Source organism: Undibacterium sp. TJN19 (genome assembly GCF_049339485.1).
Classification (GTDB): Bacteria; Pseudomonadota; Gammaproteobacteria; order Burkholderiales; family Burkholderiaceae_D; genus Undibacterium.
Map to the genome: position 1 here is coordinate 57,672 of NZ_JBMPPL010000010.1, position 57,671 is coordinate 115,342.

The 57,671-nt window shown below is 48.8% G+C and carries 51 protein-coding genes (2 of these 51 cut by a window edge); 30 read left to right on the forward strand and 21 right to left on the reverse strand.

The genetic code is table 11. The annotated features are described in order from the left end of the window. Nucleotides 1–377, forward strand: the 3' portion of a protein-coding gene (locus tag ACO0LH_RS22320) for an NRDE family protein (RefSeq protein WP_422943342.1). 370 nt of this gene lie to the left of the window's left edge; the window shows 377 of its 747 coding nt (coding positions 371–747); its start codon lies off the left edge, out of view; it ends in the stop codon at nt 375–377. 13 nt (nt 378–390) lie between these two features. Here the strand turns inward: ACO0LH_RS22320 and ACO0LH_RS22325 are convergent, their stop codons facing one another. The 3 genes from ACO0LH_RS22325 to ACO0LH_RS22335 all read right to left on the reverse strand — a co-directional run bounded on the left by ACO0LH_RS22325 (nt 391) and on the right by ACO0LH_RS22335 (nt 4,290). Further along, nucleotides 391–1,632, reverse strand: coding sequence for an MFS transporter (locus ACO0LH_RS22325; protein ID WP_422943343.1), 1,242 nt, complete (start codon nt 1,630–1,632; stop codon nt 391–393). Nucleotides 1,633–1,724: 92 nt separating this feature from the next. Further along, on the reverse strand, nt 1,725–3,035 hold the full coding sequence (locus ACO0LH_RS22330; RefSeq protein ID WP_422943344.1) for a homoserine dehydrogenase: 1,311 nt from the start codon (nt 3,033–3,035) through the stop codon (nt 1,725–1,727). 25 nt (nt 3,036–3,060) lie between these two features. Beyond that, on the reverse strand, nt 3,061–4,290 hold the full coding sequence (locus ACO0LH_RS22335; protein WP_422943345.1) for a pyridoxal phosphate-dependent aminotransferase: 1,230 nt from the start codon (nt 4,288–4,290) through the stop codon (nt 3,061–3,063). Nucleotides 4,291–4,710: 420 nt separating this feature from the next. On the opposite strand from ACO0LH_RS22335, the gene bla reads away from it, so the two are divergent. The 11 genes from bla (at nt 4,711) to ACO0LH_RS22390 (ending at nt 15,704) form a co-directional block, all read left to right on the forward strand. Then, on the forward strand, nt 4,711–5,595 hold the full coding sequence (bla, locus tag ACO0LH_RS22340; RefSeq protein WP_422943346.1) for a class A beta-lactamase: 885 nt from the start codon (nt 4,711–4,713) through the stop codon (nt 5,593–5,595). 115 nt (nt 5,596–5,710) lie between these two features. Beyond that, nucleotides 5,711–6,088: an Mth938-like domain-containing protein gene (locus tag ACO0LH_RS22345; RefSeq protein WP_422943347.1), complete on the forward strand. Its 378-nt coding sequence runs from the start codon at nt 5,711–5,713 to the stop codon at nt 6,086–6,088. Then, the gene (locus tag ACO0LH_RS22350; RefSeq protein ID WP_422943348.1) at nt 6,085–7,782 is read left to right on the forward strand and encodes a glycosyltransferase family 39 protein; all 1,698 of its coding nucleotides are present in this window, start codon (nt 6,085–6,087) and stop codon (nt 7,780–7,782) included. The genes ACO0LH_RS22345 and ACO0LH_RS22350 overlap by 4 nt, the downstream gene beginning before the upstream one ends. A 6-nt stretch (nt 7,783–7,788) precedes the next feature. Then, the gene (locus ACO0LH_RS22355; protein WP_422943475.1) at nt 7,789–8,160 is read left to right on the forward strand and encodes a DMT family transporter; all 372 of its coding nucleotides are present in this window, start codon (nt 7,789–7,791) and stop codon (nt 8,158–8,160) included. Between the two features lie 84 nt (nt 8,161–8,244). Beyond that, nucleotides 8,245–9,372, forward strand: coding sequence for a DegT/DnrJ/EryC1/StrS family aminotransferase (locus ACO0LH_RS22360; protein ID WP_422943349.1), 1,128 nt, complete (start codon nt 8,245–8,247; stop codon nt 9,370–9,372). A 19-nt stretch (nt 9,373–9,391) separates the two neighbouring features. Beyond that, entirely contained in the window at nt 9,392–10,357 is a 966-nt protein-coding gene (locus tag ACO0LH_RS22365; RefSeq protein ID WP_422943350.1) for a glycosyltransferase, read from the forward strand. Between the two features lies 1 nt (nt 10,358). Further along, nucleotides 10,359–11,291 carry a formyltransferase gene (locus ACO0LH_RS22370; protein ID WP_422943351.1) on the forward strand — a complete coding sequence of 311 codons (933 nt, stop codon included), beginning with the start codon at nt 10,359–10,361 and terminating at the stop codon, nt 11,289–11,291. Nucleotides 11,292–11,361: 70 nt separating this feature from the next. Beyond that, entirely contained in the window at nt 11,362–12,402 is a 1,041-nt protein-coding gene (locus ACO0LH_RS22375) for a bifunctional UDP-4-keto-pentose/UDP-xylose synthase (protein ID WP_422943352.1), read from the forward strand. 11 nt (nt 12,403–12,413) lie between these two features. Beyond that, nucleotides 12,414–13,349, forward strand: coding sequence for a polysaccharide deacetylase family protein (locus tag ACO0LH_RS22380; RefSeq protein ID WP_422943353.1), 936 nt, complete (start codon nt 12,414–12,416; stop codon nt 13,347–13,349). Nucleotides 13,350–13,392: 43 nt separating this feature from the next. Continuing rightward, nucleotides 13,393–13,869: a peroxiredoxin gene (locus ACO0LH_RS22385; RefSeq protein ID WP_422943354.1), complete on the forward strand. Its 477-nt coding sequence runs from the start codon at nt 13,393–13,395 to the stop codon at nt 13,867–13,869. Between the two features lie 116 nt (nt 13,870–13,985). Then, nucleotides 13,986–15,704 carry a PhoH family protein gene (locus ACO0LH_RS22390; protein WP_422943355.1) on the forward strand — a complete coding sequence of 573 codons (1,719 nt, stop codon included), beginning with the start codon at nt 13,986–13,988 and terminating at the stop codon, nt 15,702–15,704. A 94-nt stretch (nt 15,705–15,798) separates the two neighbouring features. Here the strand turns inward: ACO0LH_RS22390 and ACO0LH_RS22395 are convergent, their stop codons facing one another. From ACO0LH_RS22395 to ACO0LH_RS22420, 6 genes are all read right to left on the reverse strand, one after another. Next, nucleotides 15,799–16,590, reverse strand: a complete 792-nt coding sequence (locus ACO0LH_RS22395) for an alpha/beta hydrolase (RefSeq protein WP_422943356.1) — start codon at nt 16,588–16,590, stop codon at nt 15,799–15,801. Between the two features lie 48 nt (nt 16,591–16,638). Further along, on the reverse strand, nt 16,639–18,525 hold the full coding sequence (locus ACO0LH_RS22400; RefSeq protein ID WP_422943357.1) for an MFS transporter: 1,887 nt from the start codon (nt 18,523–18,525) through the stop codon (nt 16,639–16,641). 100 nt (nt 18,526–18,625) lie between these two features. Continuing rightward, nucleotides 18,626–19,357, reverse strand: coding sequence for a polysaccharide deacetylase family protein (locus ACO0LH_RS22405; RefSeq protein ID WP_422943358.1), 732 nt, complete (start codon nt 19,355–19,357; stop codon nt 18,626–18,628). Between the two features lie 2 nt (nt 19,358–19,359). Next, nucleotides 19,360–20,715, reverse strand: a complete 1,356-nt coding sequence (locus ACO0LH_RS22410; protein WP_422943359.1) for a hypothetical protein — start codon at nt 20,713–20,715, stop codon at nt 19,360–19,362. A gap of 17 nt (nt 20,716–20,732) precedes the next feature. Beyond that, the gene (gene lolD / locus ACO0LH_RS22415) at nt 20,733–21,443 is read right to left on the reverse strand and encodes a lipoprotein-releasing ABC transporter ATP-binding protein LolD (protein ID WP_422943360.1); all 711 of its coding nucleotides are present in this window, start codon (nt 21,441–21,443) and stop codon (nt 20,733–20,735) included. Continuing rightward, nucleotides 21,436–22,692 carry a lipoprotein-releasing ABC transporter permease subunit gene (locus ACO0LH_RS22420; protein ID WP_422943361.1) on the reverse strand — a complete coding sequence of 419 codons (1,257 nt, stop codon included), beginning with the start codon at nt 22,690–22,692 and terminating at the stop codon, nt 21,436–21,438. Before ACO0LH_RS22420 ends, lolD begins: the two co-directional genes overlap by 8 nt. Nucleotides 22,693–22,749: 57 nt before the next feature. On the opposite strand from ACO0LH_RS22420, the gene ACO0LH_RS22425 reads away from it, so the two are divergent. Next, nucleotides 22,750–23,745, forward strand: coding sequence for a hypothetical protein (locus tag ACO0LH_RS22425; RefSeq protein ID WP_422943362.1), 996 nt, complete (start codon nt 22,750–22,752; stop codon nt 23,743–23,745). Next, the gene (gene recJ, locus ACO0LH_RS22430) at nt 23,742–25,430 is read left to right on the forward strand and encodes a single-stranded-DNA-specific exonuclease RecJ (protein ID WP_422943363.1); all 1,689 of its coding nucleotides are present in this window, start codon (nt 23,742–23,744) and stop codon (nt 25,428–25,430) included. Before ACO0LH_RS22425 ends, recJ begins: the two co-directional genes overlap by 4 nt. Before the next feature lie 13 nt (nt 25,431–25,443). Here the strand turns inward: recJ and ACO0LH_RS22435 are convergent, their stop codons facing one another. Beyond that, nucleotides 25,444–25,881 carry a hypothetical protein gene (locus ACO0LH_RS22435; protein ID WP_422943364.1) on the reverse strand — a complete coding sequence of 146 codons (438 nt, stop codon included), beginning with the start codon at nt 25,879–25,881 and terminating at the stop codon, nt 25,444–25,446. Between the two features lie 56 nt (nt 25,882–25,937). Further along, entirely contained in the window at nt 25,938–26,246 is a 309-nt protein-coding gene (locus tag ACO0LH_RS22440) for a hypothetical protein (protein WP_422943365.1), read from the reverse strand. 162 nt (nt 26,247–26,408) lie between these two features. Here ACO0LH_RS22440 and ACO0LH_RS22445 point away from each other — a divergent pair, with 162 nt between their 5' ends. The 6 genes from ACO0LH_RS22445 (at nt 26,409) to ACO0LH_RS22470 (ending at nt 34,385) form a co-directional block, all read left to right on the forward strand. Beyond that, the gene (locus ACO0LH_RS22445) at nt 26,409–28,028 is read left to right on the forward strand and encodes an ABC transporter substrate-binding protein (RefSeq protein ID WP_422943366.1); all 1,620 of its coding nucleotides are present in this window, start codon (nt 26,409–26,411) and stop codon (nt 28,026–28,028) included. A 139-nt stretch (nt 28,029–28,167) separates the two neighbouring features. After that, on the forward strand, nt 28,168–29,172 hold the full coding sequence (locus ACO0LH_RS22450) for an ABC transporter permease subunit (protein ID WP_422943367.1): 1,005 nt from the start codon (nt 28,168–28,170) through the stop codon (nt 29,170–29,172). A 70-nt stretch (nt 29,173–29,242) separates the two neighbouring features. Further along, a complete protein-coding gene (locus ACO0LH_RS22455; RefSeq protein WP_422943368.1) occupies nt 29,243–30,175 on the forward strand; it encodes an ABC transporter permease subunit in 933 nt (310 codons plus the stop codon). A 12-nt stretch (nt 30,176–30,187) separates the two neighbouring features. After that, the gene (locus tag ACO0LH_RS22460) at nt 30,188–31,204 is read left to right on the forward strand and encodes an oligopeptide/dipeptide ABC transporter ATP-binding protein (RefSeq protein ID WP_422943369.1); all 1,017 of its coding nucleotides are present in this window, start codon (nt 30,188–30,190) and stop codon (nt 31,202–31,204) included. Beyond that, complete coding sequence (locus ACO0LH_RS22465; RefSeq protein WP_422943370.1) at nt 31,204–32,193, forward strand: peptide ABC transporter ATP-binding protein; 990 nt, start codon at nt 31,204–31,206, stop codon at nt 32,191–32,193. The genes ACO0LH_RS22460 and ACO0LH_RS22465 overlap by 1 nt, the downstream gene beginning before the upstream one ends. A gap of 128 nt (nt 32,194–32,321) precedes the next feature. Then, complete coding sequence (locus tag ACO0LH_RS22470) at nt 32,322–34,385, forward strand: M13 family metallopeptidase (protein ID WP_422943371.1); 2,064 nt, start codon at nt 32,322–32,324, stop codon at nt 34,383–34,385. Nucleotides 34,386–34,485: 100 nt separating this feature from the next. Here the strand turns inward: ACO0LH_RS22470 and ACO0LH_RS22475 are convergent, their stop codons facing one another. Together ACO0LH_RS22475 and ACO0LH_RS22480 are read right to left on the reverse strand one after the other, a co-directional pair. Beyond that, nucleotides 34,486–36,489 (reverse strand): ATP-dependent DNA helicase, encoded by a 2,004-nt coding sequence (locus tag ACO0LH_RS22475; RefSeq protein ID WP_422943476.1) that lies wholly within the window; start codon nt 36,487–36,489, stop codon nt 34,486–34,488. A gap of 44 nt (nt 36,490–36,533) precedes the next feature. Continuing rightward, complete coding sequence (locus ACO0LH_RS22480; RefSeq protein WP_422943372.1) at nt 36,534–36,734, reverse strand: YdcH family protein; 201 nt, start codon at nt 36,732–36,734, stop codon at nt 36,534–36,536. An 85-nt stretch (nt 36,735–36,819) separates the two neighbouring features. Between ACO0LH_RS22480 and ACO0LH_RS22485 the strand changes: the two genes are divergently transcribed. Further along, nucleotides 36,820–37,620, forward strand: a complete 801-nt coding sequence (locus tag ACO0LH_RS22485; protein WP_422943373.1) for a PP2C family protein-serine/threonine phosphatase — start codon at nt 36,820–36,822, stop codon at nt 37,618–37,620. 92 nt (nt 37,621–37,712) lie between these two features. Here ACO0LH_RS22485 and ACO0LH_RS22490 read toward each other — a convergent pair whose 3' ends face one another. From ACO0LH_RS22490 to ACO0LH_RS22500, 3 genes are all read right to left on the reverse strand, one after another. Then, nucleotides 37,713–38,360, reverse strand: coding sequence for a glutathione S-transferase (locus tag ACO0LH_RS22490; protein ID WP_422943477.1), 648 nt, complete (start codon nt 38,358–38,360; stop codon nt 37,713–37,715). A gap of 81 nt (nt 38,361–38,441) precedes the next feature. Continuing rightward, on the reverse strand, nt 38,442–40,241 hold the full coding sequence (locus ACO0LH_RS22495; RefSeq protein ID WP_422943374.1) for a type IV pilus assembly protein FimV: 1,800 nt from the start codon (nt 40,239–40,241) through the stop codon (nt 38,442–38,444). A 489-nt stretch (nt 40,242–40,730) separates the two neighbouring features. Beyond that, nucleotides 40,731–41,489: an RNA methyltransferase gene (locus tag ACO0LH_RS22500; protein WP_422943375.1), complete on the reverse strand. Its 759-nt coding sequence runs from the start codon at nt 41,487–41,489 to the stop codon at nt 40,731–40,733. A 169-nt stretch (nt 41,490–41,658) separates the two neighbouring features. Here ACO0LH_RS22500 and ACO0LH_RS22505 point away from each other — a divergent pair, with 169 nt between their 5' ends. The 3 genes from ACO0LH_RS22505 to mutS all read left to right on the forward strand — a co-directional run bounded on the left by ACO0LH_RS22505 (nt 41,659) and on the right by mutS (nt 46,952). Continuing rightward, nucleotides 41,659–42,450 (forward strand): inositol monophosphatase family protein, encoded by a 792-nt coding sequence (locus tag ACO0LH_RS22505; protein ID WP_422943478.1) that lies wholly within the window; start codon nt 41,659–41,661, stop codon nt 42,448–42,450. A 92-nt stretch (nt 42,451–42,542) separates the two neighbouring features. Then, nucleotides 42,543–43,943, forward strand: coding sequence for a DEAD/DEAH box helicase (locus ACO0LH_RS22510; protein ID WP_422943376.1), 1,401 nt, complete (start codon nt 42,543–42,545; stop codon nt 43,941–43,943). A 378-nt stretch (nt 43,944–44,321) separates the two neighbouring features. Next, on the forward strand, nt 44,322–46,952 hold the full coding sequence (mutS, locus tag ACO0LH_RS22515; RefSeq protein WP_422943378.1) for a DNA mismatch repair protein MutS: 2,631 nt from the start codon (nt 44,322–44,324) through the stop codon (nt 46,950–46,952). Between the two features lie 98 nt (nt 46,953–47,050). Here mutS and ACO0LH_RS22520 read toward each other — a convergent pair whose 3' ends face one another. Further along, entirely contained in the window at nt 47,051–47,596 is a 546-nt protein-coding gene (locus ACO0LH_RS22520) for an FKBP-type peptidyl-prolyl cis-trans isomerase (protein ID WP_422943379.1), read from the reverse strand. A gap of 78 nt (nt 47,597–47,674) precedes the next feature. On the opposite strand from ACO0LH_RS22520, the gene ACO0LH_RS22525 reads away from it, so the two are divergent. Beyond that, nucleotides 47,675–48,808, forward strand: coding sequence for a JmjC domain-containing protein (locus ACO0LH_RS22525; RefSeq protein ID WP_422943380.1), 1,134 nt, complete (start codon nt 47,675–47,677; stop codon nt 48,806–48,808). A 306-nt stretch (nt 48,809–49,114) separates the two neighbouring features. Here ACO0LH_RS22525 and ACO0LH_RS22530 read toward each other — a convergent pair whose 3' ends face one another. The 3 genes from ACO0LH_RS22530 to ACO0LH_RS22540 all read right to left on the reverse strand — a co-directional run bounded on the left by ACO0LH_RS22530 (nt 49,115) and on the right by ACO0LH_RS22540 (nt 50,228). Beyond that, nucleotides 49,115–49,372, reverse strand: a complete 258-nt coding sequence (locus tag ACO0LH_RS22530) for a hypothetical protein (RefSeq protein WP_422943381.1) — start codon at nt 49,370–49,372, stop codon at nt 49,115–49,117. Between the two features lie 169 nt (nt 49,373–49,541). Continuing rightward, complete coding sequence (locus tag ACO0LH_RS22535) at nt 49,542–49,889, reverse strand: c-type cytochrome (protein WP_422943382.1); 348 nt, start codon at nt 49,887–49,889, stop codon at nt 49,542–49,544. Nucleotides 49,890–49,904: 15 nt separating this feature from the next. After that, a complete protein-coding gene (locus ACO0LH_RS22540) occupies nt 49,905–50,228 on the reverse strand; it encodes a c-type cytochrome (protein ID WP_422943383.1) in 324 nt (107 codons plus the stop codon). Nucleotides 50,229–50,508: 280 nt separating this feature from the next. On the opposite strand from ACO0LH_RS22540, the gene ACO0LH_RS22545 reads away from it, so the two are divergent. Next, on the forward strand, nt 50,509–51,372 hold the full coding sequence (locus ACO0LH_RS22545) for an AAA family ATPase (RefSeq protein WP_422943384.1): 864 nt from the start codon (nt 50,509–50,511) through the stop codon (nt 51,370–51,372). Between the two features lie 128 nt (nt 51,373–51,500). Here ACO0LH_RS22545 and acs read toward each other — a convergent pair whose 3' ends face one another. Then, nucleotides 51,501–53,495: an acetate--CoA ligase gene (acs, locus tag ACO0LH_RS22550; RefSeq protein ID WP_422943385.1), complete on the reverse strand. Its 1,995-nt coding sequence runs from the start codon at nt 53,493–53,495 to the stop codon at nt 51,501–51,503. A 305-nt stretch (nt 53,496–53,800) separates the two neighbouring features. Here acs and ACO0LH_RS22555 point away from each other — a divergent pair, with 305 nt between their 5' ends. The 4 genes from ACO0LH_RS22555 to ACO0LH_RS22570 form a co-directional block, all read left to right on the forward strand. After that, a complete protein-coding gene (locus tag ACO0LH_RS22555) occupies nt 53,801–54,400 on the forward strand; it encodes a TIGR00645 family protein (protein ID WP_422943386.1) in 600 nt (199 codons plus the stop codon). Nucleotides 54,401–54,529: 129 nt separating this feature from the next. Further along, on the forward strand, nt 54,530–56,053 hold the full coding sequence (locus ACO0LH_RS22560; RefSeq protein ID WP_422943387.1) for a fumarate hydratase: 1,524 nt from the start codon (nt 54,530–54,532) through the stop codon (nt 56,051–56,053). A 58-nt stretch (nt 56,054–56,111) separates the two neighbouring features. Then, entirely contained in the window at nt 56,112–56,948 is an 837-nt protein-coding gene (gene murI / locus ACO0LH_RS22565; protein WP_422943388.1) for a glutamate racemase, read from the forward strand. 137 nt (nt 56,949–57,085) lie between these two features. Further along, on the forward strand, nt 57,086–57,671 hold the 5' portion of the coding sequence (locus ACO0LH_RS22570) for a MarR family winged helix-turn-helix transcriptional regulator (RefSeq protein WP_422943389.1). Its footprint extends 74 nt past the window's final position; only the first 586 of its 660 coding nucleotides appear in the window; the start codon lies at nt 57,086–57,088; its stop codon lies beyond the right edge, outside the window.

A 57,671-nucleotide genomic window follows, 5' to 3' on the forward strand; every position in this document is an offset into this window, starting at 1 on the left:
TCGGCGATGAAAATGACTTGATCTGGTTTTCAAATCGCCAGCAAGATGATGCGCGCAACGGGCAACCGCTGCCCCCAGGTATCTATGGTATTTCGAATGCATCGCTGGATACACCGTGGCCAAAGGTTGTCAGAACCAAGGCAGAATTCGCCAGCATGATTTGTCAGCGTGCACCGGTAGACGCCTATTTTGAAGTGCTTGCCAACACCACCCCTGCACCAGATTGCCGCTTGCCAGATACCGGAGTTCCCTTTGAACTGGAGCGTTTGCTATCGGCCCCATGCATTGTTTCTCCCGACTATGGCACAAGAGTATCCACCGTGGTTAAAGTGCATAAAGACTACCCGGCGGAATTTCATGAAAAATTGCTGCGTTAGATTCAGCTTTTCGCTATATCGTTTTTAGCGGCGCGCGCCACAACAAATAGGCAGCAATCAGCTTTAGCAGGCAGGGCAAGGCTGCGTATGCCAGGCTTAACGCCAGCAGGCCAGATGAAGAAGTGACACCAGGTGCATAGCCCAGATATTCCAGCAACGGCAAGGATAATCCTGCTGCCAGTGCCAGGTTCATTTTACTGGCCCAGTTCCAGACACCAAAATAACTGGCTTCATTTTTTCCACTGTGGCCTGCAGCGTGAATCACGCCGGCAAGTATCGCCGGCGGTAACGCCAGATCCGCCCCGAGGCTGACGCCTGACAGTATGCAGATTGCCGAAAATGCGATGGCATCCCCCGGCCCCAGGGCTACCACACCAACAAAACTCAGCACTGAAAGCAATATACCAAAGAGCCAGGCCCGCACTTCACCCAGGCTTTGAGAAAGCCGGTTCCAGAATGGCATGGAGATGGCCGCTGCCAGAAAATAAAGCAACAACAAAACACCAGACAGGTGTGCCAGTTGCAAGCGGTCTTTGGTAAAAAACAGGAATAAAGTTGCCGGTATTGCTGCAGCGATGCCGTTGACGACAAATACAATAAACAAGGCACGAAAGCACGAATTGCCAAATAATTCACGCAAGGCCAGGGAGGCATGCATTACATCTGCGGCACGGGCAATCACCTGCGTGTTGCGTATTAATAGCCAAGTGGTGGCAAGCAAAAATAGTGTCAGTACCGCTGAGAGCGTCGTTACGCTGGCAAATTGCGTGATCATGGCAGCGGACATCACACCGAACAAGCCAAAAGCTTCACGAAATGCGGTAAGCCGCACTCTTTGCCCTGGCTCTTGCGTCAACGCTGCGCCCCAGCTTTGATAGGCAATGCTGGCCAGGCTGAACCCGGAATACACAATCAGCAAACTGAAGAAGAACCAGGCAAATGCGAGCTTGCTGAGCATTTTTGGTGGGTGAAACAAACCAAAGAAACCAAGAATCAACAAAGGTAAAGCCAGTAAGATATACAGCGCATAGCTGCGCCCTGCCGGTCGCCGGTCGATCAAGCCACCGACATAGGGGTCGATAAAAGCATCGAATACCCGGGTCAACAACAGGACAGTCCCTATCATGCTCAGCGACATGCCAAAACGGTCAGCATAAAATTGCGGCACGTAAACGTAAATAGGTAAGGCCACCATGGTCAATGGAAACGCGAACCAGGCATAAGACATTAACTGGAATAATGAAAAACTGCGCATGCAAGCTTATTTGAATAACGATAAAAAAACGGCGCGCCCATTATTTCACAGACGCGCCGTTTTGGCAGATTACCTGGATCTGATCAATTCGATCAGCTCAATTCTTCGAGACGTAACTTGGTGACAGCACCAAAGACGCTATCAAGCTCTTCTATTTTTTCAATGGCTGCAACAATATTTTTCTCTTTGGTTTGATGCGTCAAAATAATGATGTCCGTTTGTGTTTCGCCTTCCGCCGGTTCTTTTTGCAGCATCGCATCAATGGAAATCGATGAATCAGCCAGAATGCGGGTGACGTCTGCCAATACGCCAGGTTTATCGGCGACATGCATGCGCAGATAGTAACTGGTGACAATCTCAGACATGGGCAGAACTGGCAAATCGCTCATCGCATCTGGCTGAAAAGCGAGGTAAGGCACGCGATGTTCAGGATCAGCCGTTGCCAGGCGCGTGATATCAACCAAGTCAGCAATAACGGCAGAGGCTGTCGGTTCAGAACCGGCACCTTTGCCATAATACAGGGTGGCACCGACTGCATCGCCATGTACCAGCACGGCATTCATTGCACCCTCTACATTGGCGATCAGACGTTTTTCCGGGATCAGGGTAGGATGAACGCGCAGTTCTATACCTGCCTCTGTACGTTTGCTGATGCCCAGCAATTTGATGCGATAACCCAACTCTTCAGCATAACGGATATCACTGGCCTGTAATTTGGTGATGCCCTCTACGTGAGCCTTATCGAACTGCATGGGAATACCATAGGCAATCGAGGCCATGATGGTGGCCTTGTGCGCAGCATCAACACCTTCAATATCAAAGGTAGGGTCTGCTTCAGCATAACCCAGTTCTTGCGCCTGCTTGAGCACCGTGGCAAAGTCCAGACCCTTGTCACGCATTTCCGACAAAATGAAATTGGTGGTGCCATTAATGATACCGGCTATCCACTGTATGCGATTGGCCGTCAGGCCTTCGCGCAATGCCTTGATGATGGGGATACCACCAGCCACCGCTGCCTCAAATGCCACCATCACACCTTTGTCTTGTGCCGCCTTGAAGATTTCATTGCCGTGCGTTGCCAGCAGTGCCTTGTTGGCAGTCACCACATGCTTGCCATTGGCGATGGCCTTTAAGACGAGATCTTTGGCGATGCCATAACCGCCTATCAGTTCAATAACGATATCGATATCAGGATTGGTGACGACCAGATTGCCATCACTGACGACTTCGCACTCGCCATTGGTCAGTTCACGCGCCCGCTCAACGTTCAGGTCTGCCACCATGGCAATCTCAATCGAGCGGCCTGCGCGACGCGTAATCTCTAACTGATTGCGCTTCAAAACGTTGAAAGTGCCGGAGCCGACGGTGCCTATGCCTAACAGGCCTACTTTGATGGGTTTCATATGATATTTGAACAGTAAATTTAAATTAGTTGGTGCCGTGACGCTTTCGATATCCTTCGAGGAAATTCGCAATACGTCCGAATGCTTCAGTCAGATCATCCGTGTTGGGCAAGAACACCACACGGAAATGGTCGGGATTGATCCAGTTAAATCCCGTTCCCTGTACCAATAACACGCGTTGCTCGGTCAGCAATTCGTGAATAAATTCCTGGTCATCCTTGATCGGGTACATCAGGGGATCCAGTTTAGGAAACATATACAGTGCAGCTTTTGGCTTGACGCAGCTTACGCCAGGTATCTCGGTCAGCAGTTTATGCGCCAGATCACGTTGCTTGAGCAAGCGGCCGCCTGGCCCGACCAGATCATTGATACTCTGGTAGCCGCCCAACGCCGTCTGAATGGCAAATTGCCCTGGCGCATTCGCGCACAGACGCATGGAGGCCAGCATGTTCAGGCCTTCGATATAATCTTTTGCGTGACGCTTTTCGCCGGACACGACCATCCAGCCAGCGCGATAGCCGCAAGAGCGATAGTTTTTTGACAAACCATTCAAAGTCAAAAACAAGACATCATCTGCCAGCGAGGCAATCGATGTATGCACTTCGCCGTCATACAGGGTTTTGTCATAGATTTCATCTGCAAAGACGATCAACTGATGCTGACGAGCAACATCAACGATCTGCTGCAAGATTTCAACCGGATACAGCGCACCAGTCGGGTTGTTTGGATTAATGACGACAATGGCTTTGGTGTTTGGCGTGATCTTGCTCTTGATATCATCGATATCCGGCATCCAGTCTGCGCTTTCGTCACAGACATAATGAATGGGTTTGCCGCCAGACAAGCTGACCGCGGCAGTCCACAAGGGATAATCCGGCGCTGGCACCAGCACCTCATCGCCACTGTTAAGCAAGGCATTCATGCCCATGACGATCAACTCGGATGCGCCATTGCCGATATAAATATCTTCTATAGTGACACCGTGGATACGCTTTTCCTGGGTGTAATGCATGATGGCCTTACGCGGCGCAAACATGCCTTTGGAGTCGGTATAACCGGCTGCATTTTGCATATTGCGTATCATATCCTGCACGATTTCATCAGGCGGGTCGAAGTTGAATACCGCCAGATTACCAATATTAAGCTTGATAATCTTGTGACCTTCGTCTTCCATCTGCTTGGCTTTTTCCATGACCGGGCCACGGATGTCATAGCAGACGTCAGCTAATTTTAATGATTTTTGTATAGGGCGCACTACTGCAATCCTTGATAATATTCATAAAACTTTGGCAAAGTTGCCCTGGCCTGGCAAAACGGTGCCAAGTCTGCGTGCAAGCAAAGACTTATTTAATTGCCATACATAAAATGCTGCACTGCCGAACGTTCCATTCTGCACAAAGAGAGCATTTTTATCAATGAGAACTTCTAAAAAGCCCTATTTAGGCCCTCGATACGCCCTATAGTGGGGCACTGACACATCATTCAGGAATGAAAAACCATCATGGTCCTGACAGTATTTTTACCAAGCATTAACTTATCACTCGCCTATTATTGTCTAAACTGATGTAATCGACAGCCGGGTTTCAGGCCGCATCTTCTGCAAATAACGATTCGGAAGTTGCAGGTGCGCGATTAACATTCGATAACAGGACTAACGATTTATACATAAAAATACATGAAAAAACTTTATCCCTTCTTTATTACCTTGATGCTGTACCTGCTTGGTCCTGGCAGTTCAAACGCGCAAACAGTACTCGATGCCATCGCACAAGATAGTGGCGGCAAACTGGGCGCAAGCCTGCTGGTCATTGAAACAGGGCAAAGCCTGTGGGTGAATCCGGATGCGGCGTTTCCCATGCAGAGCGTCTATAAACTGCCTATCGTCATGGCAGCACTGGCTGCGGTGGATCACAATAAATTCAAGCTCGAACAAAAGATATTGGTAAAACATGAGGAGTTATTAACGGGCGAACAGCATAGTCCTCTCCGTGATGCGCATCCTGAAGGCAATTTTAAAATCACGGTAGAAGACCTGATGCGTTACGCAATAACTGAAAGTGACAGCAGCGCCAGCGATGTATTGCTGCGCCTGCTTGGCGGCCCTGCCAGTGTCATGCATTATCTTGATCAGTTGGGTATACATGGCATGCAAGTGCTTGATACTGAAAAAGAAATCGATAAATCCTGGAATGTGCAATATCGCAATACAAGCACGCCCAAGGCGATGATCAACCTGCTGCAGGCGCTACATCAGGGAAAAGCACTCAAACCTGCCAGCCAGGCCTTATTGATTAAATGGATGTCTGAAACAAAAACTGGCCAGTCACGTATCAAGGGCATGCTCCCTGCGGGGACGCCAGTCGCACACAAAACCGGCACATCGAGCAGTTTGAACGGCTTGACGGCCGCCCACAATGATGTAGGTATTGTCACTTTACCCAATGGCCACCATATGGCCGTGGCAATTTTTTTGTATGAAAGCACAGCGCCAGAGGTATCCAGGGATTTAAGCATTGCCAAAATCACGCGCGTGGGATGGGATGCCTGGTCGGGCAAATAGAGTCTGAGAAATAAAATCTTGACTGCATCGGTTTAAAAACCGGACTGTATATGAAGTCGAATAAAAAACGTTACAATGCGCCACTCATCCAAGTCCCAACCAAACGAGCCCATAGATGAAGTTGCACTCTACCGCTACCCAGCAATATCAGACCATCACTGCTTATGAGAAAGACAGTGTAGAAATTAATGCCATCATGTACAGGCATAGCCTGATCGTACTTCCAGAAAGCAAGCCGGTTACCTGGACAGCCACCAGCTTTGACATGCTTGGCAGTGCTGACTTTGAACAAATCGAAGCAACTGTGCCAGACGTGGTGATACTCGGTACCGGCAACAAGCAGCGCTTCGTCCATCCCAGGCTGACAGCCAGCCTGGCAGCCAAAAGGATAGGCGTTGAATGCATGGACAACAAGGCTGCCTGCCGCACCTACAATATCCTGATGGCCGAAGGCCGCAAAGTCGCCCTCGCCTTGATTATGGAATCTGAATGAAAAGTAATTCCCCCTACGATTCGCCACGTACCTTGTGGATAATCGCGCTTGCCTTCCTCGCTGTCTGGTTTTATATGCTGGGTGCACGCACTCTGGTGCCGACCGACGAAGGCCGCTATGCCGAAATGGCGCGCGAAATGCTCGCCACAGGTGACTGGATTACCTTGCGCCTGAATGGCATCAAGTATTTTGAAAAGCCGCCCCTGCAAAACTGGATGAATGCATTGACCTTTGCCGTGTTTGGTCTGGGTGACTGGCAAGCACGTTTATGGACAGGCCTGAACGGCTTGCTGGGTGTTGCTGCTGTCGCCTACACCGGCAGCAAAGTATTCAGCGGCCGTGTTGGCATTACAGCAGCGCTGGTGCTGGGCTCAAGTTTTTACTGGGCAGGCATGGGGCATGTCAATTCGCTGGATATGGGTCTGTCAGGCATGATGACCTTGAGCCTGTGCGGCCTGCTGGTTGCGCAAAGCGCTGACAAAGACAGCAAGACCGAACGCAATGCCATGCTGGTTTGCTGGCTGGGCATGGCGCTGGCAACCATGTCCAAGGGCTTGATCGGCTTCGTGCTGCCTGGTGCCGTACTGGTGATTTATACTGTGGTCACCCGTGACCTGCGCTTATGGACGCGCCTGCACATGGGCAAAGGTCTGGTGCTGTTTTTTGCAGTGACTGCACCATGGTTCATATTGATCGCGCTGAAAAACCCTGAACATCCAAAATTCTTTTTCATCCACGAACATTTTGATCGTTTTACCAGTAATGTACATAAACGTGGTGGTGCGTGGTATTACTTTTTCCCCATACTAATCCTGGGTGCAATTCCATGGATTGGTATCCTATTGCAAGGTTTAGTCGCTGGCTTGCGTGATAACGGTCCCGGTTTCCAGCCGCGTAAGGTACTGTTCATTTGGGTCGTTTTCCTGTTTTTCTTTTTCAGTGTTTCCGGCTCCAAATTACCTGGATACATTTTGCCGATATTTCCGGCGCTGGCCCTGTTAATTGCATGGCGTGTTGAGCAGGCCGGCAACCAGCCACTGAAATCTGCGGGAATATTGCTGTCACTAGCAGGTATTACAGGCCTGCTCATACTGACAATTTACTTAAAAAAAATGGATGACAACACGGATCCAATTGATATCGCTCTGGCCTTGAACTATGCACCATGGCTGGTAGGTACATGCACGATATCCATCGTGGGTGGCCTATTCGCATGGTTTTTATCACATAAAGAGAAGGCTGGCAAAGACTGGGCTGTAATCACCCTCGCAGTTGCTGGTTTTCTCGCGGGCCAAATTGCCTTCCTTGGGCATGACCCATGGGGTAAATATATTGCAGGCAGCAATTACATTCCAGCCATTGAGGCTGAACTGACGCAGCCCAATACCCCCATCTATGCTGTCGGGCGCTATGAGCAGGCATTGCCATTTTATCTGCAAAGAACCACGATACTGGTCGAGTTTCCTGATGAAATGCAGTTCGGTCTTGAGCACGAACCACAACTATGGATACCAAAAAGAGAAGATTTCATCGTAAAGTGGCAGGCACACCAAGACAAAGGAGAGCCAGCAATCGCCATCTTACGTAATGATATCTATGAAATTCTGAAGAAGAGCAATTTCCCCATGCGGATAATCGCCAAGGACCCGCGACGTGTCATCGTTGCCAACTTGGTCAAGAAAGAAAGCAAGTAAATAATGATGAATATCAATGCATTTGGCTATCTGATTACCGGCATACTGCTCAACGCTACCGCCCAGTTTTTGCTTAAAAAGGGAACGATGGCGATTGGTGAAATCCACCTGAATGCAGACAACTGGTTTTCGACAGGCATGCAGTTGGCACTGCAATGGCCTATCATCGCCGGCATAGCCTGCTACGGCATTTCGCTCATCGTCTGGATTATCGGTCTGTCACGCGTTGATGTGACAATTGCCTACCCCATGCTGTCACTGGGTTATGTCGTGACGGCGATTGCGGCCTGGTATTTTCTTGGCGAAGTGATGTCCATGCAAAGGATATTGGCAATTGGCGTGATCATTGGCGGCGTGGCCCTGCTGGTGAAAAGCTGATCGGTTTGAAAAGTCAGTTGAGCATTTAATTTATGTAAATTCATATTCCAAAAGAATAGTTTTCGCTTTATAGAAAGGTTCACCATGAGTGACGCATCCCATTTTTTGCCTTTTACCAAGCCTACTGTCGATGAAGAAACCATTGTTTCTGTCGTTGAAGTATTGCGTTCGGGCTGGCTGGCAAGTGGCCCCAAAGTGCAGGCACTGGAAGCGCAATTATCAGAATATTTTGGTGGCCGCCCGGTACGTACTTTCAATTCCGGCACCTGCACCATGGAAATTGCCTTGCGCGTTGCCGGCATAGGTGCAGGTGATGAAGTGATTACCACACCTAATTCCTGGGTAGCGACCGCCAATGTGATTATCGAGACAGGGGCAACACCAGTCTTTGTCGATATTGATGCAAAAACTCATAACATCGACCTCGATAAAGTGGAAGCTGCGATTACACCTCGCACCAAAGCCATCATCCCTGTGCATATGTGTGGCCTGCCCTGCGATATGGATAAACTGTATGCGATTGCAGACAAGCATAACTTGCGCGTCGTTGAAGATGCTGCCCAGGCGATAGGTTCAACCTGGAAAGGCAAACGCATTGGTGCCTTTGGTGATTTCGTCTCTTTCAGCTTTCAGGTCAATAAAAACATCATGACGGGTGAAGGCGGTTGCCTGGTCCTGAATAATCCAGAAGAAGCCAGACTGGCAGAAAAATACCGTCTGCAAGGCGTCACACGCAGCGGTCTTGATGGTATCGATGTTGATGTATTGGGTGGCAAATACAATATGACCGATATCGCTGCAGCAATCGGCCTGGGTCAAATGAAACATCTGGCAGAATTCAATACCAAACGCGCTGAACTGGCTCGGCATTACTTCAGCAGTTTTGGCACTGACTTTGAACAAAAAACTGGTGCTGAATTACCAGTCGCAGATTTTGAAAACAGCAACTGGCATATGTTCCACCTGGTGTTACCAGAAAGCGTCAACCGCGCCACCTTCATGCAACAAATGCTGGATCAACAAATTGGGTTGGGCTATCACTACCGCGCCATTCATTTGTTCAGCATGTACCGCGCACGCGGCTTTACTGATGGCATGTTCCCGATTGCAGAACGGGTGGGCAAACAGATTGTTACTTTGCCATTATTCCCCGCAATGAGTATAGAAGATGTCGAAAGAGTCGTGTCTGCGGTAAAATCCTGCCTTCTCTGAAATCGGCAGAACAATACCAATGAAACCCGAACTTTCTGTTGTCATCCCTGTTTATAACGAAGAAGCTGGTCTTGCCAAGCTTTTTGATCGTCTTTACCCGGCACTCGATGCACTGGCTGTGCGTGGTGTCAGCTATGAAGTCGTTTTTATCAACGATGGCAGCCGCGACAACACCCCTGCCCTGCTGGCAGATCAATATCGTCTGCGTCCCGATGTAACACGGGTCGTGCTTTTCAACGGCAACTACGGCCAGCACATGGCCATATTGGCGGGCTTTGAAGCGACACGTGGCGACATCGTGGTTACTCTGGATGCTGATTTGCAGAACCCGCCAGAAGAAATTGGGGCCCTCGTCGATAAAATGCGCGAGGGCTATGACTATGTCGGTTCTATCCGCCGTAAACGTCAGGACTCTGCATGGCGCACTTATGCGTCCAAAGCGATGAACCGATTCCGCGAGAAGATCACACGCATCAAGATCACTGACCAGGGCAATATGCTGCGCGCCTATGGCCGTAATGTCATCGACCTGATTAACCAGTGTAGCGAAGTGAATACTTTTGTACCTGCACTGGCTTATACCTTCGCCCGCAAACCGACTGAGATTACGGTTGAGCATGAGGAGCGCTCGGCTGGTGAATCGAAATACTCAATTTATAGCCTGATACGTCTGAACTTTGATTTGATGACGGGTTTTTCCATCATGCCTTTGCAATGGTTTTCCATGCTCGGCATGGTGCTGTCAGTCTTGTCAGGTGGCCTGGTCTTGCTGTTGTTGATACGCCGTTTTGTGCTTGGCGCAGAAGCCGAAGGGCTGTTCACGCTGTTTGCTATCGCCTTCTTCATGATGGGCGTCATCCTGTTTGGCATAGGCTTGCTGGGTGAGTATGTAGGCCGTATTTATCAGCAGGTACGTGGTCGGCCACGTTATGTGGTCCAGACCATACTAGAGCAATCGGCCGCTGATTTGCCGGAAGTTAGCTGATATGACAGCGACGACTTTAAAGCCTCATCCAGTCACCGCCGTTGTATTCGCCTATCACAATGTCGGCGTGCGTTGCATCAAGACCTTGCTGGCGCGTGGTGTGCAAATTGCACTGGTAGTTAGCCATGAAGACAATCCGGCGGAGACCATCTGGTTTGAGTCTGTTACCGCCTTGTGCCATGAGCAGAATATTCCCTGCATCACACCAGATGACCCCAAGCTACCTGATCTGAAAGAGAAACTGACTGCGATTGCGCCAGATTTCATATTCAGTTTTTATTATCGTCACATGCTGCCGCTGGACCTACTGGCGCAGGCAAAACGTGGTGCCTATAATCTGCATGGCTCTCTGCTGCCAAAGTATCGCGGCCGCGTGCCGGTCAATTGGGCTGTATTAAACGGGGAGACTGAAACCGGTGCCACGCTCCATGAAATGGCCTTGAAGCCTGATGCTGGTGCCATTATTGCCCAGACTGCCGTACCAATTTTGCCGGACGATACTGCCTATGAAGTATTTGGTAAATTGACGGTCGCTGCGGAGCAATGCCTTTGGAATGCCCTGCCTGGTCTGATCAGCAATGATTTCCAGACCTTGCCAAACGATTTATCCGTAGGCAGCTATTTTGGTGGACGCAAGCCAGAAGATGGTCGTATAGACTGGCAACAAACCGCCCAGCAGGTATATAACCTATACAGAGCTGTCGCACCGCCCTACCCTGGTGCTTTTACAGACCAATTCGGGCAACGCTTTATTATCGGAAAAGCACGACTAAACACAAAGGAAAGCACAAATTTGCCGCCAGGCTTGCATGTGGTGGATAATGTTGTCCTTGGCGTGTGCGGCGATGGCCGCGCATTGCATATTACTGAATTGTTGATGAATGGCAAAATTGTGACTGTAGCAGAATTGACTGCTTTGGCAACTACTGCTTAAAACGGCACCAAAGACGTCGCAATCACCCATTCTGAACTGACAAGCAACATTTACTTAAGAAGAACTCACTATGAAAAAAGTCCTCATCCTCGGCGTGAACGGTTTTATCGGTCACCACTTGTCCAAACGCATTCTGGAAACCACAGACTGGGAAGTGTATGGCATGGACATGCAAACCGAGCGTCTGGGCGACATGATCAATCACCCTCGCATGCATTTTTTTGAAGGTGACATCACCATCAATAAAGAATGGGTTGAATACCATGTCAAGAAATGTGACGTCATCCTGCCTCTGGTGGCGATCGCTACACCTTCCACATACGTAAAACAGCCTCTGCGCGTGTTTGAGCTGGACTTTGAAGCCAACCTGCCTATCGTGCGCTCTGCCGCCAAATACGGCAAGCACCTGGTATTTCCTTCAACGTCCGAAGTCTATGGCATGTGCCATGATGAAGAGTTTGACCCTGAAGAGTCTGAACTGATTTGCGGCCCCATCAATAAGCCACGCTGGATTTATTCTTGCGCCAAACAGTTGATGGATCGCGTCATCTGGGGTTATGGCATGGAAGGCCTGAACTTCACTCTGTTCCGTCCATTCAACTGGATTGGCGCTGGCCTGGACAATATCCACACACCTAAAGAAGGCAGTTCACGCGTCGTGACGCAATTCTTTGGTCATATCGTTCGCGGGGAAAATATTTCCCTCGTGGACGGTGGTGCGCAAAAACGTGCCTTCACTTACATTGACGACGGCATTGATGCCCTGATGCGCATTATCGATAACAAAAACGGTATTGCAAGTGGCAAAATTTACAACATCGGTAATCCGACCAATAATTTCTCTATCCGTGAGCTGGCACATATGATGCTGGATCTGGCTGCTGAATATCCTGAATATGCTGAAACAGCGAAAAAAGTTGCACTGACAGAAACCACGTCGGCTGCCTACTATGGCAAGGGTTATCAGGACGTGCAAAACCGCGTTCCAAAAATCACCAACACTTGTGAAGAGCTTGGCTGGAAACCAGTAACGACCATGCCAGACACCATGCGCAATATTTTCGATGCTTACCGCAGCCAGGTAGCCGAAGCACGCGCCCTGATGGACTGATACGGGACTACATGCCTACCATCGTTCTCAAGATCGACGTCGATACCTATCGCGGCACCAAAGAAGGCGTACCTAATCTGGTGCGCATTCTTAAAAAACACAATGCAGGCGCCACCTTCCTGTTTTCGTTGGGCAAAGACCATACGGGCTGGGCGCTGAGGCGGGCATTTCGTCCCGGCTTTTTCCAAAAAGTGTCACGCACTTCGGTGCTTGAACATTATGGTGTCAAGACTCTCATGTACGGCGTATTTTTGCCCGCCCCTGACATAGGTAGTTGCACAACCGAGATGCAGTCCGCACGTGACGCAGGTTTTGAGTGTGGCATCCATACCTGGGACCATGTAGTCTGGCAAGATAATGTGCGGCAACGTGGCGCGGAATGGACCCAAAAACAGATGCAGCAGGCACATCAGCGTTTTCAGCAAATATTTGGTGAAACGCCGAAAACCCACGGTGCAGCCGGCTGGCAGATGAATGCACATGCCTTTGCCCAGCTTGATCAGTTTGGCATGCAGTACGCGTCCGATGGTCGAGCCATGCTCAAAGACGATGGCAGTCTGGCCAACCCTGATTTTGGCCCATATCGTTTGCAAGTGAATGGCAACGTACAGTCATGCATACAAATGCCCACTACCTTGCCCACGCTGGATGAATTATTGGGACGCGAAATCAATGGGCTTGTCATTTCCGGGTCAAATATCGCTGCTAACATATTAAAATTGACTGCAATTCCAAAAGATCATGTATTTACCTTACATGCAGAACTTGAAGGACAAAAACTCGCCCCCATATTTGAGGAATTGCTGACAGGCTGGCACAAGCAAGGTTATCGTTGTATTTCGATGGCGGATTATTATGCGTCCATCAAAGACAGTGAATTACCAACTCGCCCATTGTCGTGGGCAAGCTTGCCAGGACGTTCCGGAGAACTGGTCGCCCTGATCTAGTCCGTTAGTAACTCTTTCTCCACCTCTAACCAAGGAGATGACAGTGGCTGACACCCCTTCTGCACTAAATTGCCAGGTACCACAATTTTCTGCCGCCATGACAGGCGACAAAGCGTTTCAATTAAGCGACTACTCAGGTAAAAATATCATCATTTATTTTTACCCTAAAGACAACACTCCTGGCTGCACCACAGAAAGTATTGCTTTCCGTGAATCGCATCCGCAATTCCAGCAAGCCAATGCCGTGGTGTTTGGTGTTAGCCGCGACAGCTTGCGCTCTCATGAAGGTTTCAAGAGCAAACTCGGTTTGCCTTTCCAGCTGATTTCCGACCCGGACGAGAGCTTATGTGCCTTGTTTAATGTCATGAAGATGAAGAATATGTATGGCAAACAGGTACGCGGCATAGAACGCAGTACATTTGTGATTGACGGCAATGGCAAATTAGTGAAAGAATGGCGTGGAGTCAAAGTAGCAGGACACGTTGATGAAGTACTCGAATTTGTGAGCGCCAAAACATAATTGAACTCGACAGAATTACTCTTGATAAAAGCCGCGCGTGGCAGAACCAACAGCGATGTTGGTATCTCCATAGCGGCTTTTAACTTTTCAGCTCTCACTTTTTGATTGAGGTTTTCATGCCATTGCCAAAAATGCCGACCAAGCCAGCAGCATTGCTGTCACCAAAAGACTATCCAAAAGCGGAAAAAGGCAAACCAGCCAAAACAATAAAATCAGCAGTACCAGAAAAAATCAAAACAGTAGAAGCATTCCAGGCACCACAGAAAAAGAAAGTGCCAACGGTTAACGCGGTAGCACTTGCCAAGCCTGTCGTCGAGAAACTGGCGCCTGCCGTCACTGCAAAAGCCGCGCCGGTACTGGCTGCGGCCAAGCAAAAATCGCAGGATAGCCGCGTCAAATCCGGCACCAGTCGTGCTGCGGACAAATCCGGCGTCACCAAGTTGTTTGTGCTCGACACGAATGTATTGATGCACGATCCGTCATCGCTGTTCCGCTTTGAAGAACATGATGTGTATCTGCCCATGATCACGCTGGAAGAGCTCGATGATCATAAAAAGGGCATGTCTGAAGTTGCGCGCAATGCGCGCCAGGTATCGCGTTCACTGGATGCACTGGTGGGCGATATCGACCATCACGATATAGAAAAAGGTATTTTGCTGTCCAAACTGGGCAACAAGGACGCCAAGGGGCATTTGTACTTCCAGACCAAGTTGCAAGATGGTGAACTGCCGGTAGGCCTGCCGAAAGGCAAGGCCGACAATCAGATCCTCGGTGTTGTCAGGGCACTGGAACAGGAATTGCCAGGACGGCCTGTCGTTCTGGTGTCAAAAGACATCAATATGCGCATCAAGGCGCGTGCGATGGGCTTGCCTGCGGAAGATTACTTCAATGATCATGTACTGGAAGATTCTGATCTTCTGTATTCTGGCATTGTGCAATTACCGGATGATTTCTGGAACAAACATGGCAAGGGCATAGAAACCTGGCAGGAAAACCGAAATGGCCTGAGCACAACCTTCTATCGCATTACCGGGCCGGTCATCCCTTCCCTGCTGGTGAATCAGTTTGTGTATCTTGAACCCAAGAATGGTGAAGCATCTTTCTATGGCCAGGTAAGGCAGATCAATGGCAAGACAGCCGTCTTGCAAACCTTGCGTGATTACGGTCATATCAAGCACAGTGTCTGGGGTATCACTTCACGTAACCGTGAACAAAATTTCGCCCTGAACCTGCTGATGGATCCAGAATGCGATTTCGTTACACTGTTGGGTCAGGCCGGTACCGGCAAGACCTTGCTGGCGCTGGCGGCTGGTCTCGCACAGGTTCTGGAAACCAAAACCTATAACGAGATTATCGTCACCCGTGTCACCGTACCGGTTGGCGAAGACATAGGCTTCTTGCCTGGTACAGAAGAAGAGAAAATGTCACCATGGATGGGCGCATTTGACGACAATCTCGAGGTGCTGAACAAATCAGACAATGATGCTGGTGACTGGGGTCGTGCAGCGACGCAGGATTTGATACGTTCGAAAATCAAGATTAAATCTTTGAATTTCATGCGTGGCCGTACTTTCGTCAATAAATTCCTAATCATTGATGAAGCCCAAAATCTGACACCAAAACAGGTCAAAACTTTGGTAACTCGAGCTGGCCCGGGTACCAAGATTATCTGCCTGGGCAATATCGCCCAGATTGATACACCTTACCTGACCGAAGGCTCCAGTGGCTTGACGTATGTCGTGGACAGATTCAAGGGTTGGGCACATAGCGGCCATGTCACACTGGCACGCGGAGAGCGTTCACGTCTGGCAGATCACGCCAGCGAAATCTTGTAAAACATTTCGCCCATGAAAATGGCACCCGATTTGGGTGCCATTTTTTTATCTTGCAATATTCACTTCATTCAAAATAAAGACCGAAAAATCTGATTTATTTTTTATATAAAAGATGCAGCGCATCGGTTATCGCGGGAATGAACACGCCGCCATGGTCGGTTTTATAGGCAGGCAGGCGAATCAAATTCAAGCCTTGATAATTACGTGCCAAAAGGTTTTGGTAAGCAGCTTCCACATCAGTATTGAAACCTGCGCCACCCGCACTGGCAAAGATAAAAGTGGTGTCAGGCATTTTGCCACCAGATGCCTGATACATGGCATTTTCCAATACGGCTGCCTGATCGGGAAATCTCAGTGGACCATCCACGGCGACAAAGTTGGCAAAATAACGTCGATCAGGCCTGTCCAGTGTCAACGCTGTCTGCACAAAATCGGCACCAAATGAATGCCCCACTAAAGTACGCTGTTTGGAATCTATGCGATATTGCTTTTCCAGGCCAGGGATAAGTTCAGTTCCAAGAAATTTATAAAAATCCAGAGAACCGGGTAGCAAATAGTCAAAATCCCGGTGTCCGGCAGTAGCCACGCCTACCAAAATAACGCGCGTACCTTCATCCATCAAAATCCTGCGCATGCCATCAAAATTATCCCCGGTCAGTTCGCCGTCAAGAGTAAATATGACAGGAAGCATGTCTGTTGTCGCCGTATAGTTACTGGGAACATAGATGTTGACAGGATAATTGACGCCTGTCGACTTTGACAAAAAAGTTGTCGAAGTCGTGTTGGTGACAATAACAGGCGCACCAGCGGTAGCTCCTCCACCAGCCCCGCCGCCACAAGCGGAAGCCATGAATGCAAGTATGAAAATAAATGAATTGAGGCGCATTTTTTTCCTTGTGTAATTACGACCCAATACTGCTTGTTTAAAAACCGATTATTTCCATTCGCCACGCAAAGCTTTTACTCTTTCCTGCAATATCTGTGGCGTAACGTCTTTGGCTTCCATGACGTCGCCAACGACTAATTCCAATTTGGAAAACGGGCCACGGCTAAATGCGCGTTCAAACGAATTGCTTTTATCACGCGAAAAGAAACTGCCCCACAAACCACGTAAGGCCATGGGGTAAACAGGCACTGGTGAACGTTCAAGTATCTTCATCACGCCGCCTTTGAATTCATTCAATTCGCCGGTAGCGGTTAATTTACCCTCCGGGAAAATACAAACCAGATCGCCCTCATGCAAAGCCTGGGCAATATCCACATAAGCTTTTTCCATCAGCCACTGGTCTTCTTTGGCTGGCGCAATAGGAATTGCCTTCGCTGTTCTGAAAACCCAGGACAAGACCGGGATTTTAAAAATCCGGTGATCCATCACAAAACGGATAGGTCGTGGACTCGATGCCATGATGACGATGGCATCCATATAACTGACATGGTTACACACCAGTACACCAGATCCTTCTTCTGGAATCCGCGCAGTATTGACCGTCTTGACTTTATAGATGGTATGTATCAGCAGCCATGCAATAAAACGCATCAGGAATTCTGGTACCAGGCTGAAGATATACGCTGCAACGATGGCATTCAAAATAGCTGTTGCCATGAAAATCTGCGGAATCGTGAAGCCGTTTTTCAACATGAGCATTGCAGCTAATGAAGCAACGACCATGAACAAGGCATTCAAAATATTCATGCCGGCAATGGTTCGGGACAAATGCTTGGGGTCACAACGGGTTTGTATCAAGGCAAACAGCGGCACGATATACAAGCCACCAAAAATACCTATCATCACAATATCAAACAGGATACGCAAGCTGCCAGCCTGATGCAAAAAGGACTGCATATCTACCGCCACCGTATTGGTGTAGGCAACACTGGACAAGAACAAGTCAAAACCAAAGATCGACAGACCGATAGAGCCAAACGGCACCAGACCTATTTCTACTTTATGGCCAGACAGTTTTTCACATAACAGAGACCCGGCACCAATACCAAAGGAAAAAATCGTCAGCAGCAACACAAAAACACTATGGTCGCCATGCAGGTAATCTTTCGCATACAAGGGGAACTGTGCCAGTACGATCGCACCGTAAAACCAGAACCAGGAATTCCCCAGCAAAGATAAAAATACCGGGCGGTTCTGCTTGCTGAAACTGATGTTTCTGACGGTTTCAGTGGCGGGGTTCCAGTTGATGGCCAACTCAGGCTCTGGTGCGGGTGACAAAGGAATTCTCAAACTGGTCAGGTAGCCAATGATGGCAATCACTATGGCGCCGCCGGCAACCAGTTCTATACCCCAAGGTTTATGGACGACCAGCATGGCCCCCAGAATCTCACCCAGGAGAATGCCGACAAAGGTACCCATTTCTATCAGGCCGTTACCACCAACGAGTTCGTCGGTTTTCAAATGCTGGGGCAGATAGGCGTATTTGACCGGACCAAACAGGGTTGAATGTATGCCCATGCCCGCCACTGCTGCGATCAATAACCATAGTTGATGCGTCATCCAGCCCGCTGCAGCAATCAGCATGATGACGATTTCCAGCAACTTGACATTGCGTGCCATTTTGCCTTTTTCAAACTTGTCTGCCAATTGCCCTGAAGTGGCAGAAAACAATACAAAGGGCAGAATAAAAAGACCAGGTATCAGGTTATTGAGCAAACCTATATCCATCTTGGTCCAGGTCAGCGCGTCATAAGTGAGGATCGTCAGCAAGGCTGTCTTGAACACATTATCATTAAATGCACCCAAAAACTGGGTCCAGAAAAATGGTGCGAACCGGCGTTGTTTTAGCAGGGCAAACTGGCTTTGTTGGCTCATGGAATAGGTCTGGTACCGAAAAGGTTAAGATTAAACTGGCAAGAATTGTAACTGATCCAAGTTCGCATTCGTAAAACAGGTGTTAAAACAATCAATCTTCCTAAGAAAGAAAAAAATCTATCGCCTTACGCACAGGCAGGATATGGCAACTCTCTTGTGTGGCAATACGCAATGCCGTTTCCAGCAATTCAGGTGTAGTGCCCCAAGGCCCGGGGTTTTCACTGACTTCATGTGAATACAAGATTAGCCAGCCACCTTCACTGGCAGTGTGTTTGATCAAAGCATCCAGAGCATCCACATTCGTATTTGCTGAATAGAGTGATTGCGCTCGCAATGCGGATAAATCTGCCCTGCCGGTTTGCGTCCCACCACCAGTGATGCGGCTGTAAGCAAAGCGTTTTTGTGCAGCCAGCTTGCTGCCCAGATCATATGCACCGAATGGAAAAGCGAAACCATGATTGGAAATACCATGCTGACTAAAAAAGGTCTGGTTTTTCTCCCAGTCCCGCACAAGGGCATCTGAAGAGACATTCGCACAATTCATATGTGAATATGTATGGCAGCCAACCTCATGTTCATTTTCTATGAGGCGCTTAAGGTCTTCAACACTATGGCAGACCTGATTTTGCTCCATGCCGTCAGTCAGGCTGCCGCAAATATAAAAACTGCCGCGTGCCTGGTAAAGTTCCAGTAAAACAGCGCCCTGATGACATGCACTGGCCGGCACGTCGTCAAAACTAAAGCTGACGACGCCGCGCCCTTTGTTCAAAGCCAGCCAGCGGCAAGCTGTATGACGGGCAGCGAAACGGCTTAATCTAGGTATAAGGTTCATGATCAGCGCAAACTGTCTGAAGCACTGAGTGAATGCTGGTAACGTTTTAAACCCATGCGCGACGTGCTCCCCGGCAAATTTTCAAAAGTATATTCCAGGCCTATCTTGACGACGGCCTGCCTCAGATTCACACCATCTGATTCGCGCTGGACTTTTTCATAAAAACTATCCAAAAGAACACGGAATCCGCGTTCGAATTCGTAATTAGCACCTACACCAACCCTCAGCAATTTCTCTTTGCGCGACGTACCTTCATTCAGACTGGCAAGACGGGGGACCAGTACATTATCGCTATTTTGCAAAAGTGTGGAAAAATTCATCTGTGTTTTATCTGAGTATTTCCATTGCGTGTCGAACCGTATGGCCTTGCTCAACACATAGATCACGGAGCGATCCACAATCGTAAAGGGCCGATCCCAGAGCTGCAAATCGAGGCGTAATTTTGGTGAATAATGATAGGTGCCGCGCCACAACACATTGAAGAGATTGGTATCGCGTTCAGTCAGGTTTTCGTAGCGTCTGCGTATTATCCCCAGGTGCGTACTGGTCACTGACTTGCTGCTATAACGCCATTCAGCATCCAGAAAGACTTCGTTTTCTTTGTAGGACTTATCAAGATCAGCAATATCCTGCGCATTGCGGTCCGGAAAAACAGTGTCCGAAAGCCGCGTACCAACTTCCACACTGGAACCCGTTGGCGAATAATAACGGCCACTGAATTGTTTGCCACGCTCATCAAAATTGTACAGCTGGTTCAAGGGCAAATCATAATTCAACCCTGCTCTATCGAGTTTCGCATTGATGGACCACTCATCGGTCAACTTGAAATTGATGTCAGCGTCAGCTCGCTTCTGATGTGAGATATCTTTATCCGTCAGGCTGCCATTGATATACTGGAAAAGCCTGTCTTCCTTGCCTGCGCTCACATGGCCATTAAAAGCATTTCCGGCAGCCCATTCCAGCGTCGCATCAGCAGCACCGGTATGGTTATCAAGCTCACGGTAATTTTTATAATGATGGTTTCCCAAAGAGCCTGTCAGTATCAATCGCGTACGTTCTGACAAAAGCGGGATGATGGCACCGGCACGCATCTCGGCCCCAGTCACCGTGTCACGCTCACGCATCACGTTATTGGCAAGAGGGTCTACGGGAGCATTAGGGTCAGGCGTCGACTGGTCATAGAAACGGAAAGGATTGGTATCGCTGGTCAGCGATGTTTCCAACTGCAAAACCAGTTCTACGGTGCCTGCGGCAAATACAGAGGTACTTGAGCAGGAAAGCAGGCCAAGCAAGCCCATCATGCCCAAACGGGCACGTTTTTTGTGAAAATGAAATGTGCCAAAGGCAATGCCATTCATTTTACGTGCCTTCCCCCTTATTGTAATTGCAGACCGCGATCAGACAAACGGAAAACCCTGTCACAACGTCCGGCAAGTTCGGCATCGTGCGTCACAATGACAAAGGCAGTACCCAGATCCCGTGACAACTCCATCATGAGGGCAAACACTTGCTGCGCTGTGCTGCCGTCCAGATTGCCAGTTGGCTCATCGGCCAGGACACAGGCTGGCTGCGTTACCAACGCCCGGGCTAGAGCCACCCTTTGCCGTTCACCACCGGATAATTCACCCGGCACATGCTTAAGCCGGTGTCCCAGCCCTACCTTTTCAAGGATGGTCTTCGCCATCTTTTGCGCATCACTACGCGCCATGCGGCGTATCATCAAAGGCATGGCTACATTATCAAGCGCCGAGAATTCTGGCAACAGGTGATGGAATTGATACACAAAACCCAGTGCCTGATTACGCAAGTTACCACGCGCTGTCTCGTTTAAACTGGCAAAATCCTTGCCCTGAAGAGTGACACTGCCGGTGCTTGGCGTATCCAGACCACCCAGCAAGTGCAGCAAGGTAGATTTGCCACAACCAGAAGCACCTATGATAGCGATACGCTCTCCACGATAAACACTCAAATCCACCTGGCTCAATACCTTGACTGAATCCACACCTTCTGAAAATGTTTTGCCGAGATTGCGGCAAGCCAAAACTGCTTCGCCAGCGGGTGTTGCCTGCATATTTTGATTATTCATAACGCAATGCCTCCGCAGGTTTTACGCGTGAAGCACGCCAACTTGGATAAATGGTCGCCAGCAAAGCCAGACCAACGGCTACCAGGCCAATGGTGGTGACATCACTTAATTGCAGATCAGAAGGAAGTGTACTGATGACGTAGACATCTTTGGCCAGAAATTGCACTCCTAAAACACGTTCAATAAACGGGACGATGACATCAATATTCAAAGACACCAGCACACCCAGGCCTATGCCTACGGCAGTTCCTGACAAACCAACTGTCGCCCCCTGAATCACAAAAATCTTCATGATGGACATGGGTGAGGCGCCCAGTGTGCGCAAAATGGCAATATCAGCCTGTTTATCAGTCACTGTCATGACCAGAGTGGAAACCAGATTAAACGCTGCAACGGCGATGATCAGGGTAAGAATGATGAACATCATGGTTTTTTCTGTTTTCACTGCCGCAAAATAGTTTTTATTTTGCTGCGACCAGTCGCGTATCAATAAATCCCCAGTCAAAGTTTGCGACAACTCTTGCGCCACCTGTGGCGCTTTCAGCATATCCTGTATGCGCAAACGCAAACCAGAAGGCGCACTCAAGCGGAAGAATTTTTGCGCATCTTCAATATGCATGAAGGCCATACCAGAATCATATTCATAGTGCCCGGCTTCAAAAATACCCACTACGTTGAAGGCTTTCAAGCGTGGCACCATGCCAGCAGGCGTCATTTGCCCTTCTGCCGCCGCCAGGGTGATTTTTTCGCCTATGCGCACATGCAGGCTGTTGGCCAGTGCTGCACCAAGTACAATATTGAATTCTCCTGGCCGCAGGTCTGACCATTTGCCGTATTTGATCTTGGTCGCTACTTCGGAAACTTTTGGCTCCTCATCTGGCAAGACTCCACGCAAAATGACGCCGCGCATAACTTCATCGCGGATAATCATGGCCTGACCATCGACATACGGTGCCGTTCCTTTCACGGCCGGATTTTTTTGCGCCTGCAAAGCGGTGGATTTCCAGTCCGGCAACGAACCACTGGCATCAAATACCTCAATATGCGCCAACACTGACAACATGCGGTCCCTGACCTCTTTCTGGAAACCATTCATGACCGAAATCACGATAATCAGCGCCGCAACACCCAAGGTGATGCCCGCCATGGAAATCAGCGAGATAAAAGAAATAAAACTATTTCGGCCACTTCGTCGTCCTGCACGTGTATAGCGCAGGCCAACCAGCCATTCAAAAGAGAGATTTTTCACTACATTTACACTTCATTGAAATAAGGCAGCCAGCAGTTTGCCATACAATAGCAAAATATGAACCATTTAGAACTAATTCTTCCCTTCAGTATTCCGCCAGCCGGCTTGGCCAAAGACTTGTCAAGGGAAATCCGCACGCCAGCCCTGGCTCGACTGATCGCTTGCGCAAGCAGGGCAAAGCTGCAAGCGACTGATGAATTTTCTCATGCGCTGGCGCATGAATACTGGCTTGCTGGTGATTTTCCGCCCTCTGACACCACTAACAGCCCAGCAAATGCTGGCGAGGTCATGCAACAAGCGGGTCTGACGGTTGGCAGTGGCTATTGGTTCACCATCAAACCCGTGCATATCCATATTGCGCGCGATCATCTGGTTTTGACTGATCAAAGACGCCTGAGCATAACGGATACAGAGAGCCGCGTTCTGTTTGACATCGCACAAACCTGCTGTCAGGAAGTGGGGTTGACCCTGTTGTATGGCGATGCGAAGACCTGGTTTTTACGTGCCGACGACTGGATGGACTTGCATACAGCAACAGCAGATGCTGCCTGCGGCCACAATATTGATATCTGGATGCCTGCAGGCAAGCACGAACGAGACTGGCGCAAACTGCAAAATGAGATACAGATGATATGGTTCACCCACAACTTCAACGCAGAGCGTGAAATGCGTGGTGAAAAAGTCATTAATTCTATCTGGATTTCAAATGGCGGCTCCTTTACAGGTAATAACAGCAAGGCTTTGCACAAGGCTGCCGGAGTTACGCAATATCTGGACGCGATCCCCGCAGGCAAACATACTGTCCTCGCAGATCAATTATGTGAAGCGGCCATCAATAATGATTGGGGACAATGGCTGGATGAAATGCAAAGGCTGGAAGAAAACTGGTTTGCGCCGCTTCTTCACGCCGTACAAGCAAAAAAAATCAGTCATCTACAATTCATTTGCAGTGATGCCCGTACTATTGCCCAATTTGATCTGACACCCTGGTCGTTACGCAAATTCTGGATCAAAAACTCGCTTAATAATTTATTTTCCATTGCCAAACCATGACGCGCATTACCATACGCCCCTGCCCTTTTCGCGAATCTGAGATGTTGCGCCAGTCTGGCCTGCACCCAGTGCTGGCCAGACTGTATGCATCACGCGGGGCCAGCGACGAAAGAGAATTGAGCACTGAGTTAAATGCCATGCTGCCACCAGCAGGTTTATTGCACATCGATCAGGCTGCCAAATTTCTTGCCGATGCGATAGCGCAAAAGAAAAAACTCGTCATCGTCGCTGATTATGATTGCGATGGAGCCACTGCCTGCGCCGTCGGCTTGCGCGGCTTACGTATGCTGGGCGCAAATGTTGACTATATCGTGCCGAATCGATTCGAATATGGCTATGGATTAACGCCCGAAATCGTCACGCTAACGCAAAAGGAAAAATCACCAGACGTGATCGTCACGGTCGATAATGGCATCGCCAGCGTCGAGGGCGTTGCCGCAGCAAATGCACAAGGCATCGCCGTCGTCGTGACAGACCATCATTTGCCTGGCGACTATCTGCCCGATGCAGCCGTCATTGTGAACCCCAATCAACCGGAATGCGGCTTTCCCAGCAAGAATCTGGCAGGCGTAGGTGTGATGTTTTACGTGTTATTGGCCTTGCGTGCAGAAATGCGCAAACGTGAAATCTTTGATCTGCAAAATCAACCCAAACTGGATACCCTTCTGGATCTGGTTGCCTTAGGTACGGTGGCAGATGTGGTGAAACTCGACGCGAATAACCGTATTTTGGTAGCACAAGGCTTGAAACGCATGCGTGCAGGACGGATGTGCGCAGGCATTGCCGCGCTGTTTCGTGTCGCCGGGCGTGAAGCGCGCAATGCCAGCCCGTTTGATCTTGGCTTTGCGCTGGGGCCGCGCTTAAACGCGGCCGGGCGTCTGGCTGACATGGCGCTAGGCATAGAATGCCTGACCACTGATGACGAAGGCCGCGCCTGGCACATTGCGCAAGAACTCAATGGCATCAATGCCGACCGCAAAGACATAGAGCGTGAAATGCAGGATGTAGCGCTGTTGCATCTGGATGATTTCCAGCCGCAAGCCAGCAACACCATCACGGTTTTTGATGAAAGCTGGCATCAGGGTGTGATAGGCATCGTTGCGTCCCGTCTGAAAGATAAATTTTATCGCCCTACCATTACCTTCGCTCTTGGTGGCGAAGGCTTGATCAAGGGCTCTGGCAGATCGATACCCGGCTTTCATTTGCGTGATGCGCTTGATCTGGTGTCCAAACATGCGCCAAACCTGATTCAGAAATTTGGCGGGCATGCAATGGCAGCAGGATTAACGCTGCGCTTTGAAGATTTCCCCGCTTTTCAGCAGGCTTTTGAGGCCGTAGGGAAAAGCTGGCTGCAAGCCCATCAGTTAGAGCGTGTGGTAGAAACCGATGGGGCCTTGGAAGATGCCTATTTCACGACCGATTTTATCCGCCTGCTGGATACGCAAGTGTGGGGGCAAGGTTTTCCACCACCGATTTTTTGCGATAATTTCAAGCTGATTTCTCAACGGGTTTTAAAAGACCGTCATTTGAAGCTCGTGCTTGAAAAAAACAAACTCCGGTATGACGCCATCTGGTTTGGTCATACTGATACATTGCCAGAAAATATCAATGTCGCTTTTCGCCTGGATGCCAATGAATACAATGGTGTGACGAAGGTGCAACTGTTGGTCGAGCATATAGAATAAATTTTATTTGCACTCAATCAAGCAGGAAATTTTCTATATGCCGTGCCAGCAAATTCAGGTTGCGGTCAAGTCTCATTTGCGAATTTTCTGCATTTAAAGTGACCGTTTCAAAGCTATGATCAACAGTCAATACTGTGACTTGCGCCGAAGCCAATATGGCAAAACGATATAGCAAAGGCAGATTGCAATGCGGATCACTGCTAGCAGCCGCCATGAGAACTGGTCGGGAATTTGCCGCTGCATCAGGATAGTTGTCATTCACTTGGTGTAACGCATCATGTTCAGGCTCGCTGGCAGCACACAAGGGTGTGATCAAGACACAACGCTGCAAGAATGTGTCTGTCAAAAATACACGCCAGGCAATCATCGAGCCGAATGATTTTCCTGCCACGGCCAATCGTTGCTGATCCACCCGCTTGTCCCCTCTCGCCAAGCTCAGGACAGCATGCATGGTCGCTATTTCCACATCTAAATCGTCGGATGGTAGTCCTTGTTGAGGATCACTTTCTAAAACTTCCAGTTAAAACGAAACACAGCGAAGCCCTGTGCAAGAAGGCCGCCAGCAATCCGCACGATGGCCGGACTTTGCATGTCATAGCGTAAGCCCGGAGCCATAATCAATGTCGGGAAAGGCCCGGTCCCGGCAGGAAAATCGGTGATTACTTTCAATGACATCTCTTTCATATGAGAATTTCGTATTAAGGGAAGGTTTTTAAAATTTCTGCTATACGAGAATAAGTTATCGCTTTGAATTGCCTGCATCATATTTGCAACAGATGCAAAACTTCTTGTTTGCCAAATCGCTTCATTGCCCACAACGTCGGTTTGATGGAATTATTTTCAAAATTTTCTTCAGCAATGTAACAAAATAATACAAAACCTGTCGAATTACTGCACAATACAAAAGTCTGGATGAGCTGACGACATCAATCTCGGCTCGTCGTTTTTACTGGTACTTGTTCACTGTGGAGAGTCTGGATGAAAAATGGTAAATGGCTTTTGAAAACTGGTGCTTTGGCAATATTTGGTGCCTGTCTGGGCGCATATGCTGGTACAGCAATGGCAGCAAAGACTTTGGTATTTTGCTCTGAAGGTAGCCCTGAAGGTTTTAACCCGCAATTTTTCACTACCGGCACTACAGCAGATGCAGGGTCAGTGCCCATGTATAACCGCCTGGTTGAAATGGAGACTGGCACGACCAATATCACGCCAGCACTGGCTGAATCATGGGATATTTCTGCCGATGGTCTGACTTATACCTTTAAATTACGCAAAGGCGTGAAGTTCCACAGCAATGCCAAATTCAAACCCAGCCGTGATCTGAATGCGGACGACATCCTGTTCAGCTATTACCGTATGGCTGATGAAAACCATCCTTTCCATAAAAATACACCTGGACAGACTTACGCTTACTTTCAGGATCTCGGTATTACCAAAATCGTTGACAAGCTCGAAAAAGTCGATGACCTGACTGTGCGTTTCAAGTTAAAGCGTCAGGAAGCCCCTTTCCTGGCGACGCTGACCATGGATTTCATGTCTGTTCACTCAGCTGAATATGCCGAAAAAATGAAAGCCGCTGGCACGCCAGAACTGATAGACAAGGAAATTATTGGCACTGGGGCCTTTCAGTTCGTGTCTTACCAAAAAGATGCCATCATCCGCTATAAGGCACATGATGGATACTGGGATGGCCGCCCAAAAATTGATAATCTGGTCTATGCGATTACACCAGACGCTTCTGTACGCTACGCCAAGTTAAAAGCCGGTGAATGTCACGTCATGGCATTACCCAAACCTGCCGACGTTGAACTGATGAAGAGCGATCCTAATATCAAGCTGTTGACACAACAAGGCTTGAATATAGGTTACATCGGCTTTAACGTAGAGAAAAAACCTTTCGATAACAAACTGGTGCGCCAGGCCCTCAATATGGCGGTGGATAAAAATTCCATCTTGAAATCCGTGTATGCAGGCACTGGTCAGGTCGCCAAAAACGTGATCCCGCCGACGATGTGGTCATATAACGACAAAGTGAAAGACTACCCTTACGATGTCGCAAAAGCCAAAGAATTGTTGACCAAGGCTGGGTATCCAAATGGTGTGGAAGTGGAACTCTGGTATTTGCCGGTATCGCGTCCTTACAATCCAGACGGCAAGCGCATGGCAGAATTAATACAGGCAGATTGGGCAAAAATTGGTGTCAAGACGAAATTGACTACCTATGAATGGACAGAATATAAGAAGCGCAGCAAAACAGGCGAACAACATTCGATGATGTTCGGCTGGTCTGGCGACAATGGTGACCCTGATAATTTCTTTGAACCAATTTTGGGATGCGAAGCGGTAAAAGGTGGCGGCAATATCCCACGCTGGTGCAATAAGGAATATGAAGAACTGATACAAAAAGCCAAATTAACGCCAAAACAAAGCGAACGCAGCAAGTTCTATGAAAAAGCACAGGAAATCGTGCATGAAGAAGCACCATTGCTTTTACTGGCACATTCTTTGCGTTACACACCAGTTCGTAAAGATGTGATTGGCTTCAAAATGGATTCCACTGCCCATCATTACTTCAAAAAAGTGGATTTAGCCAAATAAGAAATAGACCGGCGTGGCGTCAGTTTGTAATGTTTTCGCAAATTGACACCACGATTTTTCATCTTGATTTCGATTGATATGGGCTCAGTCCATATCGAGACAGTTTTTGCCTGCTGCTTTGTCTTGAAAAGGTTTTTCAATGCTGGGTTTCATCTTGCGACGCGTGGGTGTAGTCATACCCACATTCATAGGTATTACGCTGCTGGTCTTTTCCCTGATCCACCTCATACCTGGTAACGTCGTGGAAGCCATGACAGGCGAACGCGGCATGGATGCAGAACGGTATGCAAAGCTGATGCACCTGTACGGGCTTGATCAGCCTTTATATCAACAATATTTTTCTTACCTGGGCAAAGTCATACAAGGAGATCTGGGACGTTCCATCATCACCCAGGAACTGGTCAGCAAAGAATTTTTCACCTTGTTCCCTGCCACACTGGAACTGTCCCTGTGCGCTATCCTGTTCGCAGTCGTGCTTGGCCTGCCTGCAGGCATACTGGCCGCACTCAAGCGCAATACATTTCTTGATTATTCTGTCATGGGTGCATCACTGACAGGTTATTCCATGCCGATTTTCTGGTGGGCATTGTTATTGATATTGTTATTTTCCGTGACGCTAGGCTGGACGCCGGTATCTGGCCGCATCGATATATTATTCGACCTGCCGCCGGTTACAGGGCTGATGCTGGTCGATAGCCTGCTGTCCGGGGAAGTAGGTGCCTTTAAGTCTGCCGTCATGCATCTGATCTTGCCAGCCATTGCGCTTGGTACTATCCCCCTCGCAGTGATTGCGCGCATGACGCGTTCTGCCATGCTGGAAGTATTAAGGGAAGATTATGTGCGCACCGCACGCGCCAAAGGCATGTCGTGGTTACGCGTGGTATGGGTACATGCGTTGCGCAATGCACTGATACCCGTTGTTACCGTCATCGGTATGCAGGTAGGCACATTACTGGCCGGGGCAATACTGACGGAAACGATTTTTTCCTGGCCAGGCATAGGCAAATGGCTGATCGAAGCGATACAAAGGCGCGATTACCCGACTGTGCAAGGGGGTATTTTGATGGTGGCGACAATCGTCATCGCGGTGAATCTGATTGTCGATGTGCTGTATGGCGTGATTAATCCGCGTATACGCCATTGATATGTGGTTTGATACCCAAAATGCATAAGCTGATTTTCAATTGCTGGTTTAACGATTTGATCGCTGATTTATGAGCAACACACCTATAGCTACCAATACCGGCAGCACTCCCAATATGACGCCGCCACACCCGTTGGTCGAGTTCTGGTATTACTTCAGGCAAAACCGCGGTGCAGTGATCGGTATCGTACTCGTTGGCATATTGTGCCTGTGCGCGTTGTTTGCTGAATGGATAGCGCCACACTCACCGATCGAGCAATATCGTGAGGCAACCCTGTTGCCACCTTTCTGGTCAGCCAATGGCAATGCCAAATTCTTGCTGGGCACCGACCCGGTAGGGCGCGACATACTATCTCGCCTCATACACGGCTCTCGCCTGTCACTAATCATTGGTCTGGTGTCAGTGACACTGTCGATGGGCGTTGGTGTTACCCTGGGTCTGATCGCCGGATTCTCGCGTAGCTGGACTGGCCGGATTGCCCGCATGCTGGAAACCATCATTGTGCGCTTCATGGATATCTTGCAGGCCTTGCCCAGTTTATTGTTAGCGATCGCAGTCGTGGCGATTCTGGGACCTGGTCTGATGAACGCGATGTATGCGATTGCCATCGTACTGATGCCCTCTTACGCCAGACTCACACGTGCCGCTGTCAGTGGCGAACTGAACAAAGACTATGTCAATGCGTCGCGCATTGCTGGCGCAGGCAATTTGCGCCTGATGTTTAATTGTGTGCTGCCAAATTGTGCAGCCCCCATCATTGTCCAGGCGACACTCGGGTTTTCAACCGCGATCCTCGACGCAGCGGCGCTGGGCTTTCTGGGCTTGGGCGCACAGCCGCCAACACCTGAATGGGGCTCGATGCTGGCAAGCGCCATGGAATTTATCCAGAGTGCCTGGTGGGTTGTTACCTTTCCCGGCCTGGCGATACTGATATCGGTATTGGCCTTTAACCTGATGGGTGATGGCTTACGCGATGCCCTTGATCCCAAGCTAAAACGCTAAGTGAATTTGAGCATGAAACCATTATTGGATATCAAAAACCTGCGTGTGCAATTTGGCTCGGAAGCACAGCCATTCAAGGCTGTCGATGGTCTGGACCTGCACGTAGAGCAAGGCGAGGTTGTGGGCATTGTCGGTGAATCAGGTTCAGGCAAAAGTGTCACCTCCCTGGCCTTGATGGGTTTGATCGATTTCCCGGGACGCGTGCAGGCTGATTGCATGGATTTCGATGGTCGCAACCTGTTGAAAATGAAAGACAGGGAAAGACGGCAATTGCTGGGCAAAGACATTGCCATGATCTTCCAGGACCCGATGACCAGCCTGAATCCCTGCTATACAGTGGCGTTTCAGCTAATGGAAACATTGCGCCTGCATCAGGGCGGCAAGGAAAAAGAATTACGGGCAAAGGCTCTTGCCCTGCTTAAGCAAGTCGATATCCCTGATCCTGAACGCCGCATGAACGCTTACCCGCATCAGCTTTCGGGCGGCATGAGTCAACGCGTCATGGTTGCCATTGCCATTGCCTGCAATCCAAGGCTGCTGATTGCTGATGAACCCACTACTGCACTGGATGTGACAGTACAGGCACAAATGCTGGATTTGTTATTGCAATTACAGCGCGAACGCGGCATGGCACTGATGTTGATTACTCACGATCTGGCCGTCGTGGCACAAACCGCTAAACGGGTTGTCGTCATGTATGCGGGGCAAGTGCTGGAATCCGGCACGGTGCCAGAGATTTTTAACAGCCCCAGGCACCCCTACACCCAGGCCTTGCTGGCAGCCTTGCCTGAACATAATCTTGGCAAGGCACGCCTGCAAACCATCCCCGGCGTCGTACCGGGTTTATATGACAGACCCAACGGTTGCCTGTTGGCACCGCGTTGTCGCTATGTTGCGGCAAAATGTCAGGCAGAAAGGCCACAGTTGCAGGGAGAAGATGATGCGCAGGTACGCTGTCACTTCCCTCTGGATGCGCAAGGCAATCCCGGCAACGGCTGGCAAGCCATTCAAATTCATCAGGCTGCATGATGCAAAATACGTCGAATCAGCTTCCGGTACTACTGGAAGCAAAAAATTTAGCAAAACATTATCCAGTGTCTCAAGGTTTTCTGAAGCCAAAGGCGCTGGCAAAGGCACTTGATGGCGTGTCATTCCAGCTTACGCCGGGGAAGACCCTGGCTGTCGTCGGTGAATCAGGTTGTGGCAAATCCACCCTCGCCCGCCAGATCACGATGATAGAAGCACCATCTGCAGGTGAGTTATGGATGGATGGCAAAAACATCGCGCATGCTGATAACGCCATGCTCAAGCAAGTGCGACCGCTGGTTCAAATGGTGTTTCAAAACCCTTATGCCAGTCTGAACCCGCGCAAAAAAGTCAGTGCCATGCTGGAAGAACCTCTGATTATCAACACCAGATTATCGGCAAGTGAACGCGAAGAAAAAGCCCGCGCCATGATGACACAGGTCGGTTTGCGTCCTGAGCACTATAGCCGCTACCCCCATATGTTCTCGGGCGGCCAAAGACAGCGCATCGCCATTGCCCGTGCATTGATGCTTGACCCCAGAGTCATTGTTGCCGATGAACCTGTTTCTGCCCTGGATGTCTCCTTTCAGGCCCAGGTTTTGAATTTATTAATGGATTTGCAACAACAAAGTGGCGTTGCCTATCTGTTTATCTCGCATAACCTGTCTGTGGTTGAACACATCGCCAATGATGTACTGGTCATGTATTTGGGTAAAACCGTTGAACACGGCGATAAGCAAAGCATTTTCAGCCGCCCCTTACACCCTTATACCAAAGCCCTTTTGGCATCGACGCCGCGCATAGACCCCGCCCAGCGCCAGGCAAAAATGATGCTGCCCGGGGAGTTGCCATCACCTCTGGCACCACCACCGGGCTGTGCCTTCAATAATCGCTGTCCTCACGCCAACGAGCAGTGTCGTCAACAAATCCCCGTTTTGCGCCCGTTTGAGGGCAGGATGCTTGCCTGTCATCGTGCAGAAGAAATTAACTAAAACTTTTACTAAATCCATCGAACTTCGTTAAACTCACGCGGTCTTATGCTGTCTAAGGTAAGCATTAGTCAGGTTTATTCTGAATATCGGATTTCTAACAAAACACTTCACACTCAGGAGACCCCCAAGTGAAAGCTCAAGTACTTAGCGCTATCGCGCTGATGATTGCCGGTACCGTCGGCAGCAATATGGCCCAGGCCGCAGAGCCAGCCAAGACAGCATCTGCATCCTCCGTTCTACTGTCAGGCATAGATGCGTCACATAATGATGCCGCCGTTCGGGCACAAGATGACTTTTTCCGTCATGTTAACGGCGTCTGGTTGAAAAATACTGAAATTCCTGCCGATAAAGCATCCGCTGGCGCTTTCATTGATTTGCGCGAAGCGACCATCCCACGTTTACACGCCATTATTGAAGGTCTGGCCAAAGCCAAGAACAAACCGGGTTCAGATGCACAAAAAATTGGCGACCTGTATTCCAGCTTCATGGATACGGCACATATCGAAGCAATAGGCTTAAAACCTTTGCAAGGCGAATTTGCCAAAGTGGATGGGATGACGGACAAAAAACAGATCCCGGCGTTAATGGCATGGCTGAACCGCGCCAGCATCGGTGCGCCTTATGAATTCCAGATTCATCAGGACAATAAAGACTCAACCAAGTATGTGCTTGATCTGGGTCAATCCGGTCTGGGCTTGCCTGATCGTGATTATTATCTCAAAGATGATGATGCAAAGTTGAAAGATTTTCGCGCCAAATACGTTACGCATATAGAAAAAATGCTGGCCATGGCAGGCGACAAAGAAGCGGCGAAACATGCTAACGATATCCTGGCCTTTGAAACTGAACTGGCCAAAGTACAATGGACCAAGGTAGAGCTGCGCGACCCGGTAAAAGCCTATAACAAAGTTGAAATCAGTAAACTTGACAGCCTGACCCCCGGCTATGACTGGAATGCTTACTTCACTGATCTCGGCGTCAAAGGGAAAATTGATTATGTGATCGTCAGCCAGCCTAGCTACCTGACCGGTTTCAACAAGGTCATACAAGAGACTTCGCTAGACACTTTGAAGACATATTTCAAGTGGCATATCTTGCGCTCTGCTGCCGCTCAGTTGCCTAAAGATTTCAATGAAGAAAACTTTGCGTTCAATGCAACCACCTTGCGTGGCGTACCGGCGCAGGAAGCCCGCTGGAAACGTGGCGTTCGTTTAGCTGATTCCGGCATGGGTGAAAGTCTGGGCAAAATGTATGTTGCCAAGCATTTCCCGGCTGAAAGCAAAGCCAAAATGGAAAAACTGGTCAACAATCTGCTGCTGGCCTACAAGCAAAGCATAGACACTCTGGACTGGATGAGCCCGGCAACCAAGAAAGAAGCGCAAGACAAACTGTCGACCTTCATGCCTAAAATTGGTTACCCCAATAAATGGCGTGATTATTCAGGCTTGAATGTCACCAAGGGCGATGCCGTTGGCAATCTGCGCAATATACGCCTGTTCGCATCCCAGTTTGAACTGAACAAACTGGGCAAACCAGTAGACCGCGACGAATGGGGTATGACACCACAAACCGTCAATGCTTATTACAACCCCGAGTTGAATGAGATTGTCTTCCCTGCCGCAATCTTGCAACCACCATTCTTTAACGCCAAAGCGGATGATGCAGTCAATTATGGTGGTATCGGTGCGGTCATCGGCCACGAAATCAGCCACGGTTTTGATGATCAGGGCGCGCAGTATGATGGCAAGGGTAATTTGCGTGACTGGTGGACAAAAGAAGACCACGAGAAATTTGCTGCAAAGACAGCCATGCTGGTGAAACAATATAGTGCTTTCAGCCCTATTCCTGGTTACAACGTTAATGGCGAACTGACCCTGGGTGAAAACATTGCTGATAACTCTGGTCTTGCCATTGCCTACAAAGCTTACAAGATTTCATTGGGCGGCAAACCGGCTCCTGTCATTGGTGGACTGACTGGTGATCAGCGCTTCTTCATGGGTTTTGCACAAGTCTGGCGTGGCAAGATGCGTGAAGCTTCCATGATCGTACAGTTGAAAACTGATCCGCATTCTCCTGGCGAAATTCGCGCCAACGGTACCTTGCGCAATATGCCAGGCTTTTACGATGCGTATAAACTGAAAGAAGGCGACAAGATGTTCCTGGCACCATCTGAACGCGTCAGCATCTGGTAATCAAAGATAAGCGCCGTCAGCCGAACTGATAGCGTTTATTTAAAAGGCAGCACTGTTCAAAGTGCTGCCTTTTTATTTTTTATACTTAGATCTTTTATACTTAGATCTTGTCTTCGGCTGGTTTTCTTATTTTCTGGAAAAACGCCAATACATCTGTCAGCTCACGGGTACGGGCAAAAGCTGGCAGACTTTGCCAGATTCGCTTGCCATACGGTTTTGAAATTAACCTGGGATCGCAAATCATCAGCACACCCTTGTCACCTTCGTCGCGTATCAAGCGGCCAGCACCCTGTTTGAGGTTGATGATGGCTTCTGGCAGCTGGTGATGGACGAAGCCATTGAGGCCCTTTTTCTCCATCGCGGCAATGCGTGCCGACAGTACTGGGTCATCTGGCGGCGAAAATGGCAATTTGTCGATAATCACCAGTGACAAGGCTTCGCCACGCACGTCCACGCCTTCCCAAAAACTCTGACTGCCAATCAGCACGCCATTTCCGGCGGCACGAAACCTGTCCAGCAATTCTGTCCTGCCAGCATCGCCATGAACAAACAAGGGAAAATTCAGGCCACGTTTTTGGAATTCATCCCGCAGGCGTTCGGCACTGTGCTTGACGGCTTTTAGCGTTGTACACAGCAAAAAAGTCCTGCCGCCGGCGGCTTCGATCACTGGCAGGGCTGCATCAATGACCGCATCCATATACTCCCAGGTATTGGGTTGCGGCATACCGTTGGGCACATACAGGTAACCCTGCTCCTGATAATTAAAGGGGCTGGGCCAGGTATGGGCTGGCTCATTCCATAATCCCATTTGGGACACATAATGACTGAAGTCATTTTTGACTGCCATCGTGGCCGAAGTAAAAATCCAGGTGCGTGGCACACCTTCACGCTGTTTATTGAAAATGGGGGCGATGGAAAGAGGCGTCCTGTGCAATTGCAATGAAGTCGAAAACGCCTCTACCCACAGCACGTAATCGCCGGATTTGCCGTCATCTGCGGCATTCCATTTATGATACTGTTCATCGAGCAAAATAGCGCGGGCACGACACTGCTCAAGGGTTTCTGCACGTTCAGCCTGTTTTTCCAGCACGGCAAGCATGTCCTGCATGGTGCTCTTCAATGTCTCCAGCGCTTCAAAAAAGGGACTGGATGGGGCGATCTGGTCTATCGAATAGCGAACCACGTCTTGTGGAAACGCCAGCCGCAAATCGCGTGCAGCGCGCTCTACCGGTGCAACCAGCTTGGCCCATTCGGCGCCATCACGCGCATGCGACAAGCCTTCTGCAAGCACATCGCGACACAATTCCAGAACCTGCGACGTAGAAACAGTTTCACCAAAAAACAAAGTGGCAGTCTCAGGCAATTGATGTGCTTCATCAAAAATGACGGTGTTTGCAGAGGGCAACAATTCTGCAATGCCCGTATCTTTCAAGGCCACATCAGCAAAAAACAGATGATGGTTGACCACGACGACATCGGCCTGTTGCGCTTCTTTACGGGCCTTCATGACAAAGCAATCCTGGTAGTACTGGCATTCAGACCCCATGCAGGTATCTTTGGTGGATGTCACCAGGTTCCAGACCGAGGCATTTTCGGGTACGCGGGCCAATTCAGCCTTGTCACCGGTAGTCGTTGTTTTAATGAAACGGCCTATATCCCGCAAATAACCGACATCTTCACGCGAACTCAGGCGGCCATTCTGTATGGTTCTTTCCAGATGGTAATGACAAAGATAGTTTGCCCTGCCCTTAAGCAAAGCGATGGAGACCGGCGCCTTCAAGACTTTCCGTATGGTGGGAATATCCCGCAGGAAAAGCTGATCCTGTAAATTCTTGGTGCCGGTAGAGACGATCACCTTCCCTCCCCATAGCAAGGCAGGCGTGAGGTAGGCATAGGTTTTGCCGGTACCAGTCCCCGCTTCTGCCAGCAAAGTCTTTTGACCGGCGATCGCTTCAGCGATGGCCTTGGCCATTTCGGTTTGTGCCTGACGTGGGCGATAACCGTTCACCGATGCGCTTAAGGGGCCGGTTAATCCAAAAATATGTTCTACTTCGGCATCATGTATGCCTGCAACATGCGGTGTGGCTAGTGGTTCAGTCAAAATGGGGCAATCAGAAACTAACTAATAAGGCTCAGAAAAGCGGATAATCATGCAGGAACATCAGGTGTCAACTGCATACGTAGCAGTGTAATATGGTCTTTCAATTGCAATTTGCGCTTTTTTAAACGCCGGAGTTGCAATTCATCGTGACCTGGATCTTTAATCAACGCTTCGATTACCACATCCAGGTCCCTATGTTCAACCTCTAGCTCGATTATGCGTTGTAGTATTTGTTCCGGTTGGCTCATAGTCTTCTGGTTACAGTAAAATAAAGTTTAATTAAGGAAAGACCATTTTTTGGGTTTATCCCGTTAGTTTAATCTACCAAGACGTATGAGCCAATATAAGATCGAAGCAGGAACCGGACAACACATCGGTGACCGGCAAGAACAGCAAGACCGCGCAGCCCTTTTTGCGGCACCGCATGCCCCTGGCTATGTCATGGCCGTGGTGGCAGATGGCATGGGGGGCAAGAGTGGCGGTGCCCTTGCCGCCGAGCAGGTAGTACGTACTGCAAAACAACTTTTTGACGAATTTTACCCAGGTAATGATGTACACAGTCTTTTAGAAAATATTGTTAACGAAGCCCACACAGTCATTAAATTGTCCGGCGTATCCTCTGAAAAGGAGCCACATAGCACTTTTGTCGCCTTGGTTATTACCCCGAAACAAGAGGCAATCTGGGCCCATGTAGGTGATTCTCGCCTGTACCGCTTTACCGGCCCCAATTTTACCGAAAGAACCAAAGACCATTCGTATGTCGAAAAACTGGTCGATGAAGGCAAAATTGCGGCAGATGAAGCAAAGAGCCATCGCCTGTCCAATATCCTGGTCAACGTGCTGGGTTCAAGCACCACGGCACCATATATAACTTTTGGCACCTATACCCAGTTGAAGGCACATGATAGCTTTCTGCTCTGCTCTGATGGACTCTGGCATTATTTTGAAGATGCGGAGCTATCGGCAGCGGTGGCGGCCAATAGTCCGCGCCAGGCATCTGAATTTCTGATCAGAAAAGCACGGGACAGAGCCAGTGGACGCGGAGACAACTGCACATTCGCGATTGTAAAACTGGTGGAACCACCAGCAGAAGTAAAGTCCTATACCGTTCAAAAAATGCGCCGGGCCATTTGATGAAAAACGGTGCTTGCGCCAATTTGGCACAAGCACCGTCAATGATGCTTTGCTACGTTTTACGATGTCGCTTCCAACAACTCAATCCCTGATTATTTCGCTTTGCTTGCCATCAATTCCTGATTTTCTTTACGGTCAGCGTTAACTTTTTGAACGGTTGGTCTTTCAGACATAAACTTGACGTAGTCACGCGTCGGCAAGTCTGCCAAAAAATCACGCCCATAAATAATCTTGGTCGCCAGTGAGATCAAGGGAAAATGCACGACAGCAGCACAATCCGCCATGGTAAATTCTTTGCCACCAACAAAGGGATCAAACTTGGCAAGTGTTGCAAATGCGGGGATATTGCGCCCTAACATTTTTTCTACTTTCGCTTTGACTTCGTCCGTGACCTTGCCACCAAAAAATGCTTCTGCATAAAGTTCGCGCGTTGGCAGTTCCAGATGCAATTCTATGAATGTAATGAGCTCACGCAATTTGGCAGCAGCGAAGGGATCGTCTGGTAACAGTGGATGCTCTGGATAACAGTTTTCGAGATAATCAAGAATATCCTGCGATTCACATAATGATCCCTGCGGGGTTTCGATATACGGAATCTTGCCCAAGGGAGAATGCTGTAATAGCTCAGGTGAACGCCCTGTCCATACCAGTTTCTCTTCAAAAGGCAGAGATTTTTCCATTAACGCCAATTTGACTTTATTGTAATAGTTGCTGAGTGCAAAACCACACAAGGTAATCATAGGTCTCCATTTTATATTTGTGAGAATGAGAAATACTGTCTGCCTCAAACAGGTAAAAGTGCCTGGTTCAGCAAAAAGACATTATTCTTTATCTTTAAGAAAATCGATGGTTTCAAAATTAATCAGGTTTGAATCTGGCTCAGTAACAGCAGCAATCCTTGACTCGTCAGGAGCACTGACCTTGGTGACCGGCGCCCAGCCTTTGCCCTTTTGTCCGCCTGACCGTTCAAGTTCATTGGCAACCGAGATTAAAAGCAGGATGTCGCGATAGACGGGCAATTCAAAACCCATGCGCTTGCCATCCCTGTCATCAACCAGCAGGCTTTCGAGGAAAGGCAAAATATCATTGCTGGTCCAGAGCTTGCAGATTTTATTCATCAAGTGCTCAAAATCCTCCAGTTGTCTTACTGGTTGTGCAGTCAGATCGAGCTCATATTCAGGAATATTAGCGTTAAAAAACACCACAAACCTGTCCCTTAAACCATCATATTTTTCTTTATTTTCAGTAACCCGATACAAATCCAGCAGGTACAACCACGGCACAGGTGATTCAGGATGATCAACTTCAGCCAGAGGTTCAAGGATTTCTATTGCGCGCTGCGGGTCATTGACCGATATCCAGAACTCTGCTTCCTGAGTGACATCAGAAATCTCCTCTACCTTGACCGATTGTCCGCGGGTGGAAAAGAAGTTGAAGGTGCTGCTATTGCTATCCTCAAGCGTGGGCACATAAGCCTTACCAAACACTGATGGACTTTCAAGTTGACCAAGACTCGCTTCAGCGGCCGCCTTTCTGCTCGGCGCTGCTACCGGACGGCTGGCGACACCTGATTTCTCGTTGTCTATGATCTGGTATAAAGCACCGGTCGTGGTAGGACCATAAGAGGCTTGAATGCTATCGACAATCTCTTCGATATTTTTTTTCGGTTCTGGTTCGACTGCATGCTCATTTTGCTGCCACCACGTCGCAGCGAAATTTTTTCGCATGCGGGCGATATAAAGCAATAGCAAGGCAATGGCTGTTAAACCAGCCAGCACAAAAACCGATAAACCAATGATCCAGTTGCGGGAAAAACTGCTTTCTTTGGTTTCTTCCAACGCGGCCTTGTCGAGCTGGCTCTGGCGCTTGAGTTGTTGCGCCTCCTGCTGCAAACTCAAGATTTTTTGCTGCTCAGTTTTTAATTTATCAGAGGATACCAGGCCTGGATTTTCATCCCGCAACATGGCAGCCAGTTGCGCCTGTGCCGCACGCAGCTCTTCGATATTGGATGGCGCGCCGCCAGCGGACAAACTATCACTAAGCCGCAGTCCCTGAGGCACAAACGTCACATCATCCGACAACTTCAATGCATCTTTTGCCGGGGCAATGTTTTTATCAGTTTTAGTTTTATTTTCTAATGATTTCGCTGACTTTTTTTTTGTCGGCGGGACATTATTTTCAGCAGCAACAAGCTCGCTCAATTCAGGCAGGGCTTTGTCTTTTTTTGGGCGAGGTCTGACAACTGGCTGAATATTGACTAGTCCGGCAGGTGCAGCCTCTGTATTGCCTGATGATGTTTTTGGCAATGCAGTAGCGCTTGACGCAAGCTGAGCCGGTGCGAACTGAGGTGGGTCAAGCAGTACAAGAAACTCCCGATGCAACTGGATTTCACAACCCATATCAACCATGATCTTGACCGCAGGCTCCAACAGATTTTTACTGGTGCCCAATATCAGATATCGGGAGTTTGCCTTGGAAATCAAAGTGACATTCGCCGTTGCCAGCAATGTTCCATCTGGGGATTCAACCTTTGCCTTAAAGCAAGATTGTTCAATTTCAACAGCATCATTGCCGGTCACATCGAGTTGTGCTTTTAACTGCTGTCCTAAACCCGACTGCACAAGCAAGTTGCTGAAACCGAGCGCATAAGCATTCCCCACTGCGCCGGATGCAAATGCACCAAGGCAAACTAAGTACAAAGTTGATCGGCGGAATGGAAGGAGAATAATGATGACCTCAGATTAGTTGCTTCAGAAAATCAATTGCTATTCCTGAATGATAATATCTGCAATCTTACTGGCTTTATAACAATCCTTAAAGTAAGGTCCAATTGAAATCATGCAATAAACGAAGGAATGTTTGCTGATTTCAACATATTTATCATTTGCTGCAACAGGTGTTTCGGTTTACATCACTCTGCGCGCACCAAATTCTTTATATTTTTTTGATATATGAAGAAGTAAAACTACTAAAAATCAATGTCTGTGCAAGCAAATTATTTCTCAATTTGCATTGGCTAAAAAGACACAAAAGCAACATTTACAAAATAGTACATTTATTTACTGAGATCAACTTTATATTCAATCAATATTTTGAATTCAACAATAATTTCATGATTTTCTTGTATCAAGAATCTTTTTTGCAATTCCACGCAAGATGTTCACCTCTTCCACTTCAAGCTGCGCTCTCGATAGCATGCGCTTAAGGCGGGGCATCAATTTTTTAGGGTTATCAGGATCAAGGAAATCGATCGCCACCAATGCCTGTTCAAGGTGTCTATACATGCCATCAACTTCATCGATAGCCGCTAACTGCCCTTGAAAGCCAATATTGCTTGCAGCTGGCGAACCGTTATCTGCGGCCATCCTGCATTCATAGGATAAAAGCTGTATGGCTTGGGCGAGGTTCAGGGATGAGTATTCAGGGTTGGCCGGAATATTAATCAGGGCATGACAATTCACGACGATTTCATTGGGCAGCCCATAGCGTTCACTGCCGAAAATCAAGGCGATCTGAGATTGCTGCCGCTGAGTGACATCTTCGGCAAAAACTCTGGGGCTGAGTACAGGAGGAGAAAATTCGCGCAATCTGGCGCTAACAGCAGCGACATATTCGCAGCCGCTCAATGCCTCTTCTATCGTCCCGACAATACGGGTTGCATCAAGAACATCCTGAGCTCCGCTTGCCAAAGCGATGGCATCAGGGTGCTGCAAAGCATCCGCGAAGCGCGGATTGACCAGCACCAGCTCAGAGAAGCCCATGGTTTTTATTGCCCTTGCAGCAGAGCCGATATTGCCAGGATGGCTGGTTTCGACCAGGATGAAACGCAGGCGTTTGAAAAGAGATGTGTCAGTTTTTGGCAAGTTCATTTAAAATAGCAGTATTAAGCGTTAATTCGTGGTTGCTTGCGCCTTTCATTGCCTGGCTAACGACAATTACGCATGCTCTTTATCATTTTTGTGTAGCTTCGACACTACCGCACTTTACTGGTGCTTGTAGTTCGTATGCTGCCATTTTATCGGAAACCTTATGCACCCAATGCTAAATACGGCTATCAAAGCCGCACGTCGTGGCGCGACGATCATCAATCGCGCATCGTTTGACCTTGATCGCGTCAAAGTCACAGAAAAACAATTCAATGATTTCGTGACTGAAGTTGATCATGCGGCAGAAGCGGCCATCATTGAAGTGCTGACAACAGCTTACCCAGATCACGCTGTTCTGGCTGAAGAATCAGGGGCTTCCGCTAATTTACATGACGAAAATGATAATGTATGGATCATTGATCCACTTGACGGTACCACCAATTTCATCCACGGCTTCCCCCAATATTGCGTTTCCATCGCCCTGCAACAACGTGGCGTCATTACGCAATGCGTCATTTATGACCCTACCCGTAATGAAATGTTCACTGCCAGTAAAGGTGCCGGTGCCTTTCTGAATGACAAACGGATTCGCGTTACCCGTTGCGATAAACTTGCCGATGCCTTGATAGGCACTGGTTTTCCATCCCGCGATTTGTCCGGCCTCGATGAATACCTGGCCATGTTCAAAGCCATGACCAGCAAATGCCAGGGCTTGAGAAGGCCGGGCTCTGCCGCGCTCGATCTGGCTTATGTTGCCACTGGCCGCCTTGATGGATTCTTTGAAAAAGGCCTGGCCCCTTGGGATATCGCAGCGGGCGCATTGCTGATCACAGAGGCCGGCGGCATCGTTGGCAATTTCTCTGGTGATTCAGATTACCTGCACAAAGGTGATGTACTGGCTGGCACACCTAAAGTTTTTGCTCAGATGGTTAATGTTATGCAACCGTTTTCCGCTAAAAAGTAATTTTCTCACGCTCCGTAATACTGGAGCGCCCTCGCCTCTCGTACCGGGCTGATATATATCAACCCGGTCATACAGAAACACAGTAAAACCACATGGCAACATTCAACGAACTCGGCTTATCCGAGAACATTGTTCGCGCAGTCAGCGAACAAGGCTACACATCCCCTACCCCCATACAGTTGCAGGCAATACCTGCTGTCATTAAGGGTGGTGATCTGCTGGCAGGTGCGCAAACAGGAACCGGCAAGACTGCTGGCTTCACTTTGCCTATTTTGCAGCGTCTCTCTACCTCGGCAAACGCACCGAAAGACAAAACCAGCAAGCGCCCTATCCGCGCACTGGTGTTGACACCAACCCGTGAGCTGGCAGCGCAGGTAGAAGAAAGCGTGAACACCTATGGTAAATATGTCCCATTGAATTCAGGCGTTATTTTTGGCGGTGTCGGTATCAATCCGCAAATCAAGTTGCTAAAGCAAGGTGTTGACATTCTGGTAGCCACACCAGGCCGCCTGCTCGATCACCATCAACAAGGCACCATAGACCTGCGCCATATTGAAATTCTGGTGCTGGATGAAGCGGACCGCATGCTGGACATGGGCTTTATTCACGACATCAAAAAAGTACTGGCAGTCTTGCCATCCAAGCGTCAAAACCTGCTTTTTTCAGCTACCTTCTCTGACGAGATCAAGGCATTGGCCGATAAGTTGCTGGATAACCCGGCAATGATAGAAGTGGCACGCCGCAATTCCACGGTAGAAGTGATTGCACAAAAAGTGCACCCTGTAGACCGTGATAAAAAACATCCTTTGCTGGCCCATCTGATCAAGACCCATCAATGGTCACAAGTGCTGGTATTTACCCGCACCAAGCATGGCGCAAACAAACTGGTCGAGCAATTGGGTAAAGATGGTGTAGCGGCCATGGCGATTCATGGAAACAAGAGTCAGTCTGCCCGCACCAAGGCACTGGCCGAATTCAAGGATGGCAGCTTGCCGGTACTGGTTGCCACCGACATCGCTGCACGCGGCATCGATATTGATCAATTACCACACGTCGTGAATTATGATTTGCCGAATGTGCCAGAAGATTATGTCCATCGCATAGGCCGCACTGGCCGCGCTGGTGCCACTGGTGAAGCAGTTTCCCTGGTCTGCGTTGATGAATTCAAATTGCTTGCTGACATAGAAAAGCTCATCAAGCGCCAGATTCCGCAAGAAATCATTGATGGCTTCATCCCTGACCCACATGCCAAGGCACAACCGATACAACTGCGCAGCTTCGGCGCACCTGGTGGTGGCCGGAGCCAACCAGCAGGCCGCGGTCAGCGTCCGTCAGGCGAAGGCCGGTCACAACAGGCGCGTGCTCCAGGCAAAAGCCCCGCACAAGCGCAAGGTGCGCCACGAGATGGTCAAGCCAAACCACGGCCTGCTGGCCCAAGGCCGGTAGTAAAACAGTCTGCGCCACGCCGCTCTGGCAGTCGCGGCAACGGTTGATTTTTAACTGAGAAAATGTTTGCGGGAGCAATTCCAGCCTCCGCAAACATCAAAAAATATGCCTGCACCATGAATGCGGCAGTACACCCCCTCTTATGACTCGCCTCTTTTGCAGAATTTATCAGCTGTAAACTCCGCAATATTGCAAGTATATGAAGTATGCTTGTGCCTCAAATTCAAAAACTTTTTATAAAATTTCTGCGCTTGTTGCGATTTCTTGTCCGACATGCAGAGCCATCTTCATTTTGCAAAAACCTTGGCACTACAAACCTGACAGCCCCTCAGCCATAGACCACGTCATTCGTCTATGATATGGTGCGCACAAAACACAAGTTGGCAATTTTGATTTACCGCATTCAGCATTAAGTTCCCAAAGCTATGACCACGAAAGAAATACAACATACGCCTATGATGCAGCAATATCTGCGCATCAAAGCAGATCACCCTGACACCCTGGTGTTTTATCGCATGGGCGATTTTTACGAGCTGTTTTTTGGTGATGCTGAAAAAGTTTCACGCTTGCTGGGCATCACCCTGACCCAGCGTGGCAGTTCTGGTGGCGAGCCGATCAAGATGGCCGGCGTGCCATTTCATTCCCTGGAACCCTATCTGGCCAAACTGGTGAAAATAGGTGAGTCCGCTGCAATTTGCGAACAAATTGGTGACCCGGCTACCAGCAAAGGCCCGGTAGAACGCAAGGTCATGCGGGTGATCACACCCGGCACACTGACCGACACAGATCTTCTACCAGAAAAATCTGAGCGTCCTCTGCTAGCGCTTTGCATGCTGCAACAAAGAAAAACCGTCAGCATAGGCCTGGCATGGCTGTCACTGGCAAGTGGTGCTCTGAAACTAATGGAGATTTCTACCGATGAAAAATCCCTGCCACAACGCCTGCAACAAGAATTAGAACGCATCAGCCCGGCCGAAATCTTGCTGTCAGCTGGCACCCTATTGCTGGAAGAGCATTACAGTCAACTACCAGGCAAATTTTCTGAACTGCCGGACTGGCATTTTGATGTGAAACAAGGACAAAAATCCTTGCAAGATCAGATGGGTACGGCAAGCTTGACTGGCTTTGGCGTTGAAAACCTGAATGCCGCGCTGGGTGCAGCCGGCGCATTATTGCGTTACGCAGAGAGTACACAAGGGCGCGGTCTAAAGCATGTCAACACGCTCAATGTCGAAAGCGAGCATGAATTCATTGGGCTTGATACTGCCACCCGCCGCAACCTGGAACTGACAGAAACCTTGCGCGGGCAAGAATCGCCGACACTATTTTCATTGCTGGATCATTGCCGCACCGCCATGGGTTCCCGACTGCTGCGTCACTGGCTCCACCATGCACGCCGCGACCAGGGCGTAGCACGTGCACGTCACGATGCAATTAAGGCGCTGGTACAGGCAGACTCTACTGACGGCCTGGCGACAACGCTGAAGTCTGTGCCGGATATAGAAAGGATCACTACGCGCATCGCACTGCAATCAGCACGCCCGCGTGATTTGTCCAGCCTCAGGGATGGCTTGCAGCACCTGCCCGGCCTGCGCAATTATGTGAGCATGTGCATTGCAGATAATCAGACCAGTTTATTGACAAAGGTCTTGTCAGATCTGGATACGCCCGCAGAATGCCTGGATTTGCTGGAACGGGGGTTGATGCTGCAACCGGCAACCATGGTACGTGACGGTGGCGTCATTGCGACAGGATTTGACAGCGAACTCGATGAACTTCGCGCACTATCAGAAAATGCCGGTCAGTTCCTGATAGAACTAGAAGCATCTGAGCGCGAGCGTACCGGCATCGCCAATTTGCGCGTTGAATATAATCGCGTGCATGGCTTTTATATTGAAGTCACCAATGGGCAGACCGACAAAGTACCGGACAACTACCGCCGTCGCCAGACACTGAAAAATGCAGAGCGCTATATCACGCCAGAACTGAAAGCCTTTGAAGACAAGGCATTGTCTGCACAAGAGCGGGCACTGGTACGCGAAAAAATGCTGTATGAACGCCTGCTGCAGGATCTATTGCCACAAATAGCGCAATTGCAAAGAGTCGCCAATGCCATCGCGCAACTCGACACCCTGGTCAGCCTGGCTGAACACGCCACCCGCAATAACTGGTGTGCACCACAACTGGTGACCGAACCTGTATTGCAAATCAGCCAGGGTCGTCACCCTGTCGTGGAAAACCAGATTGAACGCTTTATCGCCAATGATTGCGATTTTTCTGCCGAACGCAAATTATTGCTTATTACCGGCCCCAACATGGGCGGTAAATCCACGTTCATGCGCCAGGTTGCCCTGATCACCCTGCTTGCTTATGTGGGCAGCTATGTGCCGGCAACAGAGGCAACGATAGGCCCCATAGACAGAATATTCACGCGCATAGGCGCAGCAGATGACCTTGCCGGTGGCCGGTCAACTTTCATGGTGGAAATGACAGAGTCAGCCGCCATTCTGAATGGTGCAACTGAGCATTCACTGGTGCTGATGGATGAAGTGGGTCGTGGCACATCCACTTTTGACGGCCTGGCATTGGCATGGGCAATTGCCAAGCACCTGATACAGGTGTCAAAAAGTTATACGCTGTTTGCCACCCACTATTTTGAGTTGACGCAATTGCCTGATGTACATTCAACTGCTGAAAATGTGCATCTTTCAGCAGTTGAGCATAAAGAAAACATTGTTTTCCTGCATGCAGTACAGGCCGGACCTGCCTCGCAAAGCTATGGCTTGCAAGTGGCGCAACTGGCAGGCATACCACAGGTAGTCATCAAATCTGCCCGCAAACACCTGGCTGACCTGGAAGCACAATCACTGCAATCAACCCCACAGTTTGATTTGTTTTCTACGAGCCCGATAGCCGCCGAGCCAGAACCCGTGGAAGCAATGCCCCTCAATACAGAATTGATGGATGCACTGGATGCCATGGAACCCGACAGCATGACGCCAAGGGAAGCCCTGGCCGCCTTGTACGAGTTAAAGGGCTTAAGTCATCACAAATGAAGTGACGTATCACTGTTATAAGTAAAAATGCCGCTGAAACCAGCGGCATTTTTTTATCAGAACTTATTTCATCGTTCATTTCACCGGAGAAGCGAATATCAATGCAGTGGGTGGCTGCGATATTCATTGCCGGATTCGTCTTCATCATCCTCGTCATCATGGTGATGGCCATGCGCGCCATGCACATGGCCGTGGGCGACTTCCTCATCCGAGGCTTCGCGGACATCTTCAACTTCCAGGCTAAAGCGCAAGGCAATGCCAGCCAGCGGATGATTGCCGTCAAGCACAACCTTATCTTCCGCGATATCGGTGATGGTGAAAATATGTGCATCCGCATCTTCTGCATCATCATCTGGCATGCCTTCGAATTGCATGCCAACTTCGAGCGGCGATGGGAAGCGCTCACGTGGCTCGACCTTGACCAGTTCGGCATCGTAATCGCCAAATGCGTCTTCCGGATTTAACTGTATGGTCGCCTTAAAACCTTTTTCCTGTCCTTCCAGTGCTTCTTCTATCTTGGGAAAAATATTATCATAGCCGCCATGCAGATAAACCATAGGCTCTTGTCCATCTTCAATCAGATTGTCTTGCGCATCTTTAAGTGTATAACGAGCCGTAACAACCGAGTTTTTGCCTATTTTCATCACAATTCCTTAAAAATTAATTCGCTGACGAATTATACCCGTCTAGTACATCTGTTTGCCTCAGCCTATAATGTTGAAATGAAAAAAATCACACCACCCCTGCCCCTGCTGGGCGGCATTTCTGCCGAGCAGTTTCTGAACGAATACTGGCATAAAAAGCCATTACTGATACGTCAGGCCATTCCTGATTTCAAACCTTTACTCAGCAAAGATGAATTGTTCGCGCTGTCTGGTCGCGACGATGTGGAATCGCGACTCATCAGTTTTTTCAACAAGCACTGGGAAATGAAGAATGGCCCGCAACAGCATTTACCGGTCAAACAGAAGCAGGACTGGACTTTGCTGGTACAGGGCGTCAATCTGCATGATGACGCCGCCAATGCCCTGTTAAGGCAGTTTCGCTTCATCCCCGACAGCCGGCTGGATGACTTGATGATCAGTTATGCGGAAGATGGTGGTGGCGTCGGGCCGCATTTTGATTCCTATGACGTGTTTTTATTGCAAGCTCATGGACAACGTAAATGGCGTATCGGCGCCCAGAAGGATTTGACGCTGGTCGAAGGCATGCCACTTAAAATCCTGAGCAAATTTAAAGCCGAACAGGAATTTATACTTGAACCTGGCGACATGCTGTACTTGCCACCGAAATATGCGCATGACGGCGTCGCTGTTGGTGAATGCATGACTTATTCCATAGGTTTTCGCGCACCTTCATATCAAGAGCTGGGTGAGTCTTTTCTGCATTTTATGTCAGAATCCATCGACCTTCCTGGACGATATGCTGACCCTGAGTTGAAGCCCAGCACCAAACCAGCCGAAATCAGTAATGAAATGGTTGACGATATCTCAGCAGAAATTGCAAAAATACGCTTTACTGATGATGATATTTTGATCTTTTTGGGCGAACATCTTACCGAACCAAAACCCAACGTCTTCTTTAGCGGTCCTGAAAAACCCCTGGCACCGAAGCGTTTTCACCAGGCTGCCATCAAAAATGGACTGAAATTATCCAACAAATCGCAAATGCTCTATAAAGGCAAGCATGTCTTTATCAACGGCGAATCATTTGCGGTAAATAGGGAAGACAAAATCAGCCTGAATAAACTGGCAAATGAAAGAAGGCTTGATGGCGCAGATCTGGCCGCCGTCTCAGCCGATGTGCTGGAAGCATTTTGCTTATGGTACGAAGATGGTTGGCTGGAAATTTGTTAACCAATGCTGCATTGCGCCATTTTTTCATAATCTGAAAGAAAATTTTCTTCCGGCAAGAGCCCTATTTTCAAGAAAAAGCTGAAAACTCCTACTAAAACTGGGCTCTTACTTATAAATAATGATTGTTTTGAGTGCAAAAATGCATCTAAACCTATTCCAACATTGGAAAAATCATTATAATCTCGGGTTAGGAAACTTTCGTAGGGGCCGAATGTCGTTTTGGCGAGAAGCTCGCGAATTAACCTATAGAGCGATAATTACCGGTAATTATTCATCGCAAAGTTTTGATCTTCTTTTTTGATCTATTTATTGAAAGTACAAACATGAAAAAATCACTCTTGCTCGTTTCCCTGTTGGCAATCGCTTTGGCTGCTTGCGGTAAAAAAGACGACGCGGCATCCGCATCTGCAGCAGCTTCCGTAGCTGCTCCAGCACCAGCATCTGCTCCAGCAGAAGCCCCAGCAGCAGTTCCAGCACCAGCAGCAGCTTCTGATGCAGCAGCAGCTTCCGGCGCAGCTCCAGCAGCTTCTGCAGCAGCTTCTGCTCCAGCAGCAGCTTCCGCATCTGCTTCCAAGTAATTTTTAATTACTTAAGAAAAACCGACCTGATGGTCGGTTTTTTTTCGCTTGCATCAGAATTTCTGCGATTTGCTTCATGCAAAACTATGCTTTCGCAAAATCAGGATACAAAAAAAGCCACGATAAATCGTAGCTTTTTTGCAAATATTCTCTGATTATTTTTTCAGAACCAGCTCACTGGGCAAACTGTGCAAGTACGCTGCAATATTCTGGATGTCAGTATTCGACAACTCTTTCGCTTTTGGCCCCATAGTTGCATTAGCACGACCGTTTGCAACATCTCCGCCACGTTGATAAGCTTTTAACGCCTGAGCGATGTAGTCCGCATGCTGACCAGCCAATTTAGGGTAGGACGGATCTTTAGGTGTGCTGTAATTATCGCCGTGGCAAGAAGCACAATCAAATTTTTTCACGGCAACTTTACCTGCCTCAATATCACCGCCAGCAACAGCAGCGAACGACGTCAGGGACAACAAGGTCGCCATCAACATGGTTTTTTTCATAATCTGCTCCTGTTTTTATTTTTGTTGAGAGTAATAGGCTGCCAAATCAGCAATATCTTGCTCAGACAGGCTACCGGCAATACCACGCATACTTGGATGCTTGCGATCACCTTTCTGATAGGCTTTCAAGGCATTTTCGATGTATTTAACTGACTGTCCACCGATCATGGGCACTTGATACACTTCAGGAAAAGTCGCCTTATATCCAGGGATAGCATGGCAACCGATACACATGGCGATTTTCTTTTCTGCGGCATCTTTAGGATTGCCAACCGGATCAGCTGCCATGGCAGCTTGAGCGAGGCTCGCCAGAGCGAGGAGTGCAAACAATTTTTTCATAGTAGCGAATATTAAATTAGCAGGCAGATCAATAAATTCAATGTTTTGACTTAACGCAGCATTTTAGCTGATTACAGTTAAATTTGCGTAAAAAACCTGGGGCAACAAAGGCGAGTAAGGATGAAAAAGCCGCATTTATGTAAGACGGCAAACAAAAAAACGACCGTAGAGACATCACCAAGGCAAGCAAAAAAGAACAGGCGTTCACAAGAGCCCGGATTCTGGCTTATACTCATCGGGCTGTTTATTCAAACATCCACGTAAACAACTGACCAATACCATGACGCAAGTTCCAAATAATCTCCGTTTTGATGGTGCCGATAATTATGTCGCCACCGATGACCTGAAGCTCGCGGTAAATGCGGCACTGAGTTTGCAGCGCCCTCTGCTGATCAAAGGCGAACCAGGCACAGGCAAGACCATGCTGGCTGAAGAGGTTGCAGCGGCGCTGAATATGCCCCTGATGCAATGGCATATCAAATCCACTACCAAGGCCCAGCAAGGCCTGTATGAGTATGACGCCGTGTCACGTTTGCGTGATTCACAACTCGGTGACGAGCGCGTCAAGGACATTCACAACTACATCATCAAGGGCGTCTTGTGGCAGGCATTTACTGCTGACGAACCCGTGGTTTTGCTGATCGATGAAATCGACAAGGCCGATATAGAATTTCCCAACGATTTGTTGCGCGAACTTGACCGCATGGAATTCTATGTCTATGAAACCCGCGAAATGGTACGCGCCAAACACCGCCCACTGGTCATCATTACGTCAAACAATGAAAAGGAATTGCCGGACGCCTTCCTGCGTCGATGCTTCTTCCACTACATCAAGTTTCCCGACAAGGAAACCATGCAGAAAATTGTCGATGTACATTTCCCCAAATTGAAAACAGACTTGCTCGCCCAGGCTTTGCAAACCTTTTATGAAATCCGCGATGTTGCTGGTCTGAAGAAAAAACCATCCACTTCAGAATTCATAGACTGGCTCAAGCTCCTGCTGGCGGAAGATATCCCAGTGGAAGCCATGCGCAGCAAAGATAATAAAGCCATCGTACCACCGCTGCACGGTGCATTATTAAAGAATGAGCAGGATGTGCACCTGTTTGAGCGCCTGGTATTCATGTCACGCACCAATCGCTAATCAACAATCAGGTTGAAATAAAAAATGGCACCGCATGTCTCAACATGCAGTGCCATTTTAATATTACCGGTATTTATACAAATGCCTCATCTGTGTGAAGCTGTCGGTATTCTTTAATTTTTATCAGTTTATTGTGCCTGCTTGAGCTGCTCAAGGATTGCCGGATTTTCAAGCGTAGAAATATCCTGGGTAATTTCCTCGCCTTTTGCCAGCACACGTAACAGGCGTCGCATAATTTTACCAGAACGTGTCTTCGGTAAGTTATCTCCAAAACGAATTTCTTTTGGTTTCGCTATCGGACCGATTTCCTTGGCAACCCAGTTACGCAGTTCGGTAGCGATCTGCTTGGCTTCATCACCAGTTGGACGTGAACGTTTCAATACGACGAAAGCACAAATCGCTTCGCCCGTGGTTTCATCTGGCTTGCCAACCACAGCCGCTTCGGCAACCAGGGGGTTTGCCACCAATGCAGATTCAATTTCCATCGTACCCATACGATGCCCGGATACATTGAGCACATCGTCAATACGGCCAGTAATGGTGAAATAACCCGTATCCTTGTTGCGGATCGCGCCATCGCCTGCCAGATAGACTTTGCCACCAAATTCTTCGGGGAAATAGCTCTTTTTAAAACGCTCAGGATCACCCCAGATGGTACGTATCATTGACGGCCAAGGGCGTTTCACCACCAGGATACCACCCTGTCCGTTCGGCAGATCATGACCCGTTTCATCGACAATCGCTGACATGATGCCAGGCAAAGGCAAGGTGCAGGATCCTGGAACCAAAGGCGTTGCACCTGGCAACGGCGTCATCATATGTCCGCCGGTTTCAGTTTGCCAGAAGGTGTCAACGACAGGGCAATTGCCACGACCAATGTTATTGTAGTACCACATCCAGGCTTCAGGATTGATAGGCTCGCCGACAGAGCCGAGCAAGCGCAAGGAAGACAAATCATATTTGTTCGGATGCACATTGGCATCGCCATCTGCTGCCTTGATCAAAGAGCGAATTGCTGTAGGGGCCGTATAAAAAATCGTTGCCTTGTGCTTTTCTATCATGCTCCAGAAACGGGCAGCATTTGGGAATGTTGGGATACCTTCAAACACAATCTCAGTTGCGCCGACAGCCAAGGGACCATAAGTGATATAGGTGTGTCCCGTTACCCAGCCGATATCAGCAGTGCACCAGAAGACATCGGCAGGCTTGATGTCGAAAGTCCATTTCATTGTCAAGATGGCCCACAACAGATAGCCGCCTGATGAATGTTGTACGCCTTTCGGCTTGCCAGTGGATCCCGATGTGTAAAGTATGAACAAGGGGTGCTCTGCGCTAACCCATTCCGGCTCGCACACCTTAGACTGCGTAGCGACCAACTCATGCATCCACAGATCACGGCCTTCAGCGATATTGACCTTGCCACCGGTACGCTGATAAATCACAACACTCTTTACCTTTTCGCAATCGCCCAGTGCCAGTGCTTCATCGACAATAGACTTCAAGGGCAAATGCTTGCCACCGCGAACCTGCTCATCAGCCGTGATTACAGCAACCGCACCAACATCCACGATACGCTCTTGCAGGGACTTAGCCGAAAAGCCGCCAAATACCACCGAATGTGTGGCCCCGATGCGGGCGCAGGCCTGCATGGCCACGACCCCCTCTACGGACATTGGCATATAAATGACTACACGGTCTCCCTTGCCAATGCCCAGCGATTTCAAGCCATTGGCAAACTGACAGACCTTTTGATGCAATTCCTGGTAGCTTACTTTTGTTACCTCACCGCCATCTGCTTCAAATATCACGGCGATTTTATCTGCATTGCCGTTTTGCAGATTGACATCCAAGCAGTTGTAAGACACATTCAGCAAGCCATCTTCAAACCACTTATACATAGGCGCATTCGACTCATCCAAAATGGTTTCGAAAGGCTTGTGCCAATGCAGGTTTTCGCGTGCCAGTCTGGCCCAAAAGCCTTCGTAATCCTGCTCAGCCTCTTTGCACAATGCGTTATAGGCGTCCATACCTGAAATTGCAGCATTGGCAGCAAATTCTGCGGGCGGGTAAAAAATACGGGATTCAGCTTTGGCTTCTGTATGCACAGCGTTAAGGTCAGACATTTTTATCTCCAACTTGTTATCGTTTGATTGAAATCTTCACTTCTGTAAGCCTCAGGCAAAACCATTGCAGTATGACACTGCCATTTTGCACAAGTCCCGAGCGGTATTAAATTAGGCAAACCTTAAACTGAGAGACTTACTCAAGCCTTACGGTCTTACAATGATGAAAATGATACCACAGCAATACCATTTAATCTCCACTATGTACCTACCTCTACAGTGGCAGGCACACCAATTGCGATTGCCCATGTAAAATATAGGCTTGCTCGTCAACACGCTATAGCGTAGCTACCAAGATTGCACACATGCCAAAACCAGACTCCATCAAAAAACTTTCACCGCTCGCCAATTTAATCTTCTTCAGTCGCTGGTTACAGCTTCCCCTTTATCTGGGTTTGATACTGGCGCAATGCGTGTATGTATTCCATTTCTGGGTTGAACTGGTTGATCTGATCGGCGCTGCGATGGGTAATGAAGCCGCGCTTAAACATATTTTTGATGCAGTTGCCACAGGTGGCGTGCGCCCCAGCAAACTGACCGAAACCACGATCATGCTGGTGGTATTGGGATTGATTGACGTTGTCATGATTTCCAATTTGCTCATCATGGTAATTATCGGCGGTTATGAAACCTTCGTGTCACGACTCGGGCTTGATGGTCACCCCGATCAGCCTGAATGGCTTTCACACGTCAATGCCTCCGTTCTTAAAGTGAAACTGGCGATGGCTATCATCGGTATCTCCTCCATTCATTTATTGAAAACCTTTATCAATGCAGGCAATTATGAACCGCATGTCATCCTGTCGCAGACCCTGATACATCTGGTGTTTTTATTGTCAGCACTGGCTATTGCCCATTGCGACCGCATCATGACCGACACCGCGCAAGTCGCCAGCAAACATTAATGAAACTCAACAGCTCCAGGCGCGTTGCCCAGTATCACTGGGGCTGATCATATTTTTCAAACAGCTTTGTTTATTGCTTTAACGCCTTACGAAATTCCAGTTTTCTTTCACCTAGCCCAGAGCCAAATCATGACAGTCATCAAACAAGACGATCTGATCGAATCCGTAGCAGCCGCGCTGCAATACATCAGTTACTACCACCCCGCAGACTATATCGCTCATCTGGCACGTGCCTACGAGGCCGAACAGAGCCCGGCGGCAAAAGATGCGATTGCGCAGATCCTGACCAACTCGCGTATGTGCGCTGAAGGCCGTCGCCCGATTTGCCAGGATACGGGCATCGTCAACGTCTTCCTGCAAATCGGCATGGGTGTGCGCTTTGAAGGTTTCAGCGGTTCGATTATCGACGCTGTCAATGAAGGCGTTCGCCGTGGCTACAACGATCCAGACAATAAATTGCGCGCATCCATCGTGGCTGACCCGCATTTTGAGCGCAAGAATACCAAAGACAATACGCCAGCCGTCGTCCATATGGAACTGATACCTGGCAATACAGTTGATGTCAAAGTTGCGGCAAAAGGCGGTGGCTCTGAAAACAAAACCAAGTTCGTCATGTTGAATCCTTCTGATTCACTGATTGACTGGGTCATGAAAACCGTACCTACAATGGGCGCTGGCTGGTGTCCGCCAGGCATGTTGGGCATAGGCATAGGCGGCACCGCAGAAAAAGCGATGTTGATGGCGAAAGAGTCGTTGATGGATGACATCGATATGTATGAACTCAAACAACGCGGCCCGCAAAACAAGACTGAAGAATTGCGGATTGAATTGTGCGACAAAATCAATGCCCTGGGCATAGGTGCACAAGGCCTGGGCGGCCTGACTACCGTCCTTGACGTCAAAATCAATATGTACCCTACCCATGCTGCATCCAAACCAGTTGCCATGATCCCTAACTGCGCGGCCACCCGCCATGCGCATTTTGTACTGGATGGTTCCGGCCCGAGCTACATAGAACCACCAAAACTGTCTGACTGGCCGGATGTAAGCTGGGCACCTGATACAGAAAAATCCAAACGCGTAGATCTGAACACCCTGAGCAAGCAAGAAGTCGCTTCCTGGAAACCAGGCCAGACCTTGCTCTTGAACGGCAAAATGCTGACTGGCCGTGATGCCGCACACAAGCGCATCCAGGACATGCTCGCCAAAGGCGAACAACTGCCTGTCGATTTCACCAACCGCGTCATTTATTACGTAGGCCCGGTTGATCCTGTGCGTGATGAAGCAGTTGGCCCCGCTGGCCCGACCACAGCAACCCGCATGGACAAATTCACCGACATGATGCTGGAAAAAACTGGTCTGATCTCCATGATAGGCAAGGCAGAACGCGGCCCTGTCGCCATTGAATCCATACGCAAACACCAGTCTGCCTATCTGATGGCAGTTGGAGGTGCGGCTTATCTGGTTTCCAAGGCCATCAAATCAGCCACCGTCGTTGGTTTTGCTGATCTGGGCATGGAAGCAATTTATGAATTTGATGTCGTCGATATGCCTGTCACCGTTGCGGTTGATTCCAGTGGTACTTCCGTACACAACACTGGCCCGAAAGAATGGCAGGCAAAGATAGGGATCATTCCTGTCAGTGGCTCCTGAGCCAGCAATCAACAAAAAGTGAACCAGGCAAGATAAATCAGAATGAGAATACCTCTACATGAAGTTTGACAGTTCTGCTCCTGTAGGGGTATTTGATTCAGGGGTTGGTGGTCTATCAGTATTGCAGCACATACATCAAGCCCTGCCACATGAAAAATTGGTATACGTGGCGGACTCGAGTTTTGCGCCCTATGGTGACAAGACGAGTCACGAGATTCTGAAACGCAGTATTGCCATCACAGATTTTCTACTCAGCCAGGATATCAAAGCCGTGGTGGTTGCCTGCAATACAGCAACCGCAGCAGCGATTTCCCATATGCGTCAGTTGTATCCGGACCTGATTGTTGTTGGCATAGAACCTGGATTAAAACCAGCCGCCCTGCTGAGCAAAACAAAAAAAGTCGGCGTTCTGGCTACTTTATCGACGATACAGAGTGATAAATACCAAAGATTACGCGTTCAGTTAAACGAAGAAACAGGCGTCGAATTTTTTTCCCAGGCCTGCGTAGGTCTGGTAGAGCAAATAGAAAAAAAAGAAGTAGATGCAGATCAAATTCGCTCTTTGCTGCAACACTACCTGCCCCCCTTGTTAAATGCAAAAGTCGATACCTTGGTGCTAGGTTGCACTCATTATCCTTTTGTCGCTGATTTCATCCATGAATTCATATCTGCATATACTGATGACAGTAAACTTATCAGGCTCGTTGATACCGGAAAGGCCGTGGCAACGCGCCTGCAACACCTGCTAGCCGACCGACTCCTGATAACTTCTGAGAGTGGCACGCCCGCCATTACAGCCTATACTGGTGGCAACTCGGAAACACTTAAACATGCGTTTACTGAATGGATACATATCCCGGAAGAGCAATTAAGTATCTCCACATTTCTGATTTAATCTTGTTGCCTCACACCGGATGCTCAAAGCATAAAGCCAATCCTTCCTGAATTCGTTATTGTCGATAACCAAAATTGGAATTGGCATATTAATTAGGAGTCCTTTACAAAAATATTTTCCTGCTTCATAATGACAGCATGAAAAAAACAGTCAAACATCCATGGGACGAAACACCAGCGACCAGCGAACGCATACTGGATGCGATTGCCCGAATTGCCGGCGTATTGCGCTCTGGCACGTGGCAATTTGCCACGTCTGAAGGTTTAAACCCCACGCAAGTCGATATCATAGCCATGCTGGCTTCATGCAAAAATGGGGTTAGACTTTCGTGGATTGCCGAGCAACTAGGGGTGAGCACTGCCAGCGCCAGTGACTCTGTCAGCTCATTGACACTCAAAGGTTTGGTAGAAAAAACCCGCGCACAAGACGATGGTCGCGCCATTGCTTTAAAATTAACGGCTAATGGACACAGTATGGTAGAAAAAATTGCTGGCGCGACGAGCTTTGCCAGCGAAGCGATCAGTCAATTGACATCTACCGCGCAAGAACAGACTTTCACCAACTTATTACTTCTTATTGGAAGATTGCAGCAAGCAGAACATTTTCCAGACATACGCGCATGTGTTACCTGCTCTCATTTTATGCCCAATAAACACGATAGCGTGCTCGCCCCCCATCACTGTGCCCTGGTGAATGCACCACTTCGTAGGGAACAGTTGCGCC

Coding starts and splice junctions, on each gene's coding strand:
- ACO0LH_RS22325 (WP_422943343.1), bottom strand. CDS start 1,632: ATGCGCAGTTTTTCATTATTCCAGTTAATGTCTTATGCCTGGTTCGCG.
- ACO0LH_RS22330 (WP_422943344.1), bottom strand. CDS start 3,035: ATGAAACCCATCAAAGTAGGCCTGTTAGGCATAGGCACCGTCGGCTCC.
- bla (WP_422943346.1), top strand. CDS start 4,711: ATGAAAAAACTTTATCCCTTCTTTATTACCTTGATGCTGTACCTGCTT.
- ACO0LH_RS22345 (WP_422943347.1), top strand. CDS start 5,711: ATGAAGTTGCACTCTACCGCTACCCAGCAATATCAGACCATCACTGCT.
- ACO0LH_RS22350 (WP_422943348.1), top strand. CDS start 6,085: ATGAAAAGTAATTCCCCCTACGATTCGCCACGTACCTTGTGGATAATC.
- ACO0LH_RS22355 (WP_422943475.1), top strand. CDS start 7,789: ATGAATATCAATGCATTTGGCTATCTGATTACCGGCATACTGCTCAAC.
- ACO0LH_RS22360 (WP_422943349.1), top strand. CDS start 8,245: ATGAGTGACGCATCCCATTTTTTGCCTTTTACCAAGCCTACTGTCGAT.
- ACO0LH_RS22365 (WP_422943350.1), top strand. CDS start 9,392: ATGAAACCCGAACTTTCTGTTGTCATCCCTGTTTATAACGAAGAAGCT.
- ACO0LH_RS22370 (WP_422943351.1), top strand. CDS start 10,359: ATGACAGCGACGACTTTAAAGCCTCATCCAGTCACCGCCGTTGTATTC.
- ACO0LH_RS22375 (WP_422943352.1), top strand. CDS start 11,362: ATGAAAAAAGTCCTCATCCTCGGCGTGAACGGTTTTATCGGTCACCAC.
- ACO0LH_RS22380 (WP_422943353.1), top strand. CDS start 12,414: ATGCCTACCATCGTTCTCAAGATCGACGTCGATACCTATCGCGGCACC.
- ACO0LH_RS22390 (WP_422943355.1), top strand. CDS start 13,986: ATGCCATTGCCAAAAATGCCGACCAAGCCAGCAGCATTGCTGTCACCA.
- ACO0LH_RS22395 (WP_422943356.1), bottom strand. CDS start 16,590: ATGCGCCTCAATTCATTTATTTTCATACTTGCATTCATGGCTTCCGCT.
- ACO0LH_RS22400 (WP_422943357.1), bottom strand. CDS start 18,525: ATGAGCCAACAAAGCCAGTTTGCCCTGCTAAAACAACGCCGGTTCGCA.
- ACO0LH_RS22405 (WP_422943358.1), bottom strand. CDS start 19,357: ATGAACCTTATACCTAGATTAAGCCGTTTCGCTGCCCGTCATACAGCT.
- ACO0LH_RS22410 (WP_422943359.1), bottom strand. CDS start 20,715: ATGAATGGCATTGCCTTTGGCACATTTCATTTTCACAAAAAACGTGCC.
- lolD (WP_422943360.1), bottom strand. CDS start 21,443: ATGAATAATCAAAATATGCAGGCAACACCCGCTGGCGAAGCAGTTTTG.
- ACO0LH_RS22425 (WP_422943362.1), top strand. CDS start 22,750: ATGAACCATTTAGAACTAATTCTTCCCTTCAGTATTCCGCCAGCCGGC.
- recJ (WP_422943363.1), top strand. CDS start 23,742: ATGACGCGCATTACCATACGCCCCTGCCCTTTTCGCGAATCTGAGATG.
- ACO0LH_RS22435 (WP_422943364.1), bottom strand. CDS start 25,881: ATGCATGCTGTCCTGAGCTTGGCGAGAGGGGACAAGCGGGTGGATCAG.
- ACO0LH_RS22445 (WP_422943366.1), top strand. CDS start 26,409: ATGAAAAATGGTAAATGGCTTTTGAAAACTGGTGCTTTGGCAATATTT.
- ACO0LH_RS22450 (WP_422943367.1), top strand. CDS start 28,168: ATGCTGGGTTTCATCTTGCGACGCGTGGGTGTAGTCATACCCACATTC.
- ACO0LH_RS22455 (WP_422943368.1), top strand. CDS start 29,243: ATGAGCAACACACCTATAGCTACCAATACCGGCAGCACTCCCAATATG.
- ACO0LH_RS22460 (WP_422943369.1), top strand. CDS start 30,188: ATGAAACCATTATTGGATATCAAAAACCTGCGTGTGCAATTTGGCTCG.
- ACO0LH_RS22465 (WP_422943370.1), top strand. CDS start 31,204: ATGCAAAATACGTCGAATCAGCTTCCGGTACTACTGGAAGCAAAAAAT.
- ACO0LH_RS22480 (WP_422943372.1), bottom strand. CDS start 36,734: ATGAGCCAACCGGAACAAATACTACAACGCATAATCGAGCTAGAGGTT.
- ACO0LH_RS22485 (WP_422943373.1), top strand. CDS start 36,820: ATGAGCCAATATAAGATCGAAGCAGGAACCGGACAACACATCGGTGAC.
- ACO0LH_RS22490 (WP_422943477.1), bottom strand. CDS start 38,360: ATGATTACCTTGTGTGGTTTTGCACTCAGCAACTATTACAATAAAGTC.
- ACO0LH_RS22500 (WP_422943375.1), bottom strand. CDS start 41,489: ATGAACTTGCCAAAAACTGACACATCTCTTTTCAAACGCCTGCGTTTC.
- ACO0LH_RS22505 (WP_422943478.1), top strand. CDS start 41,659: ATGCTAAATACGGCTATCAAAGCCGCACGTCGTGGCGCGACGATCATC.
- ACO0LH_RS22510 (WP_422943376.1), top strand. CDS start 42,543: ATGGCAACATTCAACGAACTCGGCTTATCCGAGAACATTGTTCGCGCA.
- mutS (WP_422943378.1), top strand. CDS start 44,322: ATGACCACGAAAGAAATACAACATACGCCTATGATGCAGCAATATCTG.
- ACO0LH_RS22520 (WP_422943379.1), bottom strand. CDS start 47,596: ATGAAAATAGGCAAAAACTCGGTTGTTACGGCTCGTTATACACTTAAA.
- ACO0LH_RS22525 (WP_422943380.1), top strand. CDS start 47,675: ATGAAAAAAATCACACCACCCCTGCCCCTGCTGGGCGGCATTTCTGCC.
- ACO0LH_RS22530 (WP_422943381.1), bottom strand. CDS start 49,372: ATGCGGAAGCTGCTGCTGGAGCAGAAGCTGCTGCAGAAGCTGCTGGAG.
- ACO0LH_RS22535 (WP_422943382.1), bottom strand. CDS start 49,889: ATGAAAAAAACCATGTTGATGGCGACCTTGTTGTCCCTGACGTCGTTC.
- ACO0LH_RS22540 (WP_422943383.1), bottom strand. CDS start 50,228: ATGAAAAAATTGTTTGCACTCCTCGCTCTGGCGAGCCTCGCTCAAGCT.
- ACO0LH_RS22545 (WP_422943384.1), top strand. CDS start 50,509: ATGACGCAAGTTCCAAATAATCTCCGTTTTGATGGTGCCGATAATTAT.
- acs (WP_422943385.1), bottom strand. CDS start 53,495: ATGTCTGACCTTAACGCTGTGCATACAGAAGCCAAAGCTGAATCCCGT.
- ACO0LH_RS22555 (WP_422943386.1), top strand. CDS start 53,801: ATGCCAAAACCAGACTCCATCAAAAAACTTTCACCGCTCGCCAATTTA.
- ACO0LH_RS22560 (WP_422943387.1), top strand. CDS start 54,530: ATGACAGTCATCAAACAAGACGATCTGATCGAATCCGTAGCAGCCGCG.
- murI (WP_422943388.1), top strand. CDS start 56,112: ATGAAGTTTGACAGTTCTGCTCCTGTAGGGGTATTTGATTCAGGGGTT.